The sequence below is a fragment of the Microbulbifer taiwanensis genome (genome assembly GCF_014904815.1).
Taxonomy (GTDB): Bacteria; Pseudomonadota; Gammaproteobacteria; order Pseudomonadales; family Cellvibrionaceae; genus Microbulbifer; species Microbulbifer taiwanensis.
On sequence record NZ_JACZFR010000017.1, the window covers coordinates 1 to 57671 of the forward strand.

Annotated in this window: 47 protein-coding genes; 14 read left to right on the plus strand and 33 right to left on the minus strand. The window is 61.4% G+C overall.

Annotated features, from left to right (window positions below; genetic code table 11):
• Positions 1-89: 89 nt before the first annotated feature.
• Together IG627_RS06140 and IG627_RS06145 are read right to left on the minus strand one after the other, a co-directional pair.
• Complete coding sequence (locus IG627_RS06140) at positions 90-992, minus strand: transglutaminase-like domain-containing protein (RefSeq protein ID WP_193191115.1); 903 nt, start codon at positions 990-992, stop codon at positions 90-92.
• Between the two features lie 22 nt (positions 993-1014).
• Complete coding sequence (locus IG627_RS06145; protein WP_193191117.1) at positions 1015-1848, minus strand: hypothetical protein; 834 nt, start codon at positions 1846-1848, stop codon at positions 1015-1017.
• A gap of 441 nt (positions 1849-2289) precedes the next feature.
• Between IG627_RS06145 and IG627_RS06150 the strand changes: the two genes are divergently transcribed.
• Positions 2290-4695: a DNA polymerase II gene (locus tag IG627_RS06150; RefSeq protein WP_226864784.1), complete on the plus strand. Its 2406-nt coding sequence runs from the start codon at positions 2290-2292 to the stop codon at positions 4693-4695.
• Here IG627_RS06150 and tsaA read toward each other — a convergent pair.
• The 20 genes from tsaA to trmJ all read right to left on the minus strand — a co-directional run bounded on the left by tsaA (position 4637) and on the right by trmJ (position 24109).
• The gene (gene tsaA, locus IG627_RS06155; protein WP_193191128.1) at positions 4637-5317 is read right to left on the minus strand and encodes a tRNA (N6-threonylcarbamoyladenosine(37)-N6)-methyltransferase TrmO; all 681 of its coding nucleotides are present in this window, start codon (positions 5315-5317) and stop codon (positions 4637-4639) included. The two genes, IG627_RS06150 and tsaA, sit on opposite strands and share 59 nt — an antisense overlap.
• A gap of 254 nt (positions 5318-5571) precedes the next feature.
• Positions 5572-7029: an NAD-dependent succinate-semialdehyde dehydrogenase gene (locus IG627_RS06160; protein ID WP_193191130.1), complete on the minus strand. Its 1458-nt coding sequence runs from the start codon at positions 7027-7029 to the stop codon at positions 5572-5574.
• A gap of 99 nt (positions 7030-7128) precedes the next feature.
• On the minus strand, positions 7129-8523 hold the full coding sequence (gene der / locus IG627_RS06165; RefSeq protein ID WP_193191140.1) for a ribosome biogenesis GTPase Der: 1395 nt from the start codon (positions 8521-8523) through the stop codon (positions 7129-7131).
• A gap of 197 nt (positions 8524-8720) precedes the next feature.
• Entirely contained in the window at positions 8721-9887 is a 1167-nt protein-coding gene (bamB, locus tag IG627_RS06170) for an outer membrane protein assembly factor BamB (RefSeq protein WP_193191143.1), read from the minus strand.
• Positions 9884-10618, minus strand: coding sequence for a YfgM family protein (locus IG627_RS06175; RefSeq protein ID WP_193191145.1), 735 nt, complete (start codon positions 10616-10618; stop codon positions 9884-9886). Before IG627_RS06175 ends, bamB begins: the two co-directional genes overlap by 4 nt.
• Positions 10619-10797: 179 nt before the next feature.
• Entirely contained in the window at positions 10798-12060 is a 1263-nt protein-coding gene (hisS, locus tag IG627_RS06180; protein ID WP_193191147.1) for a histidine--tRNA ligase, read from the minus strand.
• 143 nt (positions 12061-12203) lie between these two features.
• Positions 12204-13316, minus strand: a complete 1113-nt coding sequence (ispG, locus tag IG627_RS06185) for a flavodoxin-dependent (E)-4-hydroxy-3-methylbut-2-enyl-diphosphate synthase (RefSeq protein WP_193191149.1) — start codon at positions 13314-13316, stop codon at positions 12204-12206.
• Between the two features lie 145 nt (positions 13317-13461).
• Positions 13462-14493: a RodZ domain-containing protein gene (locus IG627_RS06190; RefSeq protein WP_193191152.1), complete on the minus strand. Its 1032-nt coding sequence runs from the start codon at positions 14491-14493 to the stop codon at positions 13462-13464.
• Positions 14483-15277 carry a type IV pilus biogenesis/stability protein PilW gene (pilW, locus tag IG627_RS06195; RefSeq protein WP_193191154.1) on the minus strand — a complete coding sequence of 265 codons (795 nt, stop codon included), beginning with the start codon at positions 15275-15277 and terminating at the stop codon, positions 14483-14485. The genes IG627_RS06190 and pilW overlap by 11 nt, the downstream gene beginning before the upstream one ends.
• Positions 15278-15310: 33 nt before the next feature.
• The gene (gene rlmN, locus IG627_RS06200; protein ID WP_193191156.1) at positions 15311-16462 is read right to left on the minus strand and encodes a 23S rRNA (adenine(2503)-C(2))-methyltransferase RlmN; all 1152 of its coding nucleotides are present in this window, start codon (positions 16460-16462) and stop codon (positions 15311-15313) included.
• Positions 16463-16692: 230 nt separating this feature from the next.
• The gene (ndk, locus tag IG627_RS06205; protein ID WP_193191158.1) at positions 16693-17121 is read right to left on the minus strand and encodes a nucleoside-diphosphate kinase; all 429 of its coding nucleotides are present in this window, start codon (positions 17119-17121) and stop codon (positions 16693-16695) included.
• 168 nt (positions 17122-17289) lie between these two features.
• The gene (gene iscX / locus IG627_RS06210; RefSeq protein ID WP_193191161.1) at positions 17290-17484 is read right to left on the minus strand and encodes a Fe-S cluster assembly protein IscX; all 195 of its coding nucleotides are present in this window, start codon (positions 17482-17484) and stop codon (positions 17290-17292) included.
• Positions 17485-17517: 33 nt separating this feature from the next.
• Positions 17518-17856, minus strand: a complete 339-nt coding sequence (gene fdx, locus IG627_RS06215; RefSeq protein ID WP_193191163.1) for an ISC system 2Fe-2S type ferredoxin — start codon at positions 17854-17856, stop codon at positions 17518-17520.
• A gap of 94 nt (positions 17857-17950) precedes the next feature.
• Positions 17951-19810 (minus strand): Fe-S protein assembly chaperone HscA, encoded by a 1860-nt coding sequence (gene hscA / locus IG627_RS06220; RefSeq protein WP_193191165.1) that lies wholly within the window; start codon positions 19808-19810, stop codon positions 17951-17953.
• A gap of 2 nt (positions 19811-19812) precedes the next feature.
• A complete protein-coding gene (gene hscB, locus IG627_RS06225; protein ID WP_193191168.1) occupies positions 19813-20337 on the minus strand; it encodes a Fe-S protein assembly co-chaperone HscB in 525 nt (174 codons plus the stop codon).
• Between the two features lie 148 nt (positions 20338-20485).
• Positions 20486-20809 (minus strand): iron-sulfur cluster assembly protein IscA, encoded by a 324-nt coding sequence (gene iscA / locus IG627_RS06230; RefSeq protein ID WP_193191170.1) that lies wholly within the window; start codon positions 20807-20809, stop codon positions 20486-20488.
• 26 nt (positions 20810-20835) lie between these two features.
• Complete coding sequence (gene iscU, locus IG627_RS06235) at positions 20836-21255, minus strand: Fe-S cluster assembly scaffold IscU (RefSeq protein WP_193191172.1); 420 nt, start codon at positions 21253-21255, stop codon at positions 20836-20838.
• Between the two features lie 35 nt (positions 21256-21290).
• Complete coding sequence (locus IG627_RS06240) at positions 21291-22505, minus strand: IscS subfamily cysteine desulfurase (protein WP_193191386.1); 1215 nt, start codon at positions 22503-22505, stop codon at positions 21291-21293.
• An 81-nt stretch (positions 22506-22586) separates the two neighbouring features.
• Positions 22587-23063, minus strand: coding sequence for a Fe-S cluster assembly transcriptional regulator IscR (gene iscR, locus IG627_RS06245; RefSeq protein WP_193191174.1), 477 nt, complete (start codon positions 23061-23063; stop codon positions 22587-22589).
• A gap of 251 nt (positions 23064-23314) precedes the next feature.
• Positions 23315-24109, minus strand: coding sequence for a tRNA (cytosine(32)/uridine(32)-2'-O)-methyltransferase TrmJ (gene trmJ, locus IG627_RS06250; RefSeq protein ID WP_193191178.1), 795 nt, complete (start codon positions 24107-24109; stop codon positions 23315-23317).
• 128 nt (positions 24110-24237) lie between these two features.
• Between trmJ and IG627_RS06255 the strand changes: the two genes are divergently transcribed.
• On the plus strand, positions 24238-25041 hold the full coding sequence (locus IG627_RS06255) for an inositol monophosphatase family protein (RefSeq protein ID WP_193191180.1): 804 nt from the start codon (positions 24238-24240) through the stop codon (positions 25039-25041).
• A 146-nt stretch (positions 25042-25187) separates the two neighbouring features.
• Here the strand turns inward: IG627_RS06255 and IG627_RS06260 are convergent, their stop codons facing one another.
• The 5 genes from IG627_RS06260 to IG627_RS06280 form a co-directional block, all read right to left on the minus strand.
• A complete protein-coding gene (locus IG627_RS06260; protein ID WP_193191183.1) occupies positions 25188-26432 on the minus strand; it encodes a cytochrome-c peroxidase in 1245 nt (414 codons plus the stop codon).
• A gap of 9 nt (positions 26433-26441) precedes the next feature.
• A complete protein-coding gene (locus IG627_RS06265; protein WP_193191185.1) occupies positions 26442-27368 on the minus strand; it encodes a FixH family protein in 927 nt (308 codons plus the stop codon).
• Positions 27369-27454: 86 nt separating this feature from the next.
• Positions 27455-29578, minus strand: coding sequence for a choice-of-anchor B family protein (locus IG627_RS06270; RefSeq protein ID WP_193191187.1), 2124 nt, complete (start codon positions 29576-29578; stop codon positions 27455-27457).
• A gap of 373 nt (positions 29579-29951) precedes the next feature.
• Positions 29952-32984 (minus strand): EAL domain-containing protein, encoded by a 3033-nt coding sequence (locus IG627_RS06275; RefSeq protein WP_193191189.1) that lies wholly within the window; start codon positions 32982-32984, stop codon positions 29952-29954.
• A 113-nt stretch (positions 32985-33097) separates the two neighbouring features.
• Positions 33098-35140, minus strand: a complete 2043-nt coding sequence (locus IG627_RS06280; RefSeq protein ID WP_193191191.1) for an ATP-binding protein — start codon at positions 35138-35140, stop codon at positions 33098-33100.
• A gap of 580 nt (positions 35141-35720) precedes the next feature.
• Here IG627_RS06280 and IG627_RS06285 point away from each other — a divergent pair.
• Positions 35721-36884 carry an acyl-CoA desaturase gene (locus IG627_RS06285; RefSeq protein WP_193191193.1) on the plus strand — a complete coding sequence of 388 codons (1164 nt, stop codon included), beginning with the start codon at positions 35721-35723 and terminating at the stop codon, positions 36882-36884.
• Positions 36885-36970: 86 nt separating this feature from the next.
• Here the strand turns inward: IG627_RS06285 and IG627_RS06290 are convergent, their stop codons facing one another.
• Genes IG627_RS06290 through IG627_RS06300 form a run of 3 tightly spaced genes read right to left on the minus strand, consistent with a single transcriptional unit; the run spans position 36971 to position 40239 of the window.
• Entirely contained in the window at positions 36971-37969 is a 999-nt protein-coding gene (locus tag IG627_RS06290) for an alpha-L-glutamate ligase-like protein (protein ID WP_193191195.1), read from the minus strand.
• A gap of 12 nt (positions 37970-37981) precedes the next feature.
• Positions 37982-39514, minus strand: coding sequence for a UUP1 family membrane protein (locus IG627_RS06295; RefSeq protein WP_193191197.1), 1533 nt, complete (start codon positions 39512-39514; stop codon positions 37982-37984).
• Positions 39515-39570: 56 nt separating this feature from the next.
• Positions 39571-40239, minus strand: a complete 669-nt coding sequence (locus IG627_RS06300) for an ATP-dependent zinc protease family protein (RefSeq protein ID WP_319024511.1) — start codon at positions 40237-40239, stop codon at positions 39571-39573.
• 524 nt (positions 40240-40763) lie between these two features.
• Here IG627_RS06300 and IG627_RS06305 point away from each other — a divergent pair.
• The 9 genes from IG627_RS06305 to IG627_RS06345 all read left to right on the plus strand — a co-directional run bounded on the left by IG627_RS06305 (position 40764) and on the right by IG627_RS06345 (position 50395).
• Positions 40764-42428 (plus strand): thiamine pyrophosphate-binding protein, encoded by a 1665-nt coding sequence (locus IG627_RS06305; protein ID WP_193191202.1) that lies wholly within the window; start codon positions 40764-40766, stop codon positions 42426-42428.
• Positions 42429-42438: 10 nt separating this feature from the next.
• Positions 42439-43227, plus strand: coding sequence for an SDR family oxidoreductase (locus IG627_RS06310; RefSeq protein ID WP_193191204.1), 789 nt, complete (start codon positions 42439-42441; stop codon positions 43225-43227).
• Positions 43227-44681, plus strand: a complete 1455-nt coding sequence (locus IG627_RS06315) for an aldehyde dehydrogenase (protein WP_193191207.1) — start codon at positions 43227-43229, stop codon at positions 44679-44681. Before IG627_RS06310 ends, IG627_RS06315 begins: the two co-directional genes overlap by 1 nt.
• Positions 44682-44787: 106 nt before the next feature.
• On the plus strand, positions 44788-45204 hold the full coding sequence (locus IG627_RS06320; protein ID WP_193191210.1) for a RidA family protein: 417 nt from the start codon (positions 44788-44790) through the stop codon (positions 45202-45204).
• 14 nt (positions 45205-45218) lie between these two features.
• Positions 45219-45767 carry a 3-hydroxyanthranilate 3,4-dioxygenase gene (locus tag IG627_RS06325; RefSeq protein WP_193191212.1) on the plus strand — a complete coding sequence of 183 codons (549 nt, stop codon included), beginning with the start codon at positions 45219-45221 and terminating at the stop codon, positions 45765-45767.
• Complete coding sequence (locus tag IG627_RS06330; RefSeq protein ID WP_226864785.1) at positions 45761-46780, plus strand: amidohydrolase family protein; 1020 nt, start codon at positions 45761-45763, stop codon at positions 46778-46780. Before IG627_RS06325 ends, IG627_RS06330 begins: the two co-directional genes overlap by 7 nt.
• Positions 46781-46797: 17 nt before the next feature.
• Positions 46798-47637: a cyclase family protein gene (locus tag IG627_RS06335; protein WP_193191215.1), complete on the plus strand. Its 840-nt coding sequence runs from the start codon at positions 46798-46800 to the stop codon at positions 47635-47637.
• Positions 47638-47645: 8 nt separating this feature from the next.
• Positions 47646-48926 carry a kynureninase gene (gene kynU / locus IG627_RS06340; RefSeq protein ID WP_193191217.1) on the plus strand — a complete coding sequence of 427 codons (1281 nt, stop codon included), beginning with the start codon at positions 47646-47648 and terminating at the stop codon, positions 48924-48926.
• Between the two features lie 89 nt (positions 48927-49015).
• Positions 49016-50395: an FAD-dependent oxidoreductase gene (locus IG627_RS06345; RefSeq protein ID WP_193191219.1), complete on the plus strand. Its 1380-nt coding sequence runs from the start codon at positions 49016-49018 to the stop codon at positions 50393-50395.
• 4 nt (positions 50396-50399) lie between these two features.
• Here IG627_RS06345 and IG627_RS06350 read toward each other — a convergent pair whose 3' ends face one another.
• From IG627_RS06350 to IG627_RS06360, 3 genes are all read right to left on the minus strand, one after another.
• Positions 50400-50726, minus strand: a complete 327-nt coding sequence (locus IG627_RS06350) for a YqcC family protein (protein ID WP_193191221.1) — start codon at positions 50724-50726, stop codon at positions 50400-50402.
• 145 nt (positions 50727-50871) lie between these two features.
• Positions 50872-53028 (minus strand): ATP-dependent DNA helicase DinG, encoded by a 2157-nt coding sequence (gene dinG, locus IG627_RS06355; protein WP_193191224.1) that lies wholly within the window; start codon positions 53026-53028, stop codon positions 50872-50874.
• Between the two features lie 161 nt (positions 53029-53189).
• Positions 53190-54341, minus strand: coding sequence for a 1-acyl-sn-glycerol-3-phosphate acyltransferase (locus IG627_RS06360; protein WP_226864786.1), 1152 nt, complete (start codon positions 54339-54341; stop codon positions 53190-53192).
• 368 nt (positions 54342-54709) lie between these two features.
• Between IG627_RS06360 and nhaC the strand changes: the two genes are divergently transcribed.
• Both nhaC and IG627_RS06370 read left to right on the plus strand, forming a co-directional pair.
• Positions 54710-56191 (plus strand): Na+/H+ antiporter NhaC, encoded by a 1482-nt coding sequence (gene nhaC, locus IG627_RS06365; RefSeq protein WP_193191228.1) that lies wholly within the window; start codon positions 54710-54712, stop codon positions 56189-56191.
• Between the two features lie 21 nt (positions 56192-56212).
• The gene (locus IG627_RS06370) at positions 56213-57256 is read left to right on the plus strand and encodes a DUF3549 family protein (RefSeq protein WP_193191230.1); all 1044 of its coding nucleotides are present in this window, start codon (positions 56213-56215) and stop codon (positions 57254-57256) included.
• Positions 57257-57671: the final 415 nt, after the last annotated feature.

The following is a 57671-nucleotide window of genomic DNA, read 5'->3' on the forward strand; positions in this document are numbered from 1 at the left end:
GGGTCCGCCGGGGGGGCCTCCGGGTCGCCCCCCCCCCCCCCGCCCCCTCCCCCCGCGAGGGGGGAGGGGGGCGCTATTCTTTCGAGTTGCTACATCATCTGTACGCTCAGGCGCTGGTCGTAGCTCAGGAAGCGCTGGCTGTTTTCCAGTCTTGAGTGTTTGTCAAAGTTGTAGAAGGCGATATAGGAGCCGTAGCCCGAGTCGACAATATTGTTCTGCGGATCCGCGATCCCCCAGGTATCGCCCGATTCATATTCCGCCCAATTGTGGTAGTTCTCGGCCTGCAGCCTGCCGGACTGCTCCATCGTGAAGCCCCCGATCATTCTTGAAGGCACATTCGAGGCTCTGGCCAGGGCAACGAATGCGGAAGCAAATTCTGTGCAGTCGCCCTGCCGTGCAGCTATGGCGTAGTGGGCGCCGCGGTCTTCGGCTATATAGCCGATATTGGTTACGTTTTTGTAAAGCCATGCGGCAATTTGCGGTATTTCGCCGTTGAGTTTTGCCGCCAAGTCGCCGATTTCCGGCGCATCCACTTCGATATTGGGTTCGGACAACAATAAGATCTCTGACTCGTCACCGAATGGCTGCGCGCCAGTAGCGAGCTTTACCTCGGCGGTAATGCTGATGATTTGGCTGGCGTGGGGTGCAAGGCCTTTCAATTGGAATAGGAGCGACTGGTTGCCCGATTGGTCGGTCTGGGTTTGAAAGGTTTGATTGGCTGCTATCTGTTCTGTCAGCTGGTATGCATTCTGCTTTACCGGGGCGAATACCTTGAGCGAAGCGCTCTCGATATACTCAGCTGTATTGTTGGTGACCAGGAAGCTGTAGCGGATTGTTTTGGCGATAGTGTACTCGGGCTTGCCTTTTGAGAGTCCTAGGTAGAGCCAGGTAATCGCGAGGACCAGGGAGGCTGCGATGACTGAAAGCGCCAAGTTTTTGAGTGTGGGGTTTCTACGGGAACCCCCTCCCCCGCAAGCGGGAGAGGGGGGCATTGCTACGGATTTCTGGGGTTGATTAGCCGGCACAGCTGGACACTCCAACTGGGTGTAACCGTTTTGCGGCGCTCAGGGCGCTGGTTTTTAAAGCTGCCTTTATGCCTTCTATTCCGCCGGATACTACGAAAGCCTCGTTGACGGGTGCTTCGTTTAGCCGTTTCTCCAGATCCAGCTCGTCCTCCAGCTTCCCGACTATGAATACCGGTAGATAGCCATTCAACGAATAGTTGATAGTGGCATCGCGTACAGCGGCTTTCAGGTTCGAACCGGATTCAACGGCCACTGCCGGAATGCCTAACGCGGCCAGTTCATCGGCTACCTTTCGGTTTGTTGCCACTGTTACTACCCCGAAATTACTCACCTCGACGATAAAGTCGTCTACTGGAGCAATTGCGGAGCGTCTTTCGCCATTATTTGTCGCGCTGCTGCCAATCAGTATCTTGGGGTGCTGGAACCCGTTTTGAATCAGCTCATTGCAGAGCCTTGCCAGCGGGTGCCTTTTATAAGGCTCGGCGACGATGAGCAGGGGTTTATTTTTTAGGAAGAACTTTGTTTTGACTTGCCAGTCTGAGAGATGAATAGCATTTGATACTGAAGGGTAGGAACGCGGCTGCGCAGCGACGTCAATGAGTAGAAACTGCTCAGCACCATCAAACTCACCCGATTGAGCAAAACACAATTCAGATGTTTGCGCGCTTGTGGGTATTAATGGAGTGAAATAGCCGGCATCCAGCTCAGCTGCGCAGTGCCCGGATTCAGTTTCCGGCGTCTGCGCACCAAGCCAGTGCGCATATCCCCCGATAACACACAATAATCCAATGGTGCGGATTACAGATGTGAAACGTCCCGTCACATCTAATTACTCTTTTTTGTGTTTTTATTGCGGCTGCATGAAGCAACCGGCCTCCCCAAGGCCGGGCATCTTAATGACAACGATGTCGAATAGTCAATGTTGTGCCATTACACCGCATTACAATCATGCACTATCGTGTCATTTGTAATTTTTCTAGCTGCCACTTTCGCGCAAAACATGACCATTGAAAGAAAGTGAATGCCGTTCGAGCAGTTGGAAAAAGGAATGGTATTTTGGAAGCAATAGACATTGAGAAAGAACCCCAATACTCCGGAATCGATACAGCCCTTAAGCGACCCCTAAAACCTGGCCAGGGATAATGGCTCGGTGATTCACCGGAAGCTGGATACCAACGGGCCATTTGGCCCATCGTTGCGGGCCTGCTGATATCTGTGTTTATATCCAGTAAAATGGCGCAAAGTCCCAACCCGAATTAGCCCCTTGCCCCAAGGATTTCTCCTCAGCCGCCACAGCTTCGATCAGGGTGACAGCACCTGTATCCACTACTGGCTGGCCACGCCCCAGGGCCCGGCCAAGCTGGTCATTGAGGGAGAGCGGCCCGTGTTTATGGTGAGGGTGGCAGACCGGGCCCCGGTGAGCGAGGCCCTGGCCGGCGTGTCCTATCAATGGCGGCAGCTGGGTTTCCAGACCTTTGGCCGCGAGGAGGCGGCCATGCTGTACTTCCCCACCATCAATGCCCACCGCCGGGGCCAGGCGCTACTGCGAGATCGCGGCATCCAGGTGCTGGAAGGGGATTTTCGTCTGCACGACCGCTATCTGATGGAGCGCTTCGCGCAGGGAGGCCTCTATTTTGAAGGTCGGGCCCAGGCCAGAGACGGCTATATGGAGTATCGCCAGGTGCGTATCAAGGGCGCCGAGGTACAGCCGGATTTCAAGGTGGTGTCCCTGGATGTGGAGTGCTCCGGCCGGGGCGAGCTGTATTCCATCGGTCTCTATGGCCACGGCGTGGAAGAGGTGCTGATGGTGGGTCAGCCGCAGAGTGCCGACATCCCCATCGCCTGGGTCGACAACGAGCGGGCCCTGCTCAAGGCCCTGGAGGCCAGGCTTGGGAGCCTGGATCCGGACATCATTATCGGCTGGTCCGTGGTGGGTTTCGATTTCCGGCTGCTTTTGCAGAGGGCCGAGCGCCATGGGTTGCGCCTGAAGCTGGGCCGGGGCGGCGCCGATGCCCGCTGGCGGGATGGCCGCGAGGGCGGCCAGGGCTTTGTCACCCTGCCCGGCCGGGTAGTGCTGGACGGTATCGACGGCCTCAAGAGTGCCACCTACAACTTCGAGAGCTTCAGCCTGGAGTTTGTGGCCCAAACCCTGCTCGGCCGGGGCAAGGATACCGAAGAGGTGGACAACCGCCTGGCCGTGATCGAACACGACTTTCGCCACAACAAGCCCAAACTGGCCGCCTACAACCTGGAAGACTGCCGCCTGGTCTGGGATATATTCCAGCACACCCGGTTGCTGGACTACCTGCGCCTGCGCGCCCAGCTCACCGGCCTGGAGCTGGATCGCAGCGGCGGCTCAGTGGCGGCCTTTACCAATCTCTACCTGCCCAGGCTACACCGCAGCCACTACGTGGCCCCCAATCTGCCTGCCGACGGCGGTCTGGCCAGCCCGGGCGGCTATGTGATGGACTCCCGCCCGGGCCTGTACGACAACGTGCTGGTACTGGATTTCAAGAGTCTGTATCCGAGCATCATCCGCACCTTCAAGATAGATCCCATGGGGTTGATTGAGGGACTGGTCGAGGGCCTCGCGGACGACGACGCCATTCCCGGTTTTCGCGGCGCGCGCTTTTCCCGCGACCGACACTTCCTGCCGGACATCATTGCGGATCTGTGGGCACAGCGGGACATCGCCAAGCGGGAGCAGGACGCCGCCCGTTCCCAGGCCATCAAGATCATCATGAACTCCTTCTACGGGGTGCTGGGTTCCGGGGGCTGCCGCTTCTACGACACGCGCCTGGCCAGCTCCATCACCCTGCGCGGTCACGAGATAATGCAGCAGACCGCGCGCTGGATCGAGGAGATGGGCCACCAGGTCATCTACGGCGATACCGATTCCACCTTTGTATGGTTGAGCGGCGGCCCCAGCCCCGACGAGGCGGATGCCACCGGACAGGCCCTGGCCAGCGAGATCAATAAACGCTGGCGGCACAAGTTAAAGGAGGAGCTGCAGCTGGAGTGCCTGCTGGAACTGGAATTCGAAACCCATTACCGGCGCTTTTTGATGCCCACCATTCGCGGTTCGGAGGCGGGCTCGAAGAAGCGCTATGCGGGCCTGGTGGTGAAAGGTGGCGAGGAACAGCTGGTGTTCAAGGGCCTGGAAACGGTGCGCAGCGACTGGACCGCCCTGGCCAAGCAGTTCCAGACGCAGCTCTACGCCATGGTGTTTCGCGGCGAGGATCCGTCCGACTATATCCGCGAGACAGTCGCCAAGACCCAGGCCGGGGAACTGGACGAGCAGCTGGTGTACCGCAAGCGGCTCAGGCGCAAGCTGGAACAGTACGTAAAAAACGTACCGCCGCATGTACGGGCGGCGCGACTGGCCGATGAACTCCGCCGCCAGCAGGGTCTGGCCGCGCGCCACCAGAACAAGGGCTGGATCCGCTATGTGATCACGCTCAACGGCCCTGAGCCCGTGGACTATCGCCAGTCGCCGATAGACTACCAGCACTATATCGACCGGCAGCTGAAATCGGTAGCCGATGCCGTACTGCCGTTTATAGCGCTGGATTTCGACAGACTGGTGGATGGCCAGCTGGGCCTGTTCGGAGTTACTCCAGCCCCACCACTTCGAGCGCATCCGAAGAAAGGTAGCGCCAGCGCAGATTGAATCCGCACAGTGCCATACCGTAAATGCGATCGGGTTGCGGCTGCTGATACGCGGGCTTGGGATCCTGGGCCAACACCTGTTCGATCAGCCGCGGCAGGTCTGTGCCCCAATCGTCGCGATAGGCTGCTGCCCTGTTCAGGATCTCATCGGGAATGGAAACATTCACCGAACTGGGAGCACTGTCGGCAAAAGCGCTGTGCGCATCGGGCAGTGCATCGGCATAGGGAACATAGGGTTTGATATCCAGCACCGGCGTGCCGTCCACGAGATCTGCGCCGCCGACGATCAGCTCCACCTTCGGCGATGTGCGCACCTCCAGCAGACGCACCACCGACAGGCCGATATTGTTCGGGCGGAATGGAGAGCGGGTGGCGAGCACGCCGAGTTTCCTGTTGCCGCCGAGGCGCGGCGGGCGCACCTTGGCGGACCACTGGCCGGCGGCCTGGTGGAACTGGAAGATCACCCAGATATGGGTGTTCTGCTCCAGGCCGGCGACGGCGTCGGGGGTGTCCAGCGGCGGTAGCAGTTCTATGGCGGCGCGGCTGGCGTCGGCGAGCAGAGGTTGGCGCGGGACGCCAAACTTTTCGCCGAAACAGGAGTGGATTGTGGCAATAGGCTTCATAAACTCGACGGGCGGAAAATTACCTGTAGATAATCTATTCCGAATCAACCGTTAATGCGTTCGTCATACCGGCGCAGGCCGGTATCCAGTTCAGTGGCACCTGGATTCCGGCCTGCGCCGGAATGACGATATGTTCCTGTAGGAGCGGCGGGGCGGGCATCCGCCAGTGGCCGCAATCAGGCTCAGGAAAATAATTTGACATCGATCGCGGCCACCGGCCGCTCCTACAAGGTAGATTTCAGATTCCGCATTTATCAAATCCCGCCCATGCAGAGATATTTGATTTCCAGGTAATCGTCGAGGCCGTACTTGGAGCCCTCGCGGCCCTGGCCGGATTCCTTGATGCCGCCGAAGGGGGCCATCTCGTTGGAGATGATGCCCTCGTTGATACCGACCATGCCATATTCCAATCCTTCGGAAACACGCCAGATGCGGCCGATATCGCGGGAATAGAAGTAGGAGGCGAGGCCGAACTCGGTATCGTTGGCCAGTTTGATCGCTTCTTCCTCGGTGGAGAACTTGAACAGCGGCGCCACCGGGCCGAAAATCTCTTCCTTGAACAGGCGCATCTTGTCGTCGACGTTGGTCAGCACTGTGGGAGCGTAGAAGCATTCGCCCAGTTCGCTGGGACCGCCGCTGACGGTCGCATTGGCGCCTTTCTGCAGGGCGTCGTCCACCAGTTCCTGTACGCCTTTTACCGCTTTTCCGGTAATCAGCGGTCCGACTTCGGTGTCCGCATCAAAGCCGCTGCCCATTTTCAGGGCGTTGACAGCCGCGGTGAATTTCTCCGCGAACTCGTCGTAGATGCCTTCCTGCACGAATATGCGGTTGGCGCAGACACAGGTCTGACCGGCGTTGCGGTATTTGCAGATGACTGCGCCTTTTACTGCGGCATCGATATCCGCATCGTCGAAGACGATAAAGGGTGCGTTGCCGCCCAGCTCCATCGAGGTTTTCTTGATGGTCTCGGCACACTGGGCCTGCAGCTGCTTGCCGACCGCGGTGGAACCGGTGAAGGTGAATTTGCGCACCAGCGGATTGGCCGTCATCTCGGCGCCGATTTCCCGCGCGCTCCTGCCGGCCACCACATTGAAAACACCGGCTGGAATTTCGGCCTCTTCCGCCAGTACCGCCAGCGCCAGGGCCGACAACGGTGTTTCTGAGGCCGGTTTGCTGACGAAGGGACAGCCGGCGGCCAGGGCCGGGGCCATCTTGCGCGCGATCATGGCGCTGGGAAAATTCCACGGGGTTATCGAGCAGGTGACGCCGACGGATTGCTTGATGACGACGATGCGCTTGTCTTTCGACGGCGGCGCTATGACATCACCGTAGACCCGCTTGGCCTCCTCGGAAAACCACTCGATATAGTTGGCGCCGTAGAGGATTTCGGTTTTGGATTCCGCCAGTGGTTTGCCCTGCTCGGCGGTAAGGATTTTCGCCAGGTCGTCGACATTGTCGGCGATCAGGTCGAACCAGCGCCGCAGGATTTTTGCCCGTTCCTTGACGGTGGCATCGCGCCAGGCGGGCCAGGCCCTGTTGGCGGCCTCGATCGCGCGGCGCGTCTCCGCCGCACCCAGGTTGGCGATGCTGGCGACGACTTCGCCAGTGGCGGGGTTGGTGACATCGAAGGTCTCGCCGGAGTCGGCGTCTATCCACTTTCCGTCCACGTAGGACTGGGTGCGCAGCAGCGAGGTGTTTTTCAGGTCCAGCATGGCGTTCTCCTTTTTTGCCCTCCCCCGCCCCTCACCCGCAAGCGGGAGAGGGGCGCGCCCAACCAGGCAGCGGGGGTGTCTCGTCTAAAACCGCATCATTTATTTTTTCTTTTTCACAAACTTCATCAGGCGACGTTTCTTGGCCTTCTGGCGATCGGTCAGTTTCTGCTTCTTGCCCGCGTAGGGGTTGGCGCCGGTGCGGAATTCGATTTTGACCGGCGTGCCGTGCAGTTCCAGCGCCTTGCGGAAAGTCTTCTCCAGGTAGCGCACATAGTGTGCCGGCACCTGTTCTGTCTGATTGCCGTGAATCACGATCACCGGCGGATTCTGGCCGCCGGCGTGGGCGTAGCGCAGCTTGATGCGGTGGCCGTGCACCAGTGGCGGTTGGTGCTCACTCACCGCCCACTGCAGGATACGCGTCAGGTGGTTGGTGGACAGCTTATCGGTGGCGCTCTGGTAGGCCGACTCGATGGATTCGTACAGGTGGCCGACACCAGTGCCGTGCAGCGCGGAGATAAAGTGGATATCGGCGAAATCGACGAAGCGCAACCGCCGCTCCAGTTCCGTTTTTACAAAGTCGCGGTGATCGGCTTCGAGGCCATCCCATTTGTTCAGCGCCACCACCAGCGCGCGGCCGGCCTGGATAACACTGCCCATCAGGTGCATATCCTGGTCCACCAGGCCCTCGCGGGCGTCGATCACCAGCACCACCACATTGGCGTCTTCCACCGCCTGCAGGGTTTTGACGATGGAGAATTTCTCCACCGACTCCTTGATGTTCTTGCGACGGCGAATGCCCGCCGTATCGATAATTGTGTAGGGCTTTTCGTCGCGCTCGTAGTTGATATAGACGCTGTCGCGGGTAGTACCCGGCTGGTCGTAGACCACCACGCGGTCTTCGCCCAACAGGCGGTTTACCAGGGTGGACTTGCCCACATTGGGGCGGCCGACGATGGCGATCTTGATGCCCTTGGCCTCTTCCACCTCTTCCGGCTCGGCCTGTGCGGGCAGGTCTTCTGCCACACGTTGCATCAGGCTGCGCACACCGCGGCCGTGGGTGGCCGTGGTCGGGAATATCTCGCCAATACCCATCTCGTAGAAGGGCGCCAGGGCGATATCCGGGTTGACGCCGTCAACCTTGTTGGCGACCACGAAGGTGGGTTTGGAGCGGGTGCGCAGCTGGTCGGCGATCATCTCGTCCGCCGGCGTCAGGCCGGCACGGCAGTCCACCAGGAAGAGGACAATGTCCGCCTCCTCGATGGCCTGCATCGACTGCTGCGCCATGGCCGCGTCTATGCCTTCCTCGCCACCGCTGATACCGCCGGTGTCCACCAGAATCACCTGGCGGCCATCGATCTCCGCCTCGCCGTACTTGCGATCGCGGGTCAGGCCGGCATAGTTGGCCACCAGGGCGTCGCGGCTCTTGGTGAGCCGGTTGAAAAGTGTGGATTTGCCCACGTTGGGGCGCCCGACCAGGGCGATTACTGGCAGCATATAAATCTGGCTTGAGCCTATACAAAAAATACAAACGCCCGCGCGAGGCGGGCGATTTCAATTGCCTGGCAGATTTTTGCTCCCGCAAAATCTGCATTTCCGCCATCCATGGCGGTCACAGCAGGCTCCTGGCAGGCCCTGGGCCTGTGGGCCAACACAAGGTTTGCCCCTATTCTGTTCCGCGATTTTCTGCGCGGTTACTGGCGGCGCTCCAGGCGCAGCGCCACCAGCTCACCGTCGTCGGACAGTGCGAACAGCAGGTCGCCGTCCACCAGCAGCGGGATACGTATCCGGTCGCTATCGATGCGCTCACGGCCGACAAAGTGGCCGTTGCCCGGGTCCAGAATGTGCAGGTAACCCTCCAGGTCGCCCACTACCACGACATCGCCGAAATAGGCCGGACCGCTCAGCTCGCGGCGCAGCAGTTCGTTGTTGCTCCAGACAATCTGGCCGTTGCCCACATTGTAGGCGTAGACACTGCCTGAGGCATCGCTCAAGTATACATTGCCCGCGCCCACGGCCACGCTGTGGTGCGTAGAGGCATCCCGCGCCCAGAGGCCGCGGCCGTCTTCGCGGGACAGGGCCACGGCGCGACCCTGGTAGCTGGCGGCAAAGACCAGGTCACCGCGCACCACCGGAGTGCCGTCGATATCCACCACCCGCTCCAGTTCTGCAGAGCCCTGGGGAATGGCGACGCGTTGCTCCCAGCGGGGCACGCCGTCGCGTGCGTCCAGCGCAATCAGTTTACCGTTGTCGAGGCCGGCGATCACAATGCCGCCGCTGATCACCGGTGCCGCGGTGCCGCGCAGGGTCAGCACCGGCAACACCGTACTGTGGCTCCAGCGCTCCTCACCACTGGCCGCGTCCAGGCCGATCAGCTTGCCGTCGACTGTCTGCAGCACGACCACACCCGCGCCGACCGCCGGTGCCGACACCACTTCGCCGGAGACCTGGTAGGTCCACAGCTCGCTGCCGTCATTCAGGTCCAGCGCCACGGCGCGGCCGCGGTAGTCCGCCACCACGGCGATGCCGAGACCGACACCGACACCGCCGCTGATCTCGACGTCCAGCTCGGTCTTCCACTGGCGCTTGCCGGTAGTGCGGTCGAAGGCGAAGACATCGCCCTCGCTGTTGGCGGCCACCAGCTTGCCGGAGCCGATGGCGGGCTGCAGCATGGCATACAGTTTGGCGTCTATATCGCCGATTCCGGCGGACCAGACCTCTTTCAGGTCCACACTGGCGGTGATGTCCACCAATTCCACCGGATCCGTATCTTCCTTCTCTTCATTGGAGGCGCAGGCGGCCAGGACCACGGCCAGAGCCACGGCTGCCGCGCGTCCTGTTGCGCGGGAAATAAAACTCATTGCTCGTCGCTCTCCTTGGGCTCTGTGTCTGTCGGCTGAGCACTCTGTTCGCCTTCGCTTTCGACTTCGGCGGATTCGGCCCCTGCCAGGCTTTCGGCCTTCAGGCGCAGCAGCTGGGCACTGCCCGACTGCTCCGGCAGCAGTTGCGCCAGCGCCTGCTGGTAAGCGGCGCGCGCGCCGGCTTCATCGCCCTTCTGCAGCAGGATATCGCCGCGGGTCTCCGCATAGAGGGCGGCGAAGGACGGCGGCACACTGCCCTCGAGCAGTTTCAGGGCCTCTTCCGGCTTGCCGCGCGCGGCCATCACCGACGCCAGGCGACGCTTGGCCAGCAGCTGCAGGGAGGTCTCGCCGGTATTGTCCAGCACCCACTGCAGTTCCTTTTCCGCGACTTCCAGATCGTTTTCCTGTGCCGCCAGTGCCGCCAGGCGCAGGGAGGCCTGGCTGGCGTAGATGCGCTTGGCGAAGTCATCTTTCAGCTGCTGCCCAATGCTCTTGGCCGTGGTCAGCTGCTTGTTGTCCGGCTGTCCGTCGTTGGCGGATACCGCCTCGACAAACCCCTGGTACAGGTTGGAGGCCTCCTCGGCCTGGCCGCGCTCGGCATTTTGCCACCACTGGTAACCAAAGTAGCCGGCCAGTGCCAGCACTATGCCGGTCACAATGCCCTTGCCGTTCTCCGCCCACCAGCGTTTCAGCGTTTCTATTTGTTCTTGTTCGGTAATGTGGTCAGCCATCGAGTGGTTCGCCTTTCCTGTAATTTCTTAGATTTTTCTTTGTAGGAGCGGCCCATGGCCGATTTCATGCTCCTTGCACAATCGGCATTCCCGCCATCCATAGCGGTCGCCGCGATCGGACTCTATCGTCTACAGGTAGATCGATCGCGGCCATGGGCCGCTCCTACAGGGTTCTTTACTTAGCCCTGCAGCAATGCGGGCAGTTCGGCCAGTGCGACTGTCTGCTGCGGCGCCTCGGCGCGCAGGTATTTGACCGTCACCTGCCCCGCCGCGGCCTCATCCTCGCCGATGATCAGCGCGAAATCGGCGCCGCTCTTGTCCGCCTTCTTCATCTGGCTCTTGAAGCTGCCGCCGCCCATATGGGTCTGCAGGCGCAGCCAGGGCAGTTGGTCGCGCAGCTGTTCCGCCGCGGCCAAAGCCGCCGATTGTACCTCACCTACGGCCACCAGGTAGGCATCCACCTGCTGATCCAGCGCCTCGGGCAGGGCATCGAGGGTCTCCAGCATCAGCACCAGTCGCTCGACGCCGAGGCCGAAGCCCACTGCCGGGGTCGGCTTGCCACCCATTTGCTCCACCAGGCCGTCGTAGCGGCCGCCGGCACAGACGGTACCCTGGGCGCCGAGGCTGTCGGTGACCCACTCGAACACCGTCTTGCCGTAGTAGTCGAGACCGCGCACCAGCCTGGCGTTGATCTCGTAGGCCACGCCGGCCACGTCCAGCAATTCACGCAGCTGGGCGAAATGGGCCTCAGATTCCTCGTCGAGGAAGTCCAGTAGACAGGGCGCACCGGCCAGCAGTTCCTGGGTCTGGGCGTTTTTGCTGTCGAGAATACGCAGCGGGTTGCGCTCCAGGCGGCGCTGGCTGTCTTCGTCCAACTGCTCGCGGCGCGCGCTCAGGTAGTCCACCAGCGCATCGCGGTAGGCCTGGCGGCTGGCGCTGTTACCGAGCGAGTTCAGTTGCAGCGTCACATGCTCGCTGATACCCAGCTGGCGCCACAGGCGCGCGGTCATGATCAGGATTTCCGCATCGATATCCGGCCCGTCGATGCCAAACACCTCGACACCGAACTGGTGGAACTGGCGCAGGCGGCCCTTCTGCGGCCGCTCGTAGCGGAACATGGGGCCGAAATACCACAGGCGCTGGGGCTGGATCAGCAGGTTGTTCTGGATGGCCGCGCGCACGGTACCGGCGGTGCCCTCCGGGCGCAGGGTTACGCTGTCACCGCTCTTGTCGTCGAAGGTGTACATTTCCTTTTCGACGATATCCGTGGCCTCACCGACGGCGCGGCTGAACAGCTGGGTCGCCTCCAGGTAGGGAGTGCGGATCTCGCTGTAGCCGTAGCGGGCGAAGAGCTCGCTCAGGGTGGATTCCACATACTGCCACACCGGGGACTGGTCCGGCAGCAGGTCGTTCATGCCGCGTATGGCGCGAAGCTGTTTCAACGCTGTTCCTTACTAATTCACTCGAGTTTATTCAGTGTTTTTGTAGGAGCGGCGGGGCGGCCATCCGCCCATGGCCGCGATCAGGGGTTGTTTCAAACTCCGATCGCGGCCATGGGCCGCTCCTACGGGGGAAGACTTCCCCACTACGCCTTGGCGATGATGTCCGCCTCGCGCTCCGCCTTGGCCGCGGCCTTCTCGCGAATCAGGCGCTCCAGGTCCTCGACCAGGTTTTCGTTGGTGAACTTGCGGTCCGGCTGGCCATCCACGTAGATCGCATGACTGGGAGTCCCGCCGGCGAGACCGATATCCGCTTCCTTCGCTTCACCGGGACCATTGACGATGCAGCCAATCACCGCCACATCCAGCGGCGTAGTGATATCCTCGAGGCGCGCCTCCAGCTCGTTCATGGTTTTCACCACATCGAAGTTCTGTCGCGAGCAGCTGGGGCAGGCAATAAAGTTGATGCCCTTGGTGCGCAGGCGCAGGCTCTTGAGCAGGTCCCAGCCCACCTTCACCTCTTCCACCGGATCCGCGGCCAGGGACACGCGCAGTGTATCGCCAATGCCATCCAGCAACAGGGCGCCGAGGCCTATGGCGGATTTGACCGTACCGGCGCGCAGGCCGCCGGCCTCGGTGATACCCAGGTGCAGTGGCTGCTCAATCTGGCTTGCCAGCTTGCGGTAGGCGGCGGTGGCCATAAAAATATCGGAGGCCTTGACGCTCACCTTGAAATTCTGGAAATCCAGGCCGTCGAGTATCTCCACATGGCGCAGGGCAGACTCCACCAGCGCATCCGGGGTCGGCTCCCCGTATTTTTTCTGCAGGTCTTTTTCCAGGGATCCGGCGTTGACGCCGATACGAATCGGGATATTCAGGTCGCGGGCCTTGTCCACCACCGCGCGGATACGTTTCTCGCGGCCGATATTGCCCGGGTTGATACGCAGGCAGTCGACACCCAGGTCGGCGACACGCAGGGCGATTCGGTAGTCGAAGTGGATATCCGCCACCAACGGCACGCTCACCTGCTTCCTGATCTCGCCGAAGGCCTCGGCCGCGTCCATGCTCGGCACGGATACGCGCACTATGTCCGCGCCGGCCTGCTGCAGGCGCTGCACCTGATCCACGGTGGCGGCCACATCGCAGGTATCCGTATTAGTCATACTCTGCACCGAAATCGGCGCACCGCCACCGACGGGCACATCGCCCACCATAATCTGGCGCGACACGCGGCGGACAATGGGAGAGGTGAATTGCATAAAACTGACCTGGTGGTTTCGGCTGTCTTAAAACAGGGAGGGGATTATAAATGCGGAATGCGGAATGATGAATGCGGAAAGCTCAAATCGTAGCCAAAGAGGCCAATTTACTGACTATTCCGCACTCCGAATTCATCATTCCGCATTAATTACCAACCGTCAGGCGGCGGGTGCGGCGGCTGCCGATGGGATCGCTGTCCACAAGCTCACCCCGATAGCGTACCCGGGTGCCGCTGGCATTGCCGAGCATCAGCTGGAACGGCGGCTGACCGGTCAGCGAGGCCTCGCTGCCGGCGGGCTGCACCTTGGCCATCAGCACGCTGCCGCTGGCATCCTTGACCTCGACCCAGGAATCCTCATCAAAGCTGAGCTGCAATACCTCCACAGCGGCCCCCTCGACAACTGCAGTTTCTGCCTCGGCCGGCGCTGAACCCTCAGTTGCCGGCTCCACCTGGCTGGTCACGGGAGACGGCTCCAGCTCCGCCGGCCCGGCAGCGATTGACGCCTCTTCCGCAGGGAACTCGGAGACTTCGAACCCCGCCTCGGCGGCGTCTTCCGGCGCCGGGAGTGCGGCCTCTGCGACCTGCTCGAATGCCACTGCTTCCTCAGCCGGCGCTTCTACTGCGCCGCCTCCCGCAAGTGACTGCTCTGCAGCAATACCACTTTGCGCCTCACTGCCGAATGCTGCTATTTGCGCTTCCTCAACCGGGGGCTTTTCAGCGATTACCAGCGGCGGCATCGCATCGCGCCCGTGCATCCACCAGAAGACGCCGCCGACGACCAGCAGTGGTAGCAGGGCCAGCCCTTTAAAGCTGCGTTTGCGCTCCTGCACCACCGGACCGCGGCTGACGTGAGCGAGGATCTCGCGGCTCTCTTCCTCGGCACCGCAGTAGCCGGCGTAAGCCTGAAGCACCGGCTCCGCATTTATACCCAGCTCCTTGCAGGCATTGCGGATATAGCCGCGCACATAGAGGGAACCCGGCAGGCAATCGTATTCGTCGCGCTCGAGCAGCTCGAGCTTGTTGCCAATCATGCACAGGCGACGGGACAGCTCCTCGCGACTGAGACCGGCTGCCTCCCGGGCACGCCGCAGCTGGCTGCCGGGGGAGGCGTCCTGGGACTGCCCGGTGGCTTCTTCTGTGCGCTCTGCTTCGATTTCGGAGAGGTTATCCGTCATTGGCCATCATCTTTTGGTACTTCAGCGTTTCTGCCGAATAGGGGTAAAGGTTTTTCAGCGCCAGGGCGTAGCTCCGTTCCTTGTCCCGATTGCCAAAGATTTTCTCGATGCGGATACCCAGCCACAGGGACTGGGGTATCTGCCGGTTTTCAGCACTGTATCTGTCCAGGTAGTGCTTCGCCTGTGGATAGTCACCGGCGTTGAATTTGAGTTCCGCCAGTTCCAGCAGCGCCTGCGGCAGGTCGGCGTCCAGCGCCAGGGCGCGGGTATACGCCTGCTCCGCCTCCTCGACCTTACCGAGCTTGACTGCAGTGCGGCCGTAGTTGGCCAGGGCGTAGGAGCGGCGGTTGTAGGTCAGGTCCTGGGAAGCGCGCTCAAACTGCTCCAGGGCCTCTTCGTAGCGCTCCTGCTGGTAGAGGAATACACCGTAGTTGGTGCGCGCCATAGAGAAGCCGCTGTCGTAGCGCAGGGCCTTCTTGAAGTGGGATTCGGCCACGGCCATCTCGCCGTCCGTCTGGTATAGCAGGGCCAGGCCGTGGTGGGCGAGCGGGTTTTTTTTGCCCAGCTCCAGCGCCTTGTTGAAGTGCTGGCGCGCGGCCTCGCGGTTGCTGCCATCCTGCAGATAGCGCAACCCCAGCTGCACGTGCGTCTGCAGCGCTTTTTGCAGGTCAATTTCCTGCTTCGGCGGCATGCCGGTGGTTACACAACCACTCAGCCACACCGAGAGAATCAACCCCACAAGAGGCAGGGAAAGACGTTTCGCCAACACAACATCACCTGTCATTTTTATGTTCCGTCCCGGTGATGCCTCCCGACATCACCCGACGATACGCACCGGGCTCTCAATATCGCCATCGCCACGGCGCTCGGCATTGCGGTAACGTTCGGAGCGGCGCGTGCGATCGTTGACACTGCCGGCCAGCTGGCCGCAGGCCGCGGCGATATCGTCGCCACGGGTGGTACGCACGGTTACGGTATAGCCTTTGTCCAACAAAATCTGTTGAAAGCGTCGCAAAGCGTTGTTGCTCACCCGCTGGTAGTCGGACAACTCGAACGGATTGAAGGGTATCAGATTTATCTTTACAGGCACATCGCGCAGCAGTTCGGCCAGCTGCTCGGCGTGCTCCGGGCGGTCGTTGACCTCCCGCATCAATGTGTACTCGATAGTCATCTTGCGATGCGTATCCGGCATACGCTCGATATAGCGCTTGGCCGAGTCCAGCAGTACAGCGATCGGGTACTTCCTGTTGATCGGCACCAGCTGGTTGCGCAGCTCGTCGTTGGGCGCGTGCAGGGAAATGGCCAGGCTCACGTCGGTCACGTCCGCCAGGCGATCCAGGGCCGGCACAACGCCGGAAGTGGACAATGTAACCCTGCGCTTGGAGATGCCGTAGGCATTGTCTTCCATCATCAGGTTCATGGCGTCGACCACATTGTCGAAGTTGAGCAATGGCTCACCCATACCCATCATCACCACATTGGTCACCTTGCGCGGGCCTTTCGGCTCCAGCTGGCCGAAGGATTTACAGGCGATCCACACCTGGCCGATGATCTCTGCCGCGGTCAGGTCGCGGTTGAAGCCCTGCTTGCCAGTGGCACAGAAGCTGCAGTCCAGGGAGCAGCCCACCTGGGAGGAGACACACAGGGTGCCGCGGTCGCCGTCGGGGATATAGACAGTCTCGACGGCGTTGGCGCCCTCGACCTGAATCAGCCACTTGCGCGTGCCGTCGGCGGAATCCCACTGACCCAGCACTTCCGGCGCGCGTATCTCGGCGACTTCCGCCAGCTTCTGGCGCAGGGCCTTGCTGACATTGGTCATCTGCTCGAAATCGTCGACCCCGTTCTGGTGAATCCACTTAAGCACCTGCACGGCGCGGAAACGCTTCTCGCCCAGCGATTCGAAGAACGCGGCCAGCTTGTCGACGGACAGGCCGAGCAGGTTGGTTTTGGCGGTTTCTGTAGTGCTCATGGATTCGTTACCTCGGGCCACTAAGGCTCATTGTACCGGCGACTATAAGTGAGCGCCGGAGCAGCCCTGCTGCCGGGGGAGGTTTACGGGACACGCCGTGAATCCATCCCTGGAGGCTTGTCGGCCGGGTCCCTCCGGCCGACAGTCCCGCAAACCTCCCCCGGCATCAGGGCCTTCGCTTCAAGCTCATTACTTCTTAATAAGCCGAGCTTGGCGCCTGCCCTACTTGATTAGCTGCGCGGGCAGATCTCGTCGTCGGCAAAGAAGTAGCTCACTTCACGCGCGGCGGATTCGGCGGAGTCGGAACCGTGTACCGCATTGGCGTCGATGCTCTGGGCGAAGTCGGCGCGGATGGTGCCGGCAGCGGCTTCCTGCGGGTTGGTGGCACCCATCAGGTCGCGGTTGGCCAGGATGGCGTTCTCGCCTTCCAGAACCTGGACCACAACGGGACCGGAAGTCATGAAGTCCACCAGGTCTTTAAAGAAGGGGCGCTCCTTGTGCTCGGCGTAGAAGCCCTCGGCCTTCTCGCGGGACAGCTGCTGCATTTTCATGGCAACGATACGCAGGCCGGCTTTTTCGAAGCGGCTTTCGATTTCGCCGATCACATTCTTGGCTACTGCGTCCGGCTTGATGATGGAAAGGGTGCGTTCCAGGGCCATGTTTTTCTCCAATTTCAGTGTTTTAAACTTGCCAATACAGGAAGAGCAACCACTATCAGTTGCTCTTCCCCGGTGTTCATGCATCGCTCAATATTTGAGCAGCGCCTGTTCAGGCGGGCGGATTATACGCGTTACTGCATGAAGTTTGTACTGTTTCCGCCCGTCCCCTTACTCGGCTTCCTCGATCCAGGCGGCCTGAATCGCCTCGAGAATCTTTTCACCACAGCGGTTCGGATCGTCGTCAAAACCGGGCAGTTCCATCACCCAGTTGCGCAGATCGACGAAGTTGACTGTCAGCGGATCCACGTCCGGGCGCGTTTCCACCAGCTCTATGGCGATATCGTTAATGTCCGTCCATTTCATTATTGCTTCTCCGCAGAATTCGTGACCAACCCGTCAGTGCTTTTCCGATACCTGGTTGATGGTGTATTTAGGGATTTCGACCACCAGGTCTTCGTCGTCCACGATTGCCTGGCAGGAAAGGCGGGATTCCGGCTCCAGGCCCCAGGCCTTGTCCAGCAGATCCTCCTCCAACTCATCCGGCTCCTCCAGGGAGTCGAAACCCTCGCGCACTATCACGTGACAGGTAGTACAGGCACAGGACTTCTCGCAGGCGTGCTCGATGTCGATACCGTGCGCCAGCGCCGCGTCGCAGACGCTGACACCCGGCTCGGCCTCTACCACCTTGCCCTCGGGGCAGATCTCGGCGTGGGGTAAAAATACAATCTTTGGCATGGGTCAGTGACTCTCCAGTGGTCCGGAACACCGAGCCCCAGCTCGGCACCCTCTCCCTATCCCCTCCCCCGCAAGCGGACGAGGGAATCGGGGGCTATTTATCAAATTCGTCCAGGCTATGGCCCTGCATGGCGCGCTTGATGGACGCATCCATGCGGCGTGCGGCGAAGGGCTCGGACAGCTGGTTGAGCGTCTCCATACGCCTGCGAACTTCCTCCACATCGCCGCCGTTATGAGCCAGGCGCAGGGCCTCCATGGCTCTTTCCAGCTGGTTCAGCTCCTGCTCTTCCAGCAATTCGGCGCCATTTTCCTTGAGCGCCGCCAGCAGACTCTCCAGGGTGCGCTCCGCCTCCACCTGGGCCTCGCGCAGGGCGCGCGCGGCAATATCCTCTTCCGCGTGGGCGTAGGACTCCTGCAGCATGCGCGCTATGTCTTTGTCCTCCAGGCCATAGGATGGCTTGACGGTGATATCGGCGCTGACACCGCTGCTCTTCTCCATCGCCGTCACCGACAGCAGGCCGTCCGCATCCACCTGGAAGGTCACGCGAATATGGGCCGCGCCGGCCACCATCGGCGGTATGCCGCGCAGCTCGAAACGCGCCAGGGAGCGGCAGTCTTTGACCAGCTCGCGCTCGCCCTGCACCACATGAATCGCCATGGCCGTCTGGCCATCCTTGAAGGTGGTGAATTCCTGCGCCTTGGCTACGGGAATGGTGGTGTTGCGCGCGATCAGCTTCTCGGTGAGCCCGCCCATGGTCTCAATACCCAGGGACAGGGGAATGACGTCCAGCAGCAGCAGGTCCTCGCCGGTCTTGTTGCCCACCAGCTGATCCGCCTGCAGCGCCGCGCCTATGGCGACCACCTGGTCCGGGTCTATATCGGCCTGGGGAGCGCGGCCGAAATACGCCTCCACCCGCTCGCGTACACGCAGGGTACGGGTGGAACCGCCCACCAGAACCACTTCCTGCACTTCGTCGACGGGCAGGCCGGCGTCGCGCAGGGCGCGCTTGCAGGCCCGCAGAGTCTTGTCGATCAGCGGATCCAGCAGTTCTGCCATACCGGTGCGGTCCAGGGTACCGCGCCAGTCGCCGTGGCTGACTTCCACCTGCTCGCGCTGCGCCAGGGTCTCCTTGGCCGCACAGGCGCTGTCCAGCAGCGCGCGCTGGGTCGCCACATCGAGATCGGTGCCCAGGCCCGCCTGCCCGGCCATCCAGCCGGCGATGGCGCGGTCGAAGTCATCGCCGCCGAGGGCGGTGTCGCCGCCGGTGGAGAGCACCTCGAAGACGCCGCGGGACAGTCGCAGTATCGAGATATCGAAGGTGCCACCGCCGAGGTCGTAAACCGCTATCACGCCTTCCTCGCCCTTATCCAGGCCGTAGGCCACCGCGGCCGCGGTGGGCTCGTTCAACAGGCGCAACACCTTGAGCCCGGCCAGTTGCGCGGCGTCCTTGGTGGCCTGGCGCTGGGCCTCGTCGAAATAGGCCGGTACCGTGATCACGGCGCCGTCCAGCTCGCCACCGAGGGCCTCGCGACCGCGCCGCGCCAGTTCTTTCAGTATCTCCGCAGACACCTGCACCGGGTTCACCGGCCCGGCCGCGGTTTCAATCGCCGGCATGCCGCCGTCGCTGTCTGTAAATCTGTATGGCAACTGTTCGCCGAAGCTCTGCACATCGGCAATGCCGCGCCCCATCAGTCGCTTTACCGAGATCAGCGTGTTGTAGGGATCCTCCCCGGCACGAACGCGCGCTGCGGCGCCCACGGTGATTTCCGCTCCGCCGTAGTGCACCGCAGACGGCAGAATCACACTGCCGTCCTCCGCGGCTATGGCTTCCGCCGAACCGCTGCGCACGGTCGCCACCAGGGAGTTGGTGGTGCCCAGGTCTATGCCCACAGCGCGCTTGCGCTGGTGGGGTTCCGGAGTCTGACCGGGTTCGGAAATCTGCAGTAGTGCCATTTTTAATCCAACAACTCTTCTTCCAGTTCTTCCACCTGCCGCTGCAGCTTGGTCAGGAACTGCAGCTTCAACAGGGAATCTTTGCCGGCCTCCAGGTCGCCCGTGGCGAAGACCTCGGCGAAATGTTTCTGTTCGCCGGTGAAGAGGCCGCGCACCTCGTCGCCCAGCTCGTCCAGCGCCGCCGCCGGGTCCGCCTCATCGCGCACTTCCTCGAGACGCTCCCGCAGCATCATCTGCTGCATCAGGAATTCCGCATCGGCGGTGGTCTGCTCGGGACTCACCTCGACGCCGGCCAACTTGAGCAGATAGCCGGCGCGCAATACCGGGTCGCGCAGGGTCGTGTGCGCTTCATTGATCTGCGCCGCATACTGCATCGCCAGCAGCTGCTCGCGCTCGGACTTTGACGCGTACTTGTCCGGATGGAATTCCCGCTGCAGCTGGCGATAGCGCTCAGCCATAGCGGCGCGGTCGATCTCAAACGCGGGCCTGAGACCGAATATTTCGAAATAGGTCTGTTGCAGTGACATATTCATTCGCCCGGGCGAACACAAGGTTCGCCCCTACACTGCGGGCTGTGCCCGCGCCCACTCCCCCGCAAGCGGGGGGAGTGGGGGATGGAGATATTAAAAAGGCCGGCATGCGCGACGCACCCGGCCTCTCTGTGGCGAGCTGTAATCAGACGTGGAAGCTTTCGCCGCAACCGCACTCGTTCTTCACGTTCGGGTTGGTAAAGGCGAAGCCCTCGTTCAGCCCCTCCTTGACGAAATCCAGTTCGGTGCCGTCCAGGTAGGCGAGACTCTTGGGATCCACCACCAGCTTTACGCCATTCTGCTCGAAGACCACATCCTCGGCTTCCGCCTCGTCGACAAACTCGAGCACATAGGAGAGACCGGAACAGCCGGCGGTCTTCACCCCCACACGGATACCGATTCCCTTGCCGCGGCTTTCGAGCTGGCGCCGGATATGTGCCTGCGCCGCTTCTGTCATGGTAATCGCCATAACATACCCCTTACTGCTCAGTGGGTTTAACCGGCCGCCTTTTCCTCGGCAGCCTCACCGGCATCCTGACCGCGCTTCTCGCGGATATTCTTCACCGCCGCCTTGATGGCGTCCTCCGCCAATACCGAACAGTGGATCTTCACCGGCGGCAGCGCCAGCTCCTCGGCAATGGCGGTGTTCTTGATCTGCTCTGCCTCGTCGATGGTTTTGCCCTTGACCCACTCGGTGAGCAGGGAGCTGGAGGCGATGGCGGATCCACAACCGTAGGTCTTGAACTTGGCATCCTCGATTACGCCATTGTCGTTGACCTGGATTTGCAGACGCATCACGTCGCCACAGGCGGGCGCACCCACCATGCCGGTGCCCACGTTGTCCGCCTTGTCGTCCAGGCGGCCGACGTTGCGGGGATGTTCATAGTGGTCGATTACTTTATCGCTATAGGCCATGACTGAAATCTCCTAAATCTTCTCGCACGTCGGGCTTAGTGGGCCGCCCATTCAATGGTATTGAGATCGATGCCGTCTTTGTACATATCCCACAGGGGCGACAGCTCGCGCAGTTTTTCCACCGCCTTGCGCACTTCCGCCGCGGCCGTATCCACGTCCTGCTCGCTGGTAAAACGGCCGAAACTGAAACGCAGGGAGCTGTGGGCCAGCTCGTCGTTCACACCCAGCGCTCGCAGTACATAGCTGGGCTCGAGGCTGGCAGAGGTACAGGCGGAGCCGGAGGAAATCGCCAGGTCCCGCAGGGACATGATCAGGCTCTCTCCCTCGACGAAGGCAAAGCTCACGTTCAGGTTACCGGGCACGCGCTGCTCGACGGAACCGTTGATATGCACCTCTTCCATATCCTTGATCTGGCCCCAGAAGCGATCGCGCAGTCCGAGCAAACGCTCGGATTCCGCCGCCATCTCTTCCTTGGCGATACGGAAGGCCTCACCCATACCGACGATCTGGTGAGTCGGCAGGGTGCCAGAGCGCATACCGCGCTCGTGGCCGCCACCGTGTATCTGCGCCTCGATACGCACCCGCGGCTTGCGGCGCACATAGAGTGCACCAATACCTTTGGGACCGTAGACCTTGTGGGCGGAAAAGGACATCAGGTCCACTTTCAGCTCTGCCAGGTCGATCGGCAGCTTGCCGGCGCTCTGGGCTGCGTCCACATGGAAGATCACCTTACGCGAGCGACACAGTTCGCCGATCGCGGCGATATCGTTGACCACGCCAATTTCGTTGTTGACGTGCATCAGGCTCACCAGGATGGTGTCCTCGCGCAACGCTTCCTCTACCTGCTCCGGATAGACGATGCCGTCTTCCCGCGGATTCAGGTAGGTGACCTCGAAACCCTCGCGCTCCAGCTGGCGACAGGTATCCAGCACCGCCTTGTGCTCGATCTTGGAGGTTATGATGTGCTTGCCCCTACCCTGGTAGAAGTGGGCAGCGCCCTTGATGGCCAGGTTGTCGGACTCGGTGGCGCCGCTGGTCCAGACAATCTCGCGCGGATCGGCATTGACCAACTCGGCGACATTGCGGCGCGCTTCTTCCACAGCCTCTTCCGCCTTCCAGCCGAACAGGTGCGAGCGCGACGCCGGGTTGCCGAAATTGCCCTCCATCGTCAGGAGCGAAGCCATTGTGGCGGCGACGCGCGGGTCAACCGGGCAGGTGGCCGAGTAATCCAGGTAGATGGGAAGCTTCATAGTCATACCGTTTCCGCTCAGTAACTCTTTAACTCTTGATAGATCTGGCTGCCAAATCTTACGACTGCGCTTTTGCGACAGTTACAGGCCGCCGATCACGGCGACTCGTTCTTCCGGCGCCTCGCGCAAACCCTGCCGACGCGCCACTTCCTGCACTTCCGCCCGCGCCACCAGGTTGGCGAGGCTGATGCCGCTGAGGAAATTGTGAATCTGTTCGCTCAGGTCGGACCACAGGTAGTGGGTCAGGCACTGTTCGCCGTTGGCACAGTCGGCATTGCCACCGCAGCTGGTGGCGTCGACGGACTCGTTGACCGCATCGACAATCTGCGCGACGAAGATGTCGTCGCCATCCCGCGCCAGCCGGTAGCCACCGCCGGGACCGCGCACACTGGAGACCAGGCCGGACTGGCGCAGGCGGGAGAACAGCTGCTCCAGGTAGGAAAGGGAGATACCCTGGCGCTTGGAGATATCCGCCAGGCTGATAGGGCCGCGATCTGCATGCAGTGCCAGATCCAGCATTGCCGTGACCGCATAGCGGCCTTTGGTTGTCAAACGCATATCAGCTCCCGACTGATCTACAGCCCTTTTCTATCGGGGCGCGAGTATGGAATAACCCAGCAACTCAGTCAAGTATATAACCCAGCAGCATGGTCGGAAATGCGGAATGCGGAATGCGGAATGCGGAATGCGGAGCAAGATGCCCGCACTTCGTCCGCTACCAAATCCCTATTTCTGGCGTTCAGGCGCGATCTCTGATCCCCACGGCACGCACCGGGTCAAATCGCGTATTCCGCATTCATCATTCCGCATTAACCACCCGGCCTCCCCTTGCCGCCGGCCTTGTGTATATAGTTCTGGATGGCAGTAAGCCAGCCGCGCAGTATCCCCAGCTCCATATCGTCCGGACGTACGCGACTGAACAGTCGACGCAGACGGGTCATTGTCTGGCGCGGGTTGTCCGGGTCGATAAAACCCAGCTCCCCCAGCGCCTGCTGCAGGTGATCGAAGTAGAGTTCCATATCGCTGGCCTTGGCCGGCGGCCTGTCCCAGTCGGCGTAGCTCAGTTCCGCACCCTTTTCCGCTTCCAGCGCCGCGACCCGAACCTCATAGGCAAGCACCTGTACCGCAGTGGCCAGGTTCAGGGAGCTGTAATCCGGATTGGCCGGGATATGCACGTGGAAGTTGCACGCCTGCAGCTCTTCGTTGGTCAGGCCGCGATCCTCGCGCCCGAACACCAGTGCCACGGGATGACTCGGCGCCTCGGCCACCGCCCGCTCACCGCACTGCCGTGGCGTGAGCAGCGGCCAGGGAATGCGTCGCTCGCGCGCGCTGGTGGCAACCACCAGGCCGCAGTCGGCAACGGCCTCTTCCAGGGTATCCACAACCACCACTTTATCCAGCAGGTCGGCGGCACCGGCGGCGCGCCACACCGCATTGGCTGCGGGGAACTCCCGCGGCGCAACCAGGTACAGCTGGCTCAACCCCATATTTTTCAGGGCGCGCGCGGCACCGCCGATGTTACCGGGGTGCGCGCTGTTCACCAGCACCACGCGGACATTGTCGAGGGCGGCGAGGGGCGAACTGTGTTGGGGAGACTTGGCCATACTGTATGAATGCGTTGAGGATTCTGCGGGCGCGCGAGTGTAGCAAAAATGTGCGGGAATCCCTACAATCGCCGCGTCCGGCCAGCCCGGGTCTGCTTTTTAATCCCTTCAACGAGTGCGGAATAGTTATGGAACCCATGCTGAATATTGCCCTGCGCGCGGCGCGCAAGGCCGGTGAACTGATTGAACGAGCCTGGGAGCGCGGCGATCTGGCCAAATTCGAGGAGAAGGCGCGCAACGATTTCGTCACTGAAGTGGACAGGGCCAGCGAGCAGGAGATCATCTACCACCTGCGCAAAGCCTACCCCAAGCACAGCATTCGCGCCGAAGAGAGTGGCCTGCAGGAAGGCGCCGAGCCGGACTACGAGTGGATCATCGATCCCCTGGACGGCACCACCAACTTTATCCACGGCGTGCCCCAATTCGCAGTCTCCATCGCCTGCCGCTATCGCGGCCGCATCGAGCACGCGGTGGTACTGGATCCGATCAAGCGCGAGGAGTTCACCGCCAGCCGCGGCCGCGGCGCGGCCCTGAACGGTCGCCGCATCCGTGTGTCCCCCCGGCAGAATATGCGCGGCGCCCTGATCGGTACCGGCCTGCCCTTCAATGGTCCGGCTCTGGAAAATATCGACCCCTACCTGGCGGCACTGAAGGAGATCGCCGGCCAGACCGCCGGCATCCGCCGCCCGGGCGCGGCGGCGCTTGACCTGGCCTATGTGGCCGCCGGCCGCTTCGACGGATTCTGGGAAATGTACCTGAACACCTGGGATATCGCCGCCGGCGCACTGCTGGTGAAAGAGGCCGGCGGCCTGATCAGCGACTTCCGCGGCGGTGACGACTACCTGGATTCCGGCCACCTGGTCTGCGCCACTCCCAAGGTGTTCAAGCCGCTACTGCAGATTGTCGGCAGGCACCTTGGCAGCGTTCGCTGAAGGGGGAGCGCCGAGTCCCAGCTCGGCATGCGGGCCGCAGGCCCGCTTGGGCGAACACACGACTTATCCCTTGTACACCGTTCTTTCGTCATTCCGGCGCAGGCCGGAATGACAAGCCAATAAACACTTGATCTGCAGCAGGGTATCTACAGTCCTTCCGGCTCTCCCCACAGCGGATCGTCCTCCGGCAGTGGCGATGTCAATGTGCCCAGGAAGGCGATCACCTGCCCCAGCTGTTCGTCACTCAATCCCAGGGGCAGGATATCGAAATGCGGCCTGCTGGGGTGCTGTTCGCGGTCGTAATAGGGCGGAGTGGGCGCGTTATAGTGGGCCAGCACCTGTTCCAGGGTGGCCAGCTGCCCGGCCTGCATATAGGGCGCCGTTTGCGCGATATTGCGCAGAGTCGGTGTCTTGAAAGCTCCCACCAGTTCCGGCCCCTGCCGCTTAAGGAAGCGCATCTCCGCGCAATCCCCCTGTCCCGCGTCACTCCAGCGGGACAGGCAGGTAAAGGCATCCTCCTCCAGCGCGGCCACACCGGCGTAGCGACCCAGATCGACCCGCGCCACATCCGGCTCCGGGGCACCGATATTGTGGAACTCGTAGTTGGTAAACAGTGGACCGTTGTGACAGCTGGCGCAGTTGCCCCGCCCCACAAACAGTCGCATTCCCGCCAACTCCTCCTCGCTCATCAGTGCAGCCAGGGCCTCACGGTCGCCACTATCGCGATGCAACTGGGCAACGAAACGATCGAAGCGCGCCGGGCGCAGCTGCAACCGCCGTTCGTAGGCCATGATCACCTTGCCCACCCGGCTCAGCACCCTGTCCCGCGCCGCCCGCCGTGCGTCGGACAACCTCCTGCCGGCCCTGGCCAGCCGGTCCAGGTCCCCGCTGTCACCGAACAATTGCCGATACTCACTCCGGTAGTGGCGGTGGATCACCCGCGCCACCGCCGCGCCATCGAGTCCGTGTTCACCGGGGTCGAGCAGGGGCCCCAGCGCCTGGGACCAGAGACTATCCTTGCGCCCATCCCAGAACAGCCAGGGGCTGTGACTGGCACCCAGAACCGTCGGCGCGTTGCGCCTGGTCATTTTCAGCCCAAGGGATCGAGGCAGGCCATCGGTGAAATACTTCTGCGGTTGATGGCAGCTGGCGCAGGACACCCGCCCGTTGGCACTCAGGCGCGCGTCGAAAAACAGCCGGTGCCCCAGCGCCGCCGCGCGCGGGTCCTCCGCAACGGCGTTGTCCGGCGCCGCCGGCGGGGGTGGCAATGCGTCGAGGGAAAAGCGGCTCAGAAACAGGATATCCGCTTGGGTAAAGCGATAGGCGCTATCTTCGCTTGCGAACAACAACGAACACCAGAGCAGCAGCGGCAGCAATAACAGTCTTCTCACAGCCGACTCCTACAGGCGGATATTGAAGGTGACCGCGTCATCCAATGGCCCGGCTGCAATGTTGAAAGTCATTACCCACCAGCCGGTCATCTGGAACTTGACCCCCTGTACCCGGTAGACCCCGGGCGCAGACTCGGCGGTGACCCGCGGCTGGGTCGGCAGACCGTGCACATGGCCGGGCATATGTCCGACGATCTCCACCTCGGCACCGCTCAGCGGTGCGCCATTGACGTCCGACAATATCAGCTTCCAGTCGTGAATCTCGTTCAGCGGCACCCGCCCGGCCCCGGTTTCCGGCTCCACGTGGGCGAACACCGACAATTCGCGCGAGATCTGGAAACTGCGCAGATCGAGTTCGCCGGGAATATTCTGGCCCTGGGCGGCGGGCACCGCGAGGGTCATATCCTCCGTCGGTGCCGAATCGCCGGTAGCGACATTCATATTCAGCTTGCTCGGGTGAACACTGCGAATCCGCGCATTGTGGCCGGACGTGAGTGGCATGCCCTCTTCCAGCTGCAGCGGTCCGGTGAGACGGATATGCGGCTGCCAGAGCTCGCGGTAACCACGCTCCAGCAGGGCCAGCGCCCGTTCGCGTTCGCCCTGGCTTCTCTCGCGCAGTTCCGCGGCCTGTTGTTGCCAGAGGGGGATTTCCTGCGCGAGCAGATCGATGGTTTCACCAAGTGCCTCGCGCCCGTCGCCCGCCGGCAGGGAGCGCAGTTTAACCCGCAGTCGGTTCAGCTCCTTGCGCAGCGCGTTACTGTGCGCGGTGACAGATACGGATTCCGCCTGCAGCGCCCTGGCACTGTGCAGCAATTCGCCGCCGAGGGTCATCAGTGAGTTACTGGAGGACAAATCACCGGTTTCGGCAACCGACAGGCAGGGGTACAGCAACAGAGTCGCTACCAGGCAGGCGCGACGAAAAAAGAACATTTGCATAGGGTTTCCCCATTATTATTGTTATCTAACTGCACGAAAGCGGGCGCGGCACAGGGCCGCGCCCCAAGGCCTATTGACACTAGTCCCTACTGGAAAGTCAGGCTCCATTCATTGATGGTGCCCGTATCCCGGCTGGCCCTGTCGCGCACCCGCAGCGACCACTGCCCCGCGGACGCCTCCGTACCAGCATCCAGGCTATACGTCTGGACTATATCGTCGGCACTGCCGCCGCTGCGGTCGTGCAGGCTGAACACGGCACCACTGGGGGCCAGCAGGTCAACCTCAAGGTCGCCGATATAGGTGTGGCTGATATCCACACTCACTTCTATGCCTTCAGAGGCCCCACCGCGATCCACGTCGACGGGACTGCTGACGCCGGTGGCGTTGTTGTCGGGTATCGAATAGCTGCCGGTGTTGGAATAAGTCACCGGGTCGCCATCACCGCCGCCGCCATCACCGGCGCCGATGGTCACGCTGTAATCCTCGACTTCGCCGTAATTGAAACTGCCACAGGGAGACGGGGCCGCGTTATAGCGCATCGCGATGCGCAGGCGGCTGCTCACGCCCTCGCTGCCGGCCGGCACATTCAAGGTGCCATTTACGGTACCGGAGGAGGTACCGCCGGAGCTGAAGACTTCTTCGCCGCTATCGGTGAAGTCGCCATCGCCATTGAGATCTATCCAGACCTTCCAGTATTCACCGTAGCTGCTGCCGCTGAACGCCGGCGTCAGGCTGACGGCGTTGGCGCCCTCATTCAGATTGACCAGCTGCGCGGTGAAATCCGAATAGGTCGCCGAACCGGAGCTGTGGCTGAAGCCGGCCAGGTCGACCTGGCTGATCCACTCCTCGCTGGCATTGTCGGAACCGGCGCTGCAGTAATCCGGATCGGGATCCGGGTCCGGATTCTGGATGGCATCCCAGTCCGGCCGCACGGTAAAGAGTCCGTTACCTATATCGCTCATAATGACGTTGCCACTGGCGAAATAGGCGTAGTTACTCCAGGTACCGGAAAATTGCGCACTGTTGGAGTTGGGGATGGTGTCGAAGTAGGCCACCTCGCTCAACTGGCCACCGGCAATATCCGCGGCATCGAGTATGCGCAATCCGGCGCGGTAATTGGACTCATAGATATAGCCGTCGCGAGTATAGAGATTGTGATCTATTGCCGCGGTGGGCCCCACATAGCGCCCTATCTCCACCGGATTCTGCAGGTCGCTGACATCGTAGATGTAGGAAGTGGTGTTGTGGCCGTTGCGCGACTCGTCCAGTTCGTCGTTCATGATCAGGATGCTGTGGTTATCGTCAAGAAACCAGCCCTGGTGAGTATATTGCGATCCCTGGTACAGGGTGCGCGACAGCTGTACCGGATTGAATTTATCCGTGACGTCGACAATGGTGATGGTGTCCTCATTGTAGCCGACACAGATTTCGCGGCCGCTGTAGTCCGTATCCGGACCGGCGTAGATCACACACTGGGCATCGTGGGTGTAGCCGTCCGAGGAAAAACAGCCTGCGTACTGCGGGTTGGCCGGATCGGAAATATCCACCATATAGAGGCCACCGCTGCACTGGTTGCTACCGACCACATAGGCGTAACCGCTGTCCTCATTGATGGCAATATTGTGCGCATTGCCGAAACCGCCCATATGCGCGCTTTCACTCAGGGTCTGCCCCGGCGAGGGCAGATTGCGCAGACTGCGCAAATCGAATACCTGCAGGCCGTGGGAGCTGTTGCCGCTGCCATCGGCGACGATAAAGGCGTGGTCGTTGTAGACCTTGACATCCCTCCAGGAGTCGGAACCGTTATTGTGGGAAGGCAGAAAGCCCAGGAAGACCGGCGACTCGGGCGCGGTAACATCCACGAACGAGGTGCCATTGGTACGCCCGACAATGGCAATCTCCGCTCCAGTCTGCGGATCGGAATAGCCCCAGATGTCGTTGAGGTTGGCACTGCCGCCGCCCATATCGGCCTTGGCGACAAAGGACATCAAGTCGACGTTTTTACAGGGATAGCCGGCGGCACTGCCCCCCTGGCACAGGGTCGCTGCCTGCTGGTTTTCCATCAGGGCCTGCATTCCGGACGGCAGGGCCCCCTCGTTGCTGTCATCGTACTCGAAGCCATCGGGAAACATCGCGCTGTGGCTCCAACTGAATACGGAAACCAGCGATAGCAGCATAGCTGCCAGACCCCGGTTAAATGGTTTGATCATTGCTTGCGATTCCTTATTTTTATTTGCGGCTTCAACCGCTGTATCACAAAGCAGACATGCTGCACCATCCACTGCAACAATGGAGCGGCTTGCAGTTTTGCGGACACCTCCAATACCAGCCAGCGCGTGTAGCGTGTCGGAAAGGGAGGCTTGCGGTTTCATTTGTCCGGTCGGGAACGACGATTCCATGCGATATCGCTTGTGGCTCCACCACCGGAATCCTGACCGCTATTGCGCCGACCAGTATAATGACCGCAATCCAAAAAGCATTGGGAGAAAATGGCTATTGGCTAAGGATTGGCAAAAACAAAACAATTCCGGCGCCAGGCGATTATTAGTCAAAAAGAGGGGAATAACAGCGGTACGATAGTCCTTATCCCAACAGCAGAATTTCGCTTTTACTCGAGATTTCTTCGGTACTTTCGCTTCCAGCCTGCAGGAGTTTTTCCAGCGGCTGCGGTCTCCCGATATGGTAACCCTGGATCAGATCCACACCGATGCTGCGCAGGCGCGCCGCCGTGGCAGCGTCCTCGACATACTCGGCAATGGTCTTGGCCCCCAACCGGTGCGCCACCTGGTGAATGGATTCGACGATGATCAGGTCGACAAAATTGGATTCCACCTGACGCACGAAGCTGCCGTCGATCTTGATGAAGTCTATGGAGAAAGCCTTCAGGTAATTGAATGAACTGAGACCATTGCCGAAATCGTCCAGCGCCACCTTGCAGCCCATCCTGCGCAGGGTTGCCACAAAGTGACTGGCGCTCTCCATCTGATTCACCATCGCCGTCTCGGTAATCTCAAAACTGATTCGCGACAGCGGAATGGAAACCTGCTCCAACACCTTGATCACGTGCGCCTGGAATTCGGAATCGCCGAGCGCTTCCGCGGAGAGGTTCAGGGAGAAACTGAACCCCGCCGCATAGATCTGCTCGGCACGGCGTATCAGCACTTCGTCCACCACCCAGCGATCCACCTGCAACATCAGGCCATAGCGCTCGGCCGCGGGGATAAAGGCGGCCGGAAGAATCAGCTTGCCGTAATCGTCAACCATGCGCACCAGCATTTCGTAGTGATTGACCTCACCGACATTGCAGGTGTCGGCGATCGGCTGCACGCATAGCGTCAGGCGGCTCTCGTCGAGCGCCTCCCGAATCGCCGAAGCCATAATGATTTCCCGGTGCTGTTCGGCGGCCGCACTCTGCTCCATCTCGTAAATCATCACGGTGCCGCGGCTGGCGTGCTTGGCCGAGTAACAGGCCACGTCTGCCTGGCTGAGCAGGTCACCGAGGCGGTCATTGCGCACACTTATCTCTGTAATCCCGATACTCGCACCCACATCGTAGACGCGCTCGTTCCACGGAAAACGCAGGGTTACTATCTGGCGAATCAATTGCTCGCAGCGAATCTTTGCCTGCTCCTTACTGCAATTGCGAAACAACAACCCGAATTCATCACCGCCGAGACGCGCCACGCTGTCGGAAGTGCGCAGCAGGGCACGCAGATACTTGCTGATTTTCTTCAGCAGTGCATCGCCGGCCAGGTGCCCGGCACTGTCATTGATGACCTTGAAGCGGTCGAGATCGATATAGGCCAGCGCGTGGTTCTCGTCATTCTCCCGCGCGCTTTCAATGGCCTGCAGCAACTCGCGCTTAAAGGCATCGCGATTGGGTAGACCGGTCAGGTCGTCGTGGGATGCCTTGTAACTCAGCTGCCGGATCAGCTGTCGCGACTCGCTCACATCCTGAAACACCATCACCGCACCCAGCATCTGGCTGCGATTCGTCTTCAGCGGCGATGCGGAATTCTTGATATCGTAAGTGCGCCCGTCGCGACTGTGGAGCACGGCGCCCTCGGTACCGCGCACCGCTTCGCCCAACTGTAGACACTCCGCCACGGGATTGGCCAGCGGCTTGCCCTCACGGCCCTGGGTAATGTGGAATATGGTATCCACTGGCTGGCCACTCGCCTGCTGCAGTGCGACTCCGGTCATCTGTTCCGCGACCGGATTCATGAAGTTCACGCGCTGATTGACATCGGTGGCAATGACCGCATCGGCGATCGACGACAGGGTCACCTGCAGCCGCTCCTTGGTTTCCAGCAGACTGGATTCGCTGCGCTTGCGCCAATCGACATCCTCAACCTGGACCAGGGAATAGAGCGGCTCCCCGTCGACACCCCGGGCCAGGCAGCAGGACAGAAAGCCCCAGACAACCTCCCCATCCTTGCGCATATAGCGATTTTCCAACTGCGGCGACTCGCGCTTGCCCTTTGTGAAGGCGAGCCACAGCGCCCGGCTGGCCGGGTGATCTTCAGCAAAGGTGATATCGAAAATGCTCTTGCCGATCAGCTCGCGCTCCTCGTAGCGCAGGAAATGGCAGAAGCTTTGGTTCGCTCGCAGGATAAATCCGTCCAGGGAGATCAGCAGCATCCCGATACGGGACTGCTCCACTGCTGCGCGGAAACTGCTCTCCATTTCCACGATGCGCGCATTGCGATTGCGCTCGACATTGGTGTAAACCGCCATGGCGTAGGCGGGTATTGCCGAAGCGAAAATCACCAGCATCAGGAGGCTCCCGGTCTGCTGCCCGGATACCGGGGCAATACTCGGATTGGCGTGCCCCTCGATGCCGATATATTTCAGTGCCAGCAGCAGAATAACGCTGAAAATCACAGCCAGAGTCTGGAACAGAGGCAGCCTGGTGGCCACCCAGATCAGCGGCAGGGCGACAAACACAAACGGCAGCAGTGCCACCTCGAGAATCAGGTAGATAGCAACTATGGCAACGGTTGTAATGATGAGCAGGCGACCGAGGAGGGCGCGATCCAGCAGTGCCTTGAAAGAATCCACAGTGCAATTCAGCACCAGGGGCAGCAGTACGAGAATTCCCGCCGCATCAGCCAGATACCAGGCGGGAAAAATCGCGGAGTATTCCAGCCCGGTGCGCACAACGGCGATTGCCGTGCCGATACTGGCGCTGGTCAAAGGTGGCAGGAGTGCGGTTATCAGTGTAAAACCGGCCCAGCGCTCGAGACTGTCAAAATAGCCCCCGGCCGGAAAGTAACGCTGCAACAACCAGGCCGCCAACAGGACTTCGGCAAGTCCCGCCAGGGTGTAGATCGCCGCCACCCCGCCCTCAAAGCCCATACTCAGGCCGGCCAGCACGTTGACGGCGAAAAAAGTACCGATAAGAACAGGCCAGTCCCGCAGGCGGTGCCTGTACAGAAATGCAATGGCAACGGCGTCGGCGAGCCAGATAACGGCACTGCCGCCGTTAAAACTGAGCAGCTGCTTACAGATCACCACGAAGACAGTGCTGAGTACTGCCAGGAGTAGCGCTGAGACCCAAAGACGTAAGCGGGATTCCCGCCCTTCCTGGCGGTAATCCGGGAGAAACACAGACATCCACTTCCTCGGTTTATTGGTATCGTTCCGTGAGTACTGCCTGATTATATTTGATCAGCCAACGACTGGCTCAAACGCAGCAAGTGTAGACGAGTACGAAATAATAGAAACCATTAATTTTGTGTAACCTTATCGCCAGGCCCAACGGATTCTGCGGTAGCGGGGGCACACTTCTGCAACACCTGGGACAACTGTACCAATTCAAATCCTTCTGGCAGGGCTGCGTCGCACTCCTCCCCACTGCACTCTCCAATCGCCACAAAGCGAATACATTCTGTCAGCGGATCCTCTTTCAGGATTTGCGCCATATCTGTCGCCGACATGCCCGGCACGGAGGAATCGAACAACACTACGTCAGGACACTGGGTACGGGCGGCAAAAATAGCCTCCACCGCGTCGGCGGCAACCAGGTGTTGGACCTGGGAAAAGCCACTCAGCATGGATTTCAGACGGTTGATAACTGTGGGGCGATTGTCCACCTGCAGCAGGCGGCACGGGGGAATTTCCACCGGCGCGCTCGGCCGCGCGGAGAGCTGCATCAACTCCACCGGTGCATCTATCAGGGGAAACTCGATCCAGAAAATGGATCCCTGGTCCTCGTGACTGTCAAAATCAATGCGCCCACCCATGGCCTCGGTCAACCGCTTGGCGATTGCCAGCCCCACGCCGGTGCCCTCTATCTGCCCCTTTTCCGCCCCCAGGCGATTGAAAGGCTCGAAGACCTCTGCGCGCTTTTCCTCGGGAATGCCCTTGCCGGTATCCAGGATGCTGAGGCGCAGCCAGCCCTCCGCCTGGGGGGCGAAATTGATCACCACGCGGCCGTTCTCGCGGTTGTATTTCACCGCATTGCCCGCCAGGTTCAGCACCACCTGTTTGAAGCGCACCGGGTCGGCGCAGATAAAGGCAGATTCCCAGCCCAGAGGCTCGAAGATAAGACTGACGCGGCGGGTTTCCGCCAGTGGCTCCAGCAGGCGGCGGCAATCCGCCACCAGTGCCGCCGGCTGCATCGGCTCCATCGACGGCGCCAGCCGGTGGCTGTCGATGCGTGCCAGCTCCAGCACGTCGCCCACCAGGTGCAGCAGGTGCTGCCCGGCGCGGCGGATCTCGCCCAGTCGCTGGCGCTGGTCCGGATTGAGGCTCTGGTCCAGCTCCACCATCTGGCTGTAACCGAGTATCGCATTCAGCGGCGTGCGCAATTCGTGACTGAGACTGAACAGCAGGTCGGTCCGGTTGGCATTTTCCTGCCGCAACTGCCGCAGTTCGCGTTCGGCGCGCGCCAGCGCCTCGCGATTGCCGGTGATATCCTGCAGGACACCGAGCACTCGCACGGGCTCGCCTTTACTATTGCGTTGCGCCTGACCGCGGCAGCGCACCCAGACAATTCCGCCGTCCCGGTGCCAGAGGCGGAATTCCACATCCAGCGGCAGCTGTTCGCGCACGTGATCCTTCATCGCCTGCTCGGCACTGGGGAAATCCTCCGGCAACATGCGCGACTTCCAGTGCGAGAGCGCGGTGCGCGCATCGCTGTCCACCGGGCTGTGCTCATAGCCCAGCATGGCCCAACAAGCGCTGTCCAGCACCACCTCGTCGGCGCGCAGATCCCACTCCCAGAGACCGTCACCCACCCCGGCCAGCGCCTGTAATGGACGCTCGCCCGGAAGGTTGGACAGGTAGCGCACCGACAGCGTCTCGGTATAGTCGGCGCAACTGCCGATCAGCAGGAACTCGCCCGGCTCGCCGCCGCAGTCGGCAGCATTCAGGGCTTTACCCCACAACCGCAACCAGTAAAGTTGCCCGACGCCGTCATAAGCGCGAAAGGCAATATCAAAGGAACCGCCCTGGTTACTGATGCGCCGGCGAAGCACCAGCAGCTTGTCGCGATCATCGGAGTGCACAAGATGCAGTTCGTCGCCGGTCCAGAGTCCGGCGAGGGCTTCCCGCCCATCTTTGGCAAAGGTCGACCAGAAGTCGCCCTGGACACTTTGGCGACCGGTGCGCGGATGCCATTCCCACAAGCCGCAATCCACATCCAGCAACAGGCTCTGCAGGTATGTCGCCCGCCGGGCCAGCTGCACCGGCTCGAGTGCGCTCAGCTCTTCGGTGGCAGCCAGCTGCAGTGGCAGCCCGCGCAATTCGGGGGTCGATGACTGGGACAAGGGCTTCACATTAATTTATGCATCTCATTCACTGGCTAAGTGAATCATTTATCACCAGCCGTGAAAAGAGCAGCGACGATCCCTGCCTAGAGCAAAGGGGAGCAACCCCGACCTGTATGGGCGAACCGGTTATAAGGGGCGGATAAAAAAAGGCCCCGCAATGCGGGGCCTGAATCAGCGATGATGAGAGAAAACGGGAAGTCACGAAGAAACAACATTTGCCATAACCCGTGATGGATTCCCGGAGCGCGGGCCTTGCGGCCCACAGCAGAGTAAACGCAACCCTTATGCCAACTTTCCAGAGGCCGCCAATTCCGGGCTAGATGCCCGCTGAAAAGAGAAAATCTCCCGGCGCACGAACCAACAGGGTTCCCGGAGCGTTACCGCTGCACCAAAAAAAGGCAAATGTGACCAGACTGCCTTCGCAGTTCCCAATCCCCGCCCGGCGGGGGTGCCCCACCCGACAGGATCGGTTAGCATCTGTCGAAAGTTGGCCGAAGAAAAAGTGACTCACCAGTCCTCATTTACAATGGGGATTCGCGAGCCAACCAACGCAGTAGCCTCTCACTAGGGTTGTACTATGAATCTAGCCTCCAAGGCCCCAGAACCTGCCAATCCACCGCGCCTGTGGGTTACCACCATCCTATTTTCCAGCACGGCGCTGGCGGCCCTGATTCTGGTGCCGCTGTACGGCGTGCTCTACGGCTACCACTGGTACCAGTGGCTGGCGTTCGCCGTCTACGGTGCCCTGTGCGGTTTTTCCATCACTGCCGGTTATCACCGCCTCTGGTCGCACCGCACCTATGAGGCGCACTGGTCCCTGCGCCTGCTGTTTGCCCTGTTCGGTGCCGCGGCGCTGCAGAACAGTGTACTGATCTGGTGCTCGGGCCACCGCCGCCACCACCGGCATGTGGACGACAACGATCACGACCCCTACTCCGCCAGACGCGGTTTCTGGTTCTCGCATATCGGCTGGATGCTGCGGGACTACCCCAGCGGCAAAGTCGATTTCGACAATGCCAAGGATCTTCAGCGCGACAAGATCGTCATGTGGCAGCACAACCACTATGTTCCCATCACCCTGGCGATGAACCTGGGCCTGCCGCTGGCACTGGGTCTGCTGACAGGCGACGTCATGGGCATGCTGCTGCTCGCCGGCGTGCTGCGCATCGTGGTCAACCACCACACGACTTTCTTTATCAACTCGCTGGCACACATCTGGGGCCGGCGACCCTACACCGACGAAAACAGCGCGCGCGACAACGACCTGCTGGCCTTTTTCACTTTCGGCGAGGGCTATCACAACTACCATCACATCTTCCAGACCGATTACCGCAATGGTATCCGCTGGTACCAGTGGGACCCGACCAAGTGGCTGATCAAAACTGCGAGCTGGCTCGGCCTGGCGCGCAACCTGAAAACGGTACCGGCGATGCGCATCCAGCGCGCCATGCTCACCATGCAGTTCAAGCGCGCGGAACAGAAACTGCAGCTATCCAATCACAAGGAGCGCTGGCGCCAGTTGCTGGAAAAGGAAGCGCAGGACTTCTCCGCGGCGTTGAACGAGTGGAAAGAATTGCAATCCCGCCGCTATGAGAACGCCCGCGAACGCCTGCTGGCCAAGTGGGAAACCGCGGCTATCCGTACGCGGGTGAAAGAACTGGAATACAGCCTGAAGATGCAGCGCAAGCGCCTGCAGATCATGATGGAACAGTTCCACCTGTGCCCGGTTACCGCCAGCTGAAACCGGCAACGGCATCCAGATACAAAAAGGGCGAACCATCGGGTTCGCCCTTTTTTGTATCTCTGGCCCTGGTTTAGAGAATGGCCCTAACTGCCGGCCGCGAACTCCTCCATCGAATAGCTGACCCGCTCCTCCACATTTTTCTCGAAGTGGGAGATATCCAGGCTCTCGATATGCCGCAAGCGAGTGGCCAGGCCTACGCCATTGGCGATCTGTATCGCCAGGCCGGGGCGGGCATTGGCTTCCAACAGTAGCGGGCCGCGTTTGCGGTCGAGCACTATGTCGCAGCCCAGGTACCCGAGGCCAGTCATCTCATAGCAGCTGGCCGCCAGCCGCACCAGGTCGCGCCAGCCGGGAACCTCCAGCTTGTCGAAGGGCATTTCCGTATCCGGGTGACGGTCGATACGCAACCCACTCTGCACCGCATGGCAACTCTTGCCGCTGGCCAGATCGACTCCCACTCCCACCGCACCCTGGTGCAGGTTGGCCTTGCCATCGGAGGAATGAGTGGAGCAGCGCAGCATGGCCATCACCGGGAAGCCGCGAAATACAATAACGCGGATATCCGGCACGCCCTCAAAGGAATACTTGTCAAACACCGGATCAAAATCCACCAGTGCCTCAATCATCACCCTGTCCGGCTTGCCGCCCAGGCTGTAGAGGCCGCTGTGAATATTGCTGACGTGACGCAGGATATCCATCGCCGTCACATGTGCACCCGAGGGCTTCAGGTAGTGATCCCCCTCGCGCCCGACGATCACCAGGATGCCCTTGCCACCGGAACCGCGCGCCGGTTTGATCACGAACTGCCACAGCGGTTCAATGACCTCCATAACGCGACGACGACTGGGCTGGGTCTCGAAGGCAGCAATCAGTTCCGGTACCGGGATGCCGGCGCGCTTGGCCGCGCGCTTGGTGTTGAGCTTGTCGTCGACGATCGGATATTTATCGCGGTCGTTGTAGCGCGCAATATAGTTTACGTTGCGCGCATTCATGCCCAGCACGCCAAAGCGTCTCAGGGTCAGTGGTGACACCAGGCCACCACGCAGCTTGGCGGCCAGCTTGTGCAGGGAAAAGCCGTTCATTCAGGGCCCCGCCTACTTCACCAGCTGGCGGAAGCGCATCAGCTCGCCGAGCCGGAATCCGGTGTAATTGCCGACGATCAGGATAAAGCCGAGCAGCACCAGCAGCAGCTCGGGGAAATTGAAAGTCCAGTGCTCGATATAGCGGTTGGTCATCACCCACCAGGCAATCACGGCCACCAACAGGCTGCCACCGGCCTGAACCACCACCTCATAGGGACCGTCCTCCTCCCACACGATGGACATGCGCTCGATGGTCCAGGCGAGAATGATCATCGGGAAAAAGGTCACCGTCAGCGCCTGCTCAATGCCCAGCTTGTAACTGACCACACTGATGGCGCCCATCAATATCACCACCGTGACCACCACGGCGGCGATCCTCGCCACCAATAGCAGATTGAGGCGGCTCAAGTAGAAGCGCACCCACAGGCCGAGAATCAGGATCAGGATAAAAATGCTCAGGCCGGTCAGCAGCCGTGTCTCGATAAATGCTATCGCCAGCAATACTGGCATAAAGGTGCCGGAGGTGCGCAGGCCGACAAAGACACGCAGCAGCACCACCACCAGGGCCCCCACCGGCACCAGCAGGATCAGTTTGAAGATACTCTGCTGTTCGATCGGCAGGCTGTAGATGGAGAAGTCCACCAGCGCCTCTTTTTCCTTGCTGGTGCTGAGCATGGACACGTCCCGCGCCGGCACATCGTTGGAGATGACGGAGAAGGTCACCTGGGAGTTGCGCCCACCCTCCACATCCAGCAGGCTCTTGCCACCGCGCTGCCAGATGAAAAAGTTCTTCGGCACACCCGGCGAACCGGTGGTGGGCTCGAACACCACCCAGCGCTTGCCGTCGTAAACTTCCAACAGGTCTTCCGGGGCCAGTCTGCGGCGGTCATCTTCCAGGTAGAGGCCGCGGATGCGGTGCGCAGGAATATCCGCCGCCGCCAGCACCAGCAGCGCCACGTCCACCAGTGAGCGGTCCTTGTAATAGCCGAAAATCAGGTTGCGGTCCTGGTTACCGGTGTCGCCCAGGGCGGTGAGCAGCTGGGTGGTGAAAGTCTTGGTATCGGAGGATCGCTGGTGGGCGTAATCCACCAGCGAGTAGATGGCCAGGCGTACCGCCTCCTGCTCCCGCGCCTCGAGGAAAGGCTTCTGTACCTCGGTGCTCAGGTCCAGCGGCTGTTCCAGCGGTGCGCCCGGCGTCTGGTGCACATCCAACTGGTAAAACAGCGACTGGCTGCCCGAGGCGGAGCGGCGCGACCAGACAGCGCGGTACTCGTCGTCGTCGCGAATGATATTGAAGCCATAGCCGGAGGAGCTGAAGGTCTCCCCCAGAATTTCCATATTGCGTTGCTCGCGCGGCAGCGTCAGCGCTGCCTTCACCGGGCCGCCGTCGGCATTGAAACGCACCTTGGCCTCTATGGTCCATACGGTGCGGTACTCACCGGGCAACAGCGGGAAGCCCAGTTCGCGGTTCTTGTAGATGGTCAGGCCCACACCCATCAGTGCGAGCAGGGCTGCGAGAATATATACCTGAGCGCGTGGCGACATTCGCCTCCCCCAGTTCTACGGGCGCCGGATTGATCCGGGGCCGGGTAATTGTACGATTATTTGGTATTCGGCAGTTTCGGAGCGCCCTGGACATTGCGCCGGCTCACGTCGACGACTGCCGCATCCTTGAGGAAATTGCGCCCAATCAGCATCAGGTATTCCGAGCTACTGCGATCGGTCAGGTTGACCTCGACCATATGGGTCACGTCACCCACGGTCAGGCTCATCTCCACTACCGGGCGCCGCTGGCTGTCGAACCCGGGGCGCGACACGCGCACCTGTCGTTTGATCGGCAGTTCCAGGGTGAGGGGATCCTCGTTTTTGCTGCCGGGGAGCTCCAGCTTGAACCTTACCCAGTCCTTGCCGTCGCGCTCAAAGGGGGTCAGTTCCCGGGCGCTGAGTGAGGAGGTGGACGATCCGGTATCGATGACCGAGTCCAGGATCAGGCCGCCAGGTTCGACGGCAACGGTTTCCACGGCACCCAGTACCAGCTTGTCCTTGGCAACCGGCACTTCGACCACTTTTTCAAACCTTCGTTCGATTACCCGTTCCACCACTTTGACTTCCGGCTCGGCGCAGACGACTTCCACGGGTTCCGGGCACTGGGCACCCGCATCCGGGGTTTCGGTGGTGGCAACGGTATCTCCGGGCCCGGCGGGCGCAGGCGCCTTTTGCCAGGGGTAGTGCAGCGACTCACAGCCGACCAGCAGCTGGGACGCCAACACCAAGCATAAAAGGGGAAAAATCCGCATTCTTATTGACTACCTTAAGGCCTTCTCGGCCATCCCTGTGCGACTTTCGCAATCTGGCTGTCCGTGCCTTTTATATCGGAGAGTTCCGCCTCCGTTTTGCGCAAGGGCCGGATATTAACGCATAGGCCCCATCGCTGAACAGCGAATGCCCCGCGGTCATTGTGCGCCCGCATCGACATGGCGAGGCAAATGGACCGGTGCGACTGCGCTGAAGTATAGCCACAACGACTGAGATTCAATGCCGTTGGCGCCAGTGAACCCTCACTTACACGCAGCGTTACCCGGGGGCCTGCAAGCGCCCTCACTGCCATCCAGGCAGGTGCCCATAGCAGCGGGATTATCATTCGGACAGGCCCCGTGACCATTTGCAACATGATTTTCACAATCGGCACAGTCAAGTCGGGGAAGTTGCGGTCAGTAGATTCCATTTTGTATCCACCCCAGTGCACGGGTATAGTCGGATGAGACTGCTTTGTCGCCACAATAAGAATAAGACAATGATCGAGACTACCAAGCGGCCGCCCCTGAGCGGCGGCCAGATTCTCGTACAGTGCCTGCTCACCCAGGGCGTGGAGCGGGTTTTCTGCGTCCCCGGTGAAAGCTACCTGGCAGTACTGGACGCCTTTGTCGACGCTCCGGAAATACAGGTCGTCACCTGTCGCCAGGAGGGCGGTGCTGCCATGATGGCGGAGGCCGACGGCAAACTGGGCGGCATTGCGGGAGTCTGCTTCGTCACCCGCGGTCCCGGCGCCACCAATGCCAGTGCGGGCGTGCACGCCGCGCGCCAGGCATCGACACCCATGGTCCTGTTTATCGGCCAGGTCGGTCGCGATGCCCGCGACCGCGAAGCCTTCCAGGAAGTCGACTACCGGCAGATGTATGGCGGTATCGCCAAGTGGGTGGCCGAAGTCGATTGTGCCGAGCGCATGGTCGAATACGTGCAGCGCGCCTTCGCCGTGGCCGCAGCCGGCAGACCCGGCCCGGTGGTACTGGCCCTGCCGGAAGACATGCTGCGCGAAACCGCGCCCTCTCCCCGGTTCAATTTCCGGCTCCACTCCGCCGGCCCGGCCCCTGACCAAGCCGATATCGACCAGCTCAACCACTTGCTGGCCGAGTCTCGCAGGCCGCTGGTGATCTGTGGCGAAGCGCCCTGGTCCGGCGCCCGCGCCCCGCTGCACGCCTGGTGCGAACGCCGGCAGCTGCCGGTCGCGGCGGCATTCCGCTGCCAGGACAATTTCGACAATGACAATCCGCTGTATGTCGGCGATATCGGGCTCGGCATCAACCCGGCCCTGCGCCGGCGCGTCGAGAGCGCTGACCTGGTGATTGTGCTCGGTGGCCGCTTCAGTGAAATCGTCACCCAGAACTACTGCATCCTGCAGCCGGCTGCGACGCAGAAAATCATCTATGCGCACCCCTCCGCGGACGAACTGGCCAGCGCCCCCAACGCTGCACTGGCGATCAATGCCAGCATGAAAAAACTGCTCGTGGCCCTGGCCGGCGAAAATGCCGGCGAGACTCCCCCTGACCGGAGTGAGTGGATACAGAGTGGCCGCAACGATTACGAGCAGTGGAGCAGACCCTCTCCCCTTCCCGGCGCCCTGCAATACGGCCAAATAGTGACCTGGCTGCGCAGCCAGCTGCCAGACGACGCCATAATCTGCAATGGTGCCGGCAACTACGCCATCTGGGTGCACCGTTTCTTTCGCTACAGGCGCGCAAACACCCAGCTGGCGCCGATCAGCGGCTCCATGGGCTACGGCCTCCCCGCCGCCATCGCGGCCAAATTGCGCTATCCAGAGCGACAGGTCATCTGTTTTGCCGGTGACGGCTGCCTGCAGATGACACTGCAGGAGCTGGCCACGGCGCGCCAGTACAGTGCCAATATTCTGGTCCTGGTCGTCAACAACCGCAGCCTCGGCACCATCCGCATGCACCAGGAGCGCAACTATCCCGGCCGCACCAGTGCCACCGACCTGCAGAACCCGGACTTCGTCGCCCTGGCGCGGGCCTACGGCTATCACGCCGAATCCGTCGCCGAAACGGAACACTTCGCCCCGGCCTACGCCGCGGCGGTAAACGCCGGCAAACCGGCACTGCTGGAACTGCAGCTGCCGCTGGAGGCGCTGACACCCAACCTTAAACTGTCGGACTTACACTAGGGAATAAACGATGGACCTGAACTTACTCGGCAAACGCGCCCTGGTCTGCGGTTCCAGCCAGGGGATCGGCAGGGCCTGCGCGGAACAGCTGGCGGATCTTGGCGCGTCGGTGGTGCTGTTCTCCCGCGACCGGGAAAAGCTCGACAAGGTCAGGGAGCAACTGAATACCTCCGCCGGACAGACGCACACTGTTCTGCTGGCAGACTTCGCCCAGCCGGCGCAGGTGAAGACATCGGTGGAGAGACTGCTGGCGGAATCCGGCCCCTGTGAAATACTAGTCAACAATACCGGCGGCCCCGCCCCCGGGCCGGCGCACAGTGCCGATCCCCAGGCTTTTGTCGACGCCTTCAACCTGCATCTGGTCTCCAATCAGACCCTGGTGCAGGCGCTGCTGCCGGGCATGCAGAAGGCCGCCTACGGCCGCGTGATCAATATTATCTCCACCTCGGTCAAGCAGCCGCTGCAGGGGCTGGGTGTCTCCAATACGGTGCGCGGCGCCGTCGCCAGCTGGGCCAAGACACTGGCCAGCGAGCTCGGCCAGTTCAATATCACCGTCAACAATGTACTGCCCGGCGCGACCAACACGGTGCGCCTGGAGGCCATCCTCGAAAACAAAATGAAAAAACTGGATAAGAGTCGCGCGGAAATCGAGGCGATGGAAAAAGCCAGTATTCCGCTGCGCCGCTTCGGCGAGGCGGCGGAAATCGCCAGCGCGGTGGCCTTCCTCGCCTCGCCGGCGGCCTCCTATATCAACGGTATCAACCTGCCAGTGGACGGCGGCCGGACCGGGTGCCTGTGATGGACCTTATCGGCAACTATATCGGCGGCGAAGTGGTAATGCCGGCGGCGGATGCACGGCTGCTGGACAATGTGGAACCGGCCACCGGAAGGGTTTACGGACAACTGGTGGATTCCACCGAGACCGACCTGGAGGCCGCCGTCGCCGCCGCCGAAACCGCCCTGCCCCACTGGCGCGCCATGGATATAGAAACCCGGGCCGGCTACCTGGAGCGGATCGCCGAACTGATCGAGGACAAACTCGACGCACTGGCCGCGGCCGAGTCCCGCGACAACGGCAAGCCGCTGGCCCTGGCGCGCGGCGTCGACATTCCCCGCGCCGCGGCCAACTTCCGCTTTTTCGCCCGCGCCATCACCCAGTTCGCATCGGAATCCCACGCCATGGGCGAGCGCGCGATCAACTACACACTGCGATCGCCGCTCGGTATCGTCGGCTGTATCTCGCCGTGGAATCTGCCCCTGTACCTGTTTACCTGGAAGATTGCGCCGGCGCTGGCGGCGGGCAACTGCGTCATCGCTAAACCGTCGGAAGTCACGCCGAAGACCGCCGCCATGCTGGCGGAGATCTGTCGCAGCGCCGCCCTGCCCGCCGGCGTGCTGAATATATTGCACGGCCGCGGCGACGGCATCGGCAGCGCCCTGGTCGCACACCCGAAAATCAAGGCCATCTCCTTTACCGGCGGCACCGCCACCGGAAGCAAAATCGCCGCCGAAGCCGCACCGCATTTCAAGAAGCTGTCCCTGGAACTGGGTGGCAAGAACCCCACCCTGGTTTTTGCCGACTGCGACTGGGAGAAAACCCTCGACGGCGTGCTGCGCGCCGCCTTCGCCAATCAGGGCCAGATCTGCCTGTGTGGTTCGCGTATCTATGTGGAGTCCTCCATCTACCAGGATTTCAAGACCGCGCTGCTGGAGCGGCTGGCGCGACTCAAAGTGGGCGACCCGCAGACAGACGTCGATCAGGGCGCACTGGTCTCCGGCGCACATATGGAAAAGGTACTGAATGCGATCGCGCAAGCCGAGAAGGAAGGCGGACAGATACTGTGCGGCGGCGAGCGCCTGCAGATAGAGGGCCGCTGCCGCGACGGCTACTTCGTCGCACCGGCGCTGATCGAAGGGCTGCCAATAGACTGCCGGACCAACCAGCAGGAAATCTTCGGCCCCGTGGCCACGATACAGCCGTTTTCCAGCGAAGAGGAAGCCCTGCAACTCGCCAACGGCACCGGCTACGGCCTGGCCGCCTCCGTCTGGTCGCAGAACCTGAACCGCTGCCACCGCCTCGCCGCACAGCTGGATTTCGGCATTGTGTGGATCAACTGCTGGATGCAGCGGGACCTGCGCACGCCCTTCGGCGGCATGAAGAACTCCGGTGTCGGCCGCGAGGGCGGCTGGGAGGCGCTGCGCTTTTTTACCGAGGCGAAGAATGTGTGTATCGATTACGGTGAATGTAACTAGTCGCCCCCTCCCCGAGACGGGTGAAAGAATACTTTAGCCAGATGTGAAGGCCCTCCTTACCGGCACCTGAGGGGCAGCGGTTGCCACTGAACAAAAAGGAAGATCAATGAACGACGCGATTCACTCGAGCAAAGCACCGGAACCCGTGGGCCTCTACCCGCACGCGCGCCGTGTCGGCAACCTGCTGTTCCTGTCCGGTGTCGGCCCGCGCCAGCGCGGCAGCAGGGATATTCCGGGGGTCACCCTGAATGCACAGGGCGAAATCGTCGACTACGACATCGCCACCCAGTGTCGCTCGGTGTTCGACAACGTCAGGAATATTCTCGAGGAGTGTGGATCTAGCTGGGAGCGCCTCGTAGACGTCACCGTTTTCCTGACCAATATGAAGGCGGACTTCAAAACCTACAACGCCATTTACGCCGACTACTTTCGCGATAACCAGCCGGCCAGAACAACCGTGGAAGTGCTGTCGCTGCCGACTCCCATCGCCATAGAACTCAAGTGCATCGCAACCATCGACTAGAGAGGGCTGCTCCCATGACCCAGATAATGCCGCCGATCAATTTCCACAAGTGGATCGAAGAGCACCGGGAATTCCTCAAGCCGCCGGTGTGCAACAAGCTGGTATTCGAGGAGCAGGGTTTTTTCGTCATGGTCGTGGGCGGCCCCAATACCCGCAAGGACTACCACGTGGACGAAGGACCGGAACTCTTTTACCAGATAGAGGGGGACATGCTGCTGAAAACCATCCAGCAGGGCGAGGTGGTGGATATTCCCATCCGCGAGGGAGAGATGTTCCTGCTGCCGCCTCGAGTGCCCCACTCGCCGCAGCGCTTTGCCGACACCGTCGGTCTCGTTGTCGAACGCCGGCGCACCGAGGAGGAACTGGACGGACTGCAGTGGTACTGCGACCAGTGCAACCACCTGCTGTACGAGGAATTCTTCAGGCTGCGCAATATTGAAAAAGATTTCCCGCCGGTGTTTGACCGCTTCTTCGGCACCGAGGAAAACCGTCGCTGTGAGGCCTGCGGCCACCTGATGCCGCTGCCGGGACAAAAAACGGCAAGCAAGAGCGAAACATGCTGACCATCGATATCCACACCCACATACTCCCGCAAACCTGGCCGGATCTGAAGGAGCGCTACGGCTACGGGGGCTTTATTCACCTGGATCACCATAAGTGCGGCTGCGCGCGCATGATGCAGGGAGACAAATTCTTCCGCGAAGTGGAAAGCAATTGCTGGGATCCGCAGGTGCGCCTGCGGGAGTGCGACGGCCACGGCGTGCACGTCCAGGTGCTGTCCACAGTGCCGGTCATGTTCAGCTACTGGGCCAAACCGGAGCACGCCCTCGACCTGTCCAAACTGCTGAACGACCATATCGCCGGCGTGGTCGCGGAGCAGCCGCGGCGCTTCGTCGGCCTCGGCACACTGCCGATGCAGGCACCGGAACTGGCCGTGCGGGAACTGGAGCGCTGTGTCAAAGAGCTGGGCCTCGCCGGGGTACAGATAGGCTCTCACGTCAACGGCTGGAACCTCTGCGACGAAAACCTGCATCCGGTCTGGGCCGCCGCCGAGTCACTCGGCGCGGCCATATTCGTGCACCCCTGGGAGATGATGGGCAGCGAACAGCTACCCAAGTACTGGCTGCCCTGGCTGGTGGGTATGCCGGCGGAAACCTCACGCGCCATCTGCTCGATGATATTCGGCGGTGTACTGCAAAAATTCCCCAAACTGCGCGTCGCCTTTGCCCACGGCGGTGGCGCCTTCCCCAGTACCATCGGCCGCATAGAGCACGGCTTCCAGGTACGCCCGGACCTGTGTGCAGTAGACAACGGCCACAGCCCGCGCAGCTACCTCGACAAGATCTATTTCGACTCACTGGTACACGACCCGCAGATGCTGAACTATCTCATTGAGCTGGCGGGCCCCGATCGCATCGCCCTGGGCAGCGACTACCCCTTCCCGCTCGGCGAGCTGGAGCCGGGCAGTTTGATCAAGTCCATGGCGGTGGGCGACGAGCTAAAAGCCCGCCTGCTGCACGGTACCGCATTGGAGTGGTTGGGTCTGGAGCGGAGCCAATTCCCGCACACACAATGACCGCCGGAGGTCGCCAGATGGAACTTACACTGACGTTGAATGGCTGTACCTATAAGACCGATACCGAAAAGGCACTGAGCCTCGCCATACCGCTGGTTTTCGACGGCGCACAACCCAATCATTTCGGCGCTCCCATTGCCCACGCCGAAACCCTGGAAGCGGACGGCTTCGTCGGCGACACCCGCCGCGGCGGCAGCTGCAATGTTTCGCGCCTGACCCTGGTGCCCCACTGCAACGGCACCCATACCGAATCCGTCAGCCACATCGTCGACGAACTGCTGCCGGTGGGCGAAATTCTCTCCCCCCCGCTGCTTCCCTGCATCGTCGTCAGTGTCACACCGGAGACTCTGGCGAGCTGCAGCGAACACTACAAGCCCAACCCGGAAGGCCGCGACCTGGTGGTGAGCGGCAGGCGCCTCGCCGAGGCCCTGAGCCAGCAGCCGGCCGCAAACCACTGCGCGGCCATCGTTATCCGCACCCTGCCCAACAGCGAGGAGAAGTGCCGCCGCGCCTACGCCGAGGGTCAGCCGCCAGTGTTTTTCTCCAGCGAGGCCATGGAGCTGCTGCTGACTTTCGAGCACCTGCTGGTGGACTTCCCCAGCATCGACAAGATGTACGACGAGGGAGCGCTGGACAACCACCACAGTTTCTGGCGCATAGACGCGGGCAGCCACTCGCTCGGCGCACAGGCCAGAACCCAGTGCACTGTCACCGAAATGGTGTTTGTTCCGGACCATGTGCCCGACGGCCTCTATCTGCTCAACCTGCAGGTACCGGCTTTCCGCTCCGATGCCGCACCCACCCGGCTTAGTGCCACACTGAGTGGTTTGAACTCCGAAATTACTAGTAATAAGTGAGGAGCAGTATGCAGTTTGAATCAGGCATCGACTTCGCCAGAAAACTGGACGATATAGATCCACTGGCGCGATTCCAGCAGGAATTTTCCATTCCCACCCGCCCCGACGGTAGCCGCGAAATCTACCTTTGCGGCAACTCCCTCGGCCTGCAGCCCAAGCGCGCGCGCGACTATATCACCCAGGAACTGGACAAGTGGGCATCTCTCGGCGTCAAGGGTCATTTCGACTGCGATTTCCCGTGGATGCCCTACCACGAATTCCTGAGCGAATCCTCCGCGGCACTCGTCGGCGCACAGACCGATGAGGTGGTGGTCATGAACTCGCTGACCGTCAACCTGCACCTGATGATGGTGACCTTCTATCGGCCGACGAGAAAGCGCTACAAAATAGTGATCGAGGATCACGCCTTCCCGTCTGACCACTATGCGGTGGAAAGCCAGCTGCGCCACCACGGCGTAGATCCACAGGATGGACTGCTGCTGTTGAAACCCCGCGAAGGCGAGGAACTGTTGCGTATCGAGGATATCGCGGCGTTGATCGAGCGGGAGGGGGACTCCATCGCCCTGATGCTGCTACCCGGGGTGCAGTACTACACCGGGCAGTTACTTCCGATGGCAGAGCTGACCCAACTCGCCCGGGGGAAGGGCATCTGTGTCGGCTTCGATCTGGCCCACGCGGTGGGCAACATTCCCCTGCAGCTGCACGACTGGAATGTGGATTTCGCCTGCTGGTGTAGCTACAAATACCTGAATTCCGGCCCCGGTTCCGTGGCCGGCTGCTTCGTGCACCGCCGTCACGCACAGGATACCCAGCTGCCGCGCTTCGCCGGCTGGTGGGGACACGACAAGCAGACCCGCTTTCGCATGGAAAATCGCTTTCAAGCCATTCCCACTGCCGAGGGCTGGCAGCTTTCCAACCCGCCGATTCTTTCCCTGGCCGCCATTCGCGCGTCGCTGGATATTTTTACCGAGGCCGGCGGCATGGCCCCGCTGCGGGACAAGTCCGAGAAACTCACCGCCTATCTGCAGTTCCTGTTGAAGGCGGAGGTGGGCGAGTTTATTTCCATCATCACGCCGGAGGACCCGGAGCAGCGCGGCTGCCAGCTCTCCCTCTGCTGTGACGCCCGACACCTGAGCGGACGGGCGCTGTTCCAGCGGCTGGAGGAAAACGGTGTGACCTGCGATTGGCGCGAGCCGAACGTGATCCGGGTGGCGCCGGTGCCGCTGTACAACCGGTTCGAGGACGTGTATCGCTTCGTGGAGATACTGAAGACGGCGTGCAACGAATAGAAGTATCTAAAGTGCTCCGTCGCCAGTATGACGAATCTATGAATTCTGATTTAAATCAAAGTATCTGCAAGCAAGAGTAAGGCTTTCCCATGCAGGAGAAAATAATTATCGCCGGCGGCGGCCTGGTGGGCGCCATGGCGGCCAGCTTTCTCGCCCGGCGCGGATTCCGGGTGGAGATATACGAACAGCGACAGGATCTGCGCGCGCATGATATTGCGGCGGGGCGCTCCATCAATCTGGCGCTGGCCAATCGCGGCATCTATGCGCTGGAGAAGCTCGGCCTGATGGAGCGGGTGTCGCAGTTGCTGATTCCGATGCGCGGCCGAATGGTGCACGATATCGACGGCAGCTGTAACTTCCAGCCCTACGGACTGAAGTCCGAGGAAGTGATCTATTCCGTCTCCCGCGGCGCCCTGAACGGCCTACTGCTCGACGCCGCCGAGGCATCCGGAAAGGTCGAAATATTTTTCGAACGGGAGTTGCTGGATATCGACTTCAATGGGCGACGGGCCCGCTTCCTCGACCATTCCCGGGGTTGTGAAGATTCGGTTTCCTTCGACCGTTTGATCGGTGCCGACGGCGCCGGCTCCAAGGCGCGCGGCCTGCTGCTGGAGCAGGCAAGGAAAGAACTTTCCGGCGATGACGGCCGCGAGCAGATAGAGCCCCTGGACCATCAGTACAAGGAACTGGAGATACCCGCGGATGCGCGCGGCGGTTTCCAACTGGAAAGGGAGGCTCTGCATATCTGGCCCCGCGGCGGTTTTATGCTGATAGCGCTGCCCAACCTGGACGGCAGCTTTACCGTGACGCTGTTCCTGCCGGAAAAATCCAGTAGGCAACAGCCAGGTTTCGATGCACTGCAAACCGAAGCCGAAGTACAGGATTTCTTCCGGCAGTATTTCCCCGACGCCACCGCACTGATGCCATCACTGCTACAGGATTTTTTCGATAATCCCTGCGGTCACCTGGGCACCGTGCGCTGCGCGCCCTGGCACCTGGATGGCACCGCAATGCTGATCGGCGACGCAGCACATGCGATAGTGCCCTTCCATGGCCAGGGTATGAATTGCGGCTTCGAAGACTGTGTCGCGCTGGACGACTGTATCGGGCAGAGTGCGGGTGAATGGGAAAAGGCATTCCGGCAGTACAGCGAATCGCGCATCCCCAACGGCAATGCGATCGCCGATATGGCGCTGGAGAACTATATCGAGATGCGCAATTCGGTGCGCGATCCCCAGTTTCTTCTCAAGAAGGCCATCGGTTTCGAACTGGAAAAGCGCTTCCCCGGACGATTTACGCCCCGCTACGGCATGGTGATGTTTCACCGGTTGCCCTACGTGGAGGCGCAGCGCCGCGGTGAGGTCAATCGCAGGATTCTGGCCCAGCTGGCGGAAGGTAGGGATTCAGTGGAGCAGGTGGACTGGGACAGGGCACAACAACTGTTGGAAGAGCTGCTGCCATCCCAGTAGTGGGTCAGCCCCGCTGCAGCCGCTCGTCGATTTCCGTCAGCACTTTGAGCAGTTCCCCCGCCTGCGTCGCGCCACCGCGGAAAAACTCCTCGGCGATGGGCGCGATACCGCACTGTTGCGGCAGCGGCAGCTCCCGTTCGATCAGCTGGTGCATGCGCGGCAGGAACACGAACTGCAGCCACTGCGGCAGAGTCAGGGTATCGACACAGAAGGGCTCCGTACTCGCCAGCGCCTCAGGCGCGGGCGCCTCACTCTGCCACAGGTCCAGGCGGCGCATTTCCGCCTCCAGCTGCAGCAGCTGCCCGGCGACTTCTGAATAAATCAATTTCATAACAAATTAAAGCACTTATCTCGTAGGGTGCGCCGTGGCAGACAGCTGCTCCATGCGTTTTCTGCATGACCGCCATCCATGGCGGCCTCGCACCGGAAAACTTCGATGGTGCGCACGGCGCACCCTACGCGAGTCCCGAATTCCATCATTCAATTTGCCGCACAAACGGCGGCAGCGAGTCGAGTATCGCGCGGCCGTAGCGGCGGGTGACCACTCGCCTGTCCAGCAGGGTGACGGTGCCGCTATCCCTCTCGGTGCGCAACAGTCGCCCGCAGGCCTGCACCAGTTTCAGCGCCGCATCCGGTACAGTGATCTGCATAAACGGATTGCCGCCCTTGGCCTCTATCCACTCCGCCAGCGCCGCCTCTATGGGATCGTCCGGCACCGCGAAGGGCAGTTTGGCAATCACCACGTGGCGGCAGTAGTCACCGGGCAGGTCCAGGCCCTCGGCAAAGCTGGCGAGACCGAAGAGTACGCTGCTGCCACCGCCGTCGACGGTTTCGCGATGATTCTCCAGCAGCTGCTGACGGGATCTCTGCCCCTGCACCAGGATGCGGTTGCGCCAGGTGCCGGGCAGCGCCTCGTAGACGGTCTCCATCTGCCGGCGCGAGGAGAAGAGCACCAGGGAACCGCCCTCGCCTTTCAATAGATCCGGCAGGGCGTCGATGACCGCATCCGTGTGCGCGTCCGCATTGCCGGCATCCACCGCGTTGGCGGGCACCTGTAACGTGGCGCGGGAGAAGTCGAAGGGGCTGGGCACCACCTGGTAGCTGGCGTTGTCCGGGGTGCCGGCGCGCATCATGAGACGGTCGAATTTGCCCAGGGCCGTAAGGGTGGCGGAGGTCAGCACGGCACCGTAGCAGCGGCGCCAGAGACTGTACTCCAGCGTCTTGCCCGCCAGTATCGGTGAACTGCACACCTCGAAGTCTGTCGACCCACCCCAGTCTACCAGAGTGACCCAGCGCGCCTGGGGCAGTGCGCCCTCGGCATCCGGGCGGGCGTAGTTGGCCCACAGCTGCAGGTTGGCCTCGGCGCGGCCGTACCAACTGCCGAGCTGTGGATACCAGCGTTCCAGATCCACTGCCGGCACCGGTGAATGAGGATCCTCCAGCAGTTTCTGCGCCGACTGCAACATTTTGCCCAGCAGGGATTCCAGCTCGTCAAAATCCTCGCGCAGCTTCTCCGCCAACTGCATCATGGAATCCGGCACCACGCCGCCCTCGAAGCGGTGGCGGGCACTGCGGCCTGACCCAGTGCCATTGCCGCGCCCGTCCTCGAATTCACACAGCTCCTCAATCAGTGGCCACATCTGTTCCAGGCCCTGCCTGGCGGAAGTCAGCACCGCCGGAAGCTGTTCGCCGCAGCGGTCTATCTCGGCGCCGTCGCCTATCTCGCCGAGCATCTGCCCCAGGTTCTTGTTGGCCTGGTCCAGCCAGCCGGTGGAGGCGCCGACGCGACTGTGATGGGAAAAGTGGTTCAGGGCCTTGTCCGGCAGGTGGTGGGCCTCGTCGAGCACATAGATGGTCTCTTCCGGCGGTGGCAGTATCGCACCGCCGCCGAGGGCCAGGTCGGCCAGCAGCAGGTCGTGGTTGGCGACAATCACCTGGGTCTTGCCCAGGCGCTCGCGGGCGCGGAAGAAGCTGCAGTTGGTCACGTGGGGGCAGCGGCGGCCACTGCACTGGCGGTGGTCAGTGGTGACGCGGCTCCAGTCCTCCACCTCGATGGTGTCCGGCCAGTTGTCCCTGTCGCCATCCCAGCCACCGGTGGCCAGTTTGTCCGCCATCTCCCGGTAGAGGACGACGCTGTCTTCGCCCACCTGCGGCAGCTCGTCCTCGTAGAGTCCCAGGGAGATACCGGTGCCACTGCTACCTAAACTCGACAGCAGTTGGTCCAGCTTGGACAGGCACAGGTAGCGTCCGCGGCCCTTGGCGAGGCTGAAATCGAACTGCAACCCGCTGTGGCGCGCCACCTCGGGCAGATCCTTGTTGACGATCTGCTCCTGCAGCGCCACCGTCGCGGTGGATACCACCAGGGTTTTGTCCTGGGCCTGGGCCAGTGGAATGGCAGCGAGCAGATAGGCCACCGTCTTGCCGGTACCAGTGCCCGCCTCGACCACGCAGATATGCCCGCCGTCGGTCTTGGCGGCATCGCGCTCGCCGCTGCCATCCTGCACGATCGAGCCGAGAGAGCGCGCGATCGCCGCCACCATCAGCTTCTGCCCGTAGCGGGCCTTGAGGTCGCGGCCGGCGAGGAACTGGCTGTAGGCGGACTGGATGGCTTTTTTGTGTTGGTCGTTTAACAAAGGGAGGACGTCTAATGCTGAATGCGGAATAATGAATGCGGAATGGTAACCGATTTCACCCCGTCACTCCGCATTCATGAAGTACATCCCTGTACTTCACCCCTTCGGGGCAGCCTACGGCTGTGCAAATCTGCTCCCGGCAGATTTGTCCGCATTCCGCATTATTCGTACGCCAGCCGCGAGACCACCGGATTGGCATATCCCTGAATCGCCTTGTGGCGCCAGCGCTCGTCGATAGCCGCCATTCGCTCATCGAACGTCCGGCGTGTCTCCTCGTGCTCCTCCGGCCTCCAGGGCTTGGCCGGATAGCCCACCGGCAGGTCAGGTACCTCGCCGTAGGCCATCTGGTAGGCGATCAGGTTGGTGGGGTGCAGTACATAGTTGCCGATAATCTGCCGATCTATCTCCTCGGCGATGGAGGCCACATCGTGAAAATCGCCCTCGATGGGCGTGCCGAAGGCGGTGTGCACGTGGCCCTTCTGCCCCACCACCCCCTTGGCGATGGCCCCCAGGTCCTCGTGCTCACCCTTGCGGTACTCCTTGTGCTCCTCGTAATAGAGCTGCCGGGCTTTCTGGGCATCACAGGGATCCCACTCGTAGGAAATAGCGAGCGGGACTATATGCAGCTTGCGCCAGTAGTCCGCGAAGGGAGTCTCCTTGTCCTTGGTCATCGCAAACATGGCGGCCAGGGCCGGGTTGGTTCTGTCCAGGCCGTCTTTGGCACGCCCGGAGCGCTGGGCGATCCACACGTGCTCGTTGTCGTTGACGATGGAGTGGTATATGTAGTTGGACAGCTGAGTGGCGGCCTGCAGCTTCTCACGGCGGCTGCCGGCCTGGCGCTTTACCACAAAGCTCTTGTTCAACTTCATGATATCGGTGGCGAACTGCTTGGTAAGCAGGTTGTCACCTATGGCGATTCGCGCCGTCTCGTGGCCTTCCTTGAACATGGAGACGATGGCGAGCGCCGGATCCATGGCGATATCCCGGTGGTTGCTGACGAACAGGCAGGCGCGGTCCCGCGGCAGGTTGTCCAGCCCGGAGATGGTAAATTCGCTGGTAGTGCGGCGCACCACCAGGTCCATGTACTTGGCAATCACTTCCTGTACACCGCGCACGTCGCGCGCCTTGCGCAACTCGAAGCGCAAAAACTGGCGCACCAGCCAGGCCACGGGCCCCTCGAGCCTGGCCAGCTTGGGCACCAGGAAGTGGGCAACCGCGTGCGACATCTCCGGATCGGCGATCAGCCGATCCAGCACCGGGCGCACCTCGTCGTCGCGATAGGGGCGAATATCCTCGAACTGAGCGGGATCCAACTCACTTGCTCTCATGAAATCACTACCTGCCGGACCGCCTCGGGGCGGCGCGGGCACATTCTTATTGTGGATACTTTTTGTGGATACTTTCTCTGCCGCCACTTCAGCGGGGGCGGGCCGGCGCAGAACATACCGGAAGCGCCGGCGAACTGCCAGCGCCATACCCGACCGGCTGGCCTCACTGGAGGTCTGGAATCGGCAGTCAGTGCTGAGTGATCAGCGGTGGAGAACCCCTTCTGCACCGACCACTAACCACCGACTACTGCCCCAGTGGACTTCCCCGGCCGCAGCCGGGAGAATAGGCCGCTTCGCACCGTCGCCGACGGCAAAAACAACGATAACGCATAGCAGTTGACCTGGAGTTCACCTTGACTCAGACCAGTTCCTCTCACAGCGGCTCCAACAGCGAGCCGCGCACGCCCAGCCTGGGCGATGCCCTGATCCCGCTGGGGATTTTGATCGCCCTCCTCTCCCTGTCCGTTTACTTCTATGGCGCCGACTCCTCCTACGGCCCCAACCAGATAGCCCTGCTGTTGTGCGCTGGCGTGGTGGCACTGATGGGGATGAAAAACGGCCACAGCTGGAGCGATATGGAAGGCGGCATGCTGCACGGTATCAGCCTGGTATTTGGCGCCATTCTGATACTGCTGGCGGTGGGCGCACTGATCGGCAGCTGGATCCTCGCCGGCACGGTGCCATCGATGATCTACTTCGGTGTACAGATACTGTCGCCCCAGTGGTTCTACGCTGCCAGCTGCGTTATCTGCGCCATCGTCGGCCTCAGCATCGGTTCCAGCTGGACAACCGCCGGCACCCTGGGTGTGGCGCTGATGGGAATCGCCGGCGCCCTGGGCCTGGATCCGGCAATTACTGCCGGCGCTGTCATTTCCGGCGCCTACTTCGGCGACAAGATGTCACCCCTCTCCGATACCACCAATGTGGCCGCGGCGGTGACCTCCAATGACCTATTCCTGCATATCCGCCATATGCTGTGGACCACTTTACCGGCCTTCCTGGCAGCACTGATGATCTTTTCCGTGATCGGCCTCACCGCCGATACCAGCAGCGCCTCGGCTGCCGATATCGAGCAGCTGCTGGGCGCGCTGCAGGAGGAGTTCAATATTTCCATCATCAGCCTGGTACCCCTGGCACTGCTGCTGTTTATGGCCTGGCGCAAGATCCCGGCCTACCCGACCCTGCTTATCGGCGCCCTGGTGGGCTGTGCCATTGCATTGGTCTTTGAGCCGGAAACCGCCCGCCGCCTGGGCGGCGGCGATGGCGTCATGTCCGCAATCAAGGGGGCCTGGTACAGCCTCTTCGACGGCTACAAGTCCACATCCAGCAACGAGAACGTCGCCGAATTGCTGTCCAAAGGTGGTATGAGCAGCATGCTCAACACCGTGTGGCTGATCGTGTCGGCCATGGCCTTCGGCGGCGCCATGGAGCGCGCCGGCTTCCTGCAGGTGATTGTCGACTGGACCCTGTCGCGGGTGAAGACCGTCGGCGGCCTGGTGACCTCCACGGTACTGACCTGCTTCGGCATGAACGCAGCGGCCGGCGACCAGTATATGGCCATCATCATCCCCGGACGTATGTTCCGCGAGGCCTTTGCCGACAAGGGACTGCACGGGTTGAACCTGTCGCGCACCCTGGAGGATTCGGGCACCATCACCTCAGTGCTGATCCCCTGGAACACCTGCGGCGCCTATATGAGTGCCACCCTGGGCATTGCGACCTTCTCTTATGCGCCCTACGCACTGTTCAACCTGATCTGCCCGCTACTGGCCATCGCCTATGGCTGGTTCCACTTCAAGCAGATGCCACTTTCGGCCGCGGCGTCGGCCCGCTAGTTCGAGGTTCCGAGGAGAGTTATGAGCGAGAGCGGCACCCTCAGCGCCCTGATCGGCGAGGCAAACTTCAGGTTACGCTGGTTCGACCTGGGGCGACGACTGCGGCCGGTGCCGCGCAGCACCGTGGAGGCCTTTGAAGAGGGCCGCGCACCCTGGCCCTTCCCCTACCTGCGCCACGCCTGGGCCGGGCTGCTGCTGTGGCCGGAAGAGGGCGGCGAGCCTGTGGTCTGGTTTTTGCGCCTGCCGCTGGATGAGCAGGGCAAACTGCAGCTGCCGATTCGCGATGCCTTCCTGCGCCTTATCGAACAGAAGCTCCGGCAGGGCGACCCGTCCGAATCCGCCTCCCAGTTACACACGGCGCTTGAGGAGAGCGGGCTGCTGTTCTCACCCGCCACGGAAGGACAGGCCTGCTTCCACGCCCGGGCCGCGCTGCTGCTGCAGCGCCCGGCGAGCGCTCACTACGCTTCGGCGCTCGCTTACTTGCGCGAACCGCAGAGCCAGCGCTGGGACCAGCTGGCCATTCAGGGTATTGCCGACCTGGCTGCACACTGGGAGGAAGAAAGGGAATTGCTGTTGCAGCGGATCCCCGACCTGGCGCCACCGGTATTTATCAGCCTGTCCCAGTGCCTGGAAAACGAGGCTATCGATCACCGGCTGGCGGGCGCAATTATTGCGCGCGCCGATTCCGAGTTGCGCAGCGAGTCTGCGGATTTCACGCTGATTGGCGCGGCGGTAAGAGGCGTATCCCATTCGGCGGCCCGCGGCCTGCGGCTGCAGTTTCTGCAGCGGATATTGCAGGCTCCCGCCGGCCACAACGGAGAGGTTCTCGCTGCCATTGGCAGTCGCTGTGCCTACGATCTCGAGAGTGCCGAACTGGCGGCGCCCTGGCTCGCCGCCCTGGCGCAAAACCAGGGCCAGGACACCTTCAATCTGCTGCTGATCGACCTGATGTTCCTGCCCCAGGTGCGCGCGTCTTTACTCAGCGCACTTCGCGACCCGGCGCGACCGGAAGTACTGGCAAAGGCGTTCGGCAATTTCCTGCGCGGCCCAGAAGAACCCCATTGAAAAGGCACCGAACAACTCTCTGATATGCCCCACAGCCAAGTCAATCAATCAGGCGCAACAGCCTCCACGCGATCATCGCTGCCGGCTATCCTTTCCCCAAATTCGCCATCAAATTGATCTCGCAGCGGCCGGCAGTACCGCAGCCGCGCTGCTGACACGCAAAACCACAAGCCAATTCCAAACGGGTGATTCCGGTAGGGTTTCGAAAAAACCTCTAGCCGCCCCGCAATGGTCTACAGGCCATATTGGCGGGAAACCCCTTGAATTTAGGTACTTTGACGCGACAAAGTGGCGCACAATTTATCCAGACTTCAATGCTGGCGGCTATTTAAACCGTGCGCCTATTACACTCCATTGGGCGGTATCTTTGTAGAAAAGATTTTTACAAAGCAGACCAAACAGGTGACGTTTTATT

What these genes read in the sequence shown, in the direction of transcription:
- pilW (WP_193191154.1), bottom strand. Translation starts at nt 15,277, where the DNA reads ATGACAGGTGATGTTGTGTTGGCGAAACGTCTTTCCCTGCCTCTTGTG.
- hscA (WP_193191165.1), bottom strand. Translation starts at nt 19,810, where the DNA reads ATGGCACTACTGCAGATTTCCGAACCCGGTCAGACTCCGGAACCCCAC.
- IG627_RS06335 (WP_193191215.1), top strand. Translation starts at nt 46,798, where the DNA reads ATGGAACTTACACTGACGTTGAATGGCTGTACCTATAAGACCGATACC.
- hscB (WP_193191168.1), bottom strand. Translation starts at nt 20,337, where the DNA reads ATGTCACTGCAACAGACCTATTTCGAAATATTCGGTCTCAGGCCCGCG.
- IG627_RS06325 (WP_193191212.1), top strand. Translation starts at nt 45,219, where the DNA reads ATGACCCAGATAATGCCGCCGATCAATTTCCACAAGTGGATCGAAGAG.
- kynU (WP_193191217.1), top strand. Translation starts at nt 47,646, where the DNA reads ATGCAGTTTGAATCAGGCATCGACTTCGCCAGAAAACTGGACGATATA.
- IG627_RS06305 (WP_193191202.1), top strand. Translation starts at nt 40,764, where the DNA reads ATGATCGAGACTACCAAGCGGCCGCCCCTGAGCGGCGGCCAGATTCTC.
- ndk (WP_193191158.1), bottom strand. Translation starts at nt 17,121, where the DNA reads ATGGCCCTGGAACGCACCCTTTCCATCATCAAGCCGGACGCAGTAGCC.
- tsaA (WP_193191128.1), bottom strand. Translation starts at nt 5,317, where the DNA reads ATGAAGCCTATTGCCACAATCCACTCCTGTTTCGGCGAAAAGTTTGGC.
- iscR (WP_193191174.1), bottom strand. Translation starts at nt 23,063, where the DNA reads ATGCGTTTGACAACCAAAGGCCGCTATGCGGTCACGGCAATGCTGGAT.
- IG627_RS06330 (WP_226864785.1), top strand. Translation starts at nt 45,761, where the DNA reads ATGCTGACCATCGATATCCACACCCACATACTCCCGCAAACCTGGCCG.
- IG627_RS06265 (WP_193191185.1), bottom strand. Translation starts at nt 27,368, where the DNA reads ATGCAAATGTTCTTTTTTCGTCGCGCCTGCCTGGTAGCGACTCTGTTG.
- IG627_RS06370 (WP_193191230.1), top strand. Translation starts at nt 56,213, where the DNA reads ATGAGCGAGAGCGGCACCCTCAGCGCCCTGATCGGCGAGGCAAACTTC.
- ispG (WP_193191149.1), bottom strand. Translation starts at nt 13,316, where the DNA reads ATGCAATTCACCTCTCCCATTGTCCGCCGCGTGTCGCGCCAGATTATG.
- IG627_RS06320 (WP_193191210.1), top strand. Translation starts at nt 44,788, where the DNA reads ATGAACGACGCGATTCACTCGAGCAAAGCACCGGAACCCGTGGGCCTC.
- rlmN (WP_193191156.1), bottom strand. Translation starts at nt 16,462, where the DNA reads ATGAGCACTACAGAAACCGCCAAAACCAACCTGCTCGGCCTGTCCGTC.
- IG627_RS06310 (WP_193191204.1), top strand. Translation starts at nt 42,439, where the DNA reads ATGGACCTGAACTTACTCGGCAAACGCGCCCTGGTCTGCGGTTCCAGC.
- IG627_RS06240 (WP_193191386.1), bottom strand. Translation starts at nt 22,505, where the DNA reads ATGAAGCTTCCCATCTACCTGGATTACTCGGCCACCTGCCCGGTTGAC.
- IG627_RS06160 (WP_193191130.1), bottom strand. Translation starts at nt 7,029, where the DNA reads ATGCTGGACCTGAAAAACACCTCGCTGCTGCGCACCCAGTCCTACGTG.
- IG627_RS06175 (WP_193191145.1), bottom strand. Translation starts at nt 10,618, where the DNA reads ATGGCTGACCACATTACCGAACAAGAACAAATAGAAACGCTGAAACGC.
- IG627_RS06275 (WP_193191189.1), bottom strand. Translation starts at nt 32,984, where the DNA reads ATGTCTGTGTTTCTCCCGGATTACCGCCAGGAAGGGCGGGAATCCCGC.
- IG627_RS06255 (WP_193191180.1), top strand. Translation starts at nt 24,238, where the DNA reads ATGGAACCCATGCTGAATATTGCCCTGCGCGCGGCGCGCAAGGCCGGT.
- IG627_RS06290 (WP_193191195.1), bottom strand. Translation starts at nt 37,969, where the DNA reads ATGAACGGCTTTTCCCTGCACAAGCTGGCCGCCAAGCTGCGTGGTGGC.
- trmJ (WP_193191178.1), bottom strand. Translation starts at nt 24,109, where the DNA reads ATGGCCAAGTCTCCCCAACACAGTTCGCCCCTCGCCGCCCTCGACAAT.
- IG627_RS06350 (WP_193191221.1), bottom strand. Translation starts at nt 50,726, where the DNA reads ATGAAATTGATTTATTCAGAAGTCGCCGGGCAGCTGCTGCAGCTGGAG.
- IG627_RS06315 (WP_193191207.1), top strand. Translation starts at nt 43,227, where the DNA reads ATGGACCTTATCGGCAACTATATCGGCGGCGAAGTGGTAATGCCGGCG.
- IG627_RS06295 (WP_193191197.1), bottom strand. Translation starts at nt 39,514, where the DNA reads ATGTCGCCACGCGCTCAGGTATATATTCTCGCAGCCCTGCTCGCACTG.
- fdx (WP_193191163.1), bottom strand. Translation starts at nt 17,856, where the DNA reads ATGCCAAAGATTGTATTTTTACCCCACGCCGAGATCTGCCCCGAGGGC.
- IG627_RS06270 (WP_193191187.1), bottom strand. Translation starts at nt 29,578, where the DNA reads ATGATCAAACCATTTAACCGGGGTCTGGCAGCTATGCTGCTATCGCTG.
- IG627_RS06190 (WP_193191152.1), bottom strand. Translation starts at nt 14,493, where the DNA reads ATGACGGATAACCTCTCCGAAATCGAAGCAGAGCGCACAGAAGAAGCC.
- IG627_RS06285 (WP_193191193.1), top strand. Translation starts at nt 35,721, where the DNA reads ATGAATCTAGCCTCCAAGGCCCCAGAACCTGCCAATCCACCGCGCCTG.
- der (WP_193191140.1), bottom strand. Translation starts at nt 8,523, where the DNA reads ATGCTGCCAGTAATCGCCCTGGTCGGGCGCCCCAACGTGGGCAAATCC.
- iscA (WP_193191170.1), bottom strand. Translation starts at nt 20,809, where the DNA reads ATGGCGATTACCATGACAGAAGCGGCGCAGGCACATATCCGGCGCCAG.
- iscX (WP_193191161.1), bottom strand. Translation starts at nt 17,484, where the DNA reads ATGAAATGGACGGACATTAACGATATCGCCATAGAGCTGGTGGAAACG.
- iscU (WP_193191172.1), bottom strand. Translation starts at nt 21,255, where the DNA reads ATGGCCTATAGCGATAAAGTAATCGACCACTATGAACATCCCCGCAAC.
- IG627_RS06140 (WP_193191115.1), bottom strand. Translation starts at nt 992, where the DNA reads ATGCCCCCCTCTCCCGCTTGCGGGGGAGGGGGTTCCCGTAGAAACCCC.
- bamB (WP_193191143.1), bottom strand. Translation starts at nt 9,887, where the DNA reads ATGAGTTTTATTTCCCGCGCAACAGGACGCGCGGCAGCCGTGGCTCTG.
- IG627_RS06345 (WP_193191219.1), top strand. Translation starts at nt 49,016, where the DNA reads ATGCAGGAGAAAATAATTATCGCCGGCGGCGGCCTGGTGGGCGCCATG.